Annotated in this window: 48 protein-coding genes (2 of these 48 cut by a window edge); 19 read left to right on the forward strand and 29 right to left on the reverse strand. The window is 40.7% G+C overall.

Annotated features, from left to right (window positions below):
* Window positions 1-163 carry the start of an LON peptidase substrate-binding domain-containing protein gene (locus tag HUS61_RS06655; protein WP_175081585.1) on the reverse strand. The gene continues 416 nt to the left of window position 1, outside the view, so 163 of the gene's 579 nt are visible here — the first part of the coding sequence; the start codon lies at window positions 161-163; its stop codon lies off the left edge, out of view.
* A 220-nt stretch (window positions 164-383) separates the two neighbouring features.
* The gene (locus tag HUS61_RS06660; RefSeq protein WP_054562366.1) at window positions 384-662 is read right to left on the reverse strand and encodes a hypothetical protein; all 279 of its coding nucleotides are present in this window, start codon (window positions 660-662) and stop codon (window positions 384-386) included.
* A gap of 258 nt (window positions 663-920) precedes the next feature.
* Between HUS61_RS06660 and HUS61_RS06665 the strand changes: the two genes are divergently transcribed.
* The gene (locus tag HUS61_RS06665) at window positions 921-1,550 is read left to right on the forward strand and encodes a hemolysin III family protein (protein ID WP_175081586.1); all 630 of its coding nucleotides are present in this window, start codon (window positions 921-923) and stop codon (window positions 1,548-1,550) included.
* On the opposite strand, the gene HUS61_RS06670 is transcribed toward HUS61_RS06665, so the two are convergent.
* Both HUS61_RS06670 and HUS61_RS06675 read right to left on the reverse strand, forming a co-directional pair.
* Window positions 1,547-1,855, reverse strand: coding sequence for an MGMT family protein (locus HUS61_RS06670; RefSeq protein WP_054562368.1), 309 nt, complete (start codon window positions 1,853-1,855; stop codon window positions 1,547-1,549). The two genes, HUS61_RS06665 and HUS61_RS06670, sit on opposite strands and share 4 nt — an antisense overlap.
* Window positions 1,839-2,750, reverse strand: coding sequence for a LysR family transcriptional regulator (locus tag HUS61_RS06675; RefSeq protein WP_054562369.1), 912 nt, complete (start codon window positions 2,748-2,750; stop codon window positions 1,839-1,841). The genes HUS61_RS06670 and HUS61_RS06675 overlap by 17 nt, the downstream gene beginning before the upstream one ends.
* Before the next feature lie 117 nt (window positions 2,751-2,867).
* On the opposite strand from HUS61_RS06675, the gene HUS61_RS06680 reads away from it, so the two are divergent.
* The 3 genes from HUS61_RS06680 to HUS61_RS06690 all read left to right on the forward strand — a co-directional run bounded on the left by HUS61_RS06680 (window position 2,868) and on the right by HUS61_RS06690 (window position 8,756).
* Entirely contained in the window at window positions 2,868-3,953 is a 1,086-nt protein-coding gene (locus tag HUS61_RS06680) for an efflux RND transporter periplasmic adaptor subunit (RefSeq protein WP_175081587.1), read from the forward strand.
* A complete protein-coding gene (locus tag HUS61_RS06685; protein WP_175080150.1) occupies window positions 3,953-7,024 on the forward strand; it encodes an efflux RND transporter permease subunit in 3,072 nt (1,023 codons plus the stop codon). Before HUS61_RS06680 ends, HUS61_RS06685 begins: the two co-directional genes overlap by 1 nt.
* 1,189 nt (window positions 7,025-8,213) lie before the next feature.
* On the forward strand, window positions 8,214-8,756 hold the full coding sequence (locus tag HUS61_RS06690) for a hypothetical protein (RefSeq protein ID WP_175081588.1): 543 nt from the start codon (window positions 8,214-8,216) through the stop codon (window positions 8,754-8,756).
* Window positions 8,757-8,829: 73 nt separating this feature from the next.
* Here the strand turns inward: HUS61_RS06690 and rluF are convergent, their stop codons facing one another.
* The 11 genes from rluF to HUS61_RS06745 form a co-directional block, all read right to left on the reverse strand.
* On the reverse strand, window positions 8,830-9,774 hold the full coding sequence (gene rluF, locus HUS61_RS06695) for a 23S rRNA pseudouridine(2604) synthase RluF (RefSeq protein ID WP_175081589.1): 945 nt from the start codon (window positions 9,772-9,774) through the stop codon (window positions 8,830-8,832).
* A gap of 89 nt (window positions 9,775-9,863) precedes the next feature.
* Window positions 9,864-10,955 carry an ABC transporter substrate-binding protein gene (locus HUS61_RS06700; RefSeq protein WP_181447681.1) on the reverse strand — a complete coding sequence of 364 codons (1,092 nt, stop codon included), beginning with the start codon at window positions 10,953-10,955 and terminating at the stop codon, window positions 9,864-9,866.
* A 43-nt stretch (window positions 10,956-10,998) separates the two neighbouring features.
* The gene (locus HUS61_RS06705) at window positions 10,999-12,081 is read right to left on the reverse strand and encodes a DUF418 domain-containing protein (RefSeq protein ID WP_175080155.1); all 1,083 of its coding nucleotides are present in this window, start codon (window positions 12,079-12,081) and stop codon (window positions 10,999-11,001) included.
* 7 nt (window positions 12,082-12,088) lie between these two features.
* Window positions 12,089-13,303, reverse strand: coding sequence for an EAL and HDOD domain-containing protein (locus HUS61_RS06710; protein WP_175081591.1), 1,215 nt, complete (start codon window positions 13,301-13,303; stop codon window positions 12,089-12,091).
* 91 nt (window positions 13,304-13,394) lie between these two features.
* Window positions 13,395-14,933, reverse strand: coding sequence for a glycogen synthase (locus HUS61_RS06715; RefSeq protein WP_175081592.1), 1,539 nt, complete (start codon window positions 14,931-14,933; stop codon window positions 13,395-13,397).
* A 123-nt stretch (window positions 14,934-15,056) separates the two neighbouring features.
* Complete coding sequence (glgC, locus tag HUS61_RS06720) at window positions 15,057-16,358, reverse strand: glucose-1-phosphate adenylyltransferase (protein WP_054562381.1); 1,302 nt, start codon at window positions 16,356-16,358, stop codon at window positions 15,057-15,059.
* Between the two features lie 18 nt (window positions 16,359-16,376).
* Window positions 16,377-18,899 carry a glycogen/starch/alpha-glucan phosphorylase gene (locus HUS61_RS06725; protein ID WP_175081593.1) on the reverse strand — a complete coding sequence of 841 codons (2,523 nt, stop codon included), beginning with the start codon at window positions 18,897-18,899 and terminating at the stop codon, window positions 16,377-16,379.
* On the reverse strand, window positions 18,892-20,949 hold the full coding sequence (gene glgX / locus HUS61_RS06730; RefSeq protein WP_175081594.1) for a glycogen debranching protein GlgX: 2,058 nt from the start codon (window positions 20,947-20,949) through the stop codon (window positions 18,892-18,894). The genes HUS61_RS06725 and glgX overlap by 8 nt, the downstream gene beginning before the upstream one ends.
* Window positions 20,939-23,176: a 1,4-alpha-glucan branching protein GlgB gene (gene glgB / locus HUS61_RS06735; protein WP_175081595.1), complete on the reverse strand. Its 2,238-nt coding sequence runs from the start codon at window positions 23,174-23,176 to the stop codon at window positions 20,939-20,941. Before glgB ends, glgX begins: the two co-directional genes overlap by 11 nt.
* Window positions 23,176-25,152 (reverse strand): 4-alpha-glucanotransferase, encoded by a 1,977-nt coding sequence (gene malQ, locus HUS61_RS06740; RefSeq protein WP_175081596.1) that lies wholly within the window; start codon window positions 25,150-25,152, stop codon window positions 23,176-23,178. Before malQ ends, glgB begins: the two co-directional genes overlap by 1 nt.
* A gap of 8 nt (window positions 25,153-25,160) precedes the next feature.
* Window positions 25,161-25,460 (reverse strand): isoamylase early set domain-containing protein, encoded by a 300-nt coding sequence (locus HUS61_RS06745; RefSeq protein ID WP_054562386.1) that lies wholly within the window; start codon window positions 25,458-25,460, stop codon window positions 25,161-25,163.
* Between the two features lie 1,307 nt (window positions 25,461-26,767).
* Between HUS61_RS06745 and HUS61_RS06750 the strand changes: the two genes are divergently transcribed.
* Window positions 26,768-28,591: a putative bifunctional diguanylate cyclase/phosphodiesterase gene (locus HUS61_RS06750; protein ID WP_374756970.1), complete on the forward strand. Its 1,824-nt coding sequence runs from the start codon at window positions 26,768-26,770 to the stop codon at window positions 28,589-28,591.
* Window positions 28,592-28,633: 42 nt separating this feature from the next.
* Window positions 28,634-29,557, forward strand: a complete 924-nt coding sequence (locus HUS61_RS06755) for a hypothetical protein (RefSeq protein ID WP_175081598.1) — start codon at window positions 28,634-28,636, stop codon at window positions 29,555-29,557.
* Between the two features lie 9 nt (window positions 29,558-29,566).
* Here HUS61_RS06755 and HUS61_RS06760 read toward each other — a convergent pair whose 3' ends face one another.
* Both HUS61_RS06760 and HUS61_RS06765 read right to left on the reverse strand, forming a co-directional pair.
* Entirely contained in the window at window positions 29,567-30,715 is a 1,149-nt protein-coding gene (locus tag HUS61_RS06760) for a cellulose-binding family II protein (RefSeq protein WP_175081599.1), read from the reverse strand.
* Between the two features lie 71 nt (window positions 30,716-30,786).
* Window positions 30,787-31,215 carry an Lrp/AsnC family transcriptional regulator gene (locus tag HUS61_RS06765; RefSeq protein ID WP_054554593.1) on the reverse strand — a complete coding sequence of 143 codons (429 nt, stop codon included), beginning with the start codon at window positions 31,213-31,215 and terminating at the stop codon, window positions 30,787-30,789.
* Window positions 31,216-31,419: 204 nt separating this feature from the next.
* Between HUS61_RS06765 and HUS61_RS06770 the strand changes: the two genes are divergently transcribed.
* The 6 genes from HUS61_RS06770 (at window position 31,420) to HUS61_RS06795 (ending at window position 38,436) form a co-directional block, all read left to right on the forward strand.
* Window positions 31,420-32,625: an aspartate aminotransferase family protein gene (locus tag HUS61_RS06770; protein WP_175080164.1), complete on the forward strand. Its 1,206-nt coding sequence runs from the start codon at window positions 31,420-31,422 to the stop codon at window positions 32,623-32,625.
* Window positions 32,626-32,670: 45 nt separating this feature from the next.
* Window positions 32,671-33,705: an arginine N-succinyltransferase gene (gene astA, locus HUS61_RS06775; RefSeq protein ID WP_175081600.1), complete on the forward strand. Its 1,035-nt coding sequence runs from the start codon at window positions 32,671-32,673 to the stop codon at window positions 33,703-33,705.
* A gap of 18 nt (window positions 33,706-33,723) precedes the next feature.
* On the forward strand, window positions 33,724-35,196 hold the full coding sequence (gene astD / locus HUS61_RS06780) for a succinylglutamate-semialdehyde dehydrogenase (RefSeq protein ID WP_175081601.1): 1,473 nt from the start codon (window positions 33,724-33,726) through the stop codon (window positions 35,194-35,196).
* Window positions 35,197-35,236: 40 nt separating this feature from the next.
* Window positions 35,237-36,040: a DUF1338 domain-containing protein gene (locus tag HUS61_RS06785; protein WP_055021080.1), complete on the forward strand. Its 804-nt coding sequence runs from the start codon at window positions 35,237-35,239 to the stop codon at window positions 36,038-36,040.
* A 76-nt stretch (window positions 36,041-36,116) separates the two neighbouring features.
* Window positions 36,117-36,959 carry a transporter substrate-binding domain-containing protein gene (locus tag HUS61_RS06790; RefSeq protein ID WP_175081602.1) on the forward strand — a complete coding sequence of 281 codons (843 nt, stop codon included), beginning with the start codon at window positions 36,117-36,119 and terminating at the stop codon, window positions 36,957-36,959.
* A 259-nt stretch (window positions 36,960-37,218) separates the two neighbouring features.
* Entirely contained in the window at window positions 37,219-38,436 is a 1,218-nt protein-coding gene (locus HUS61_RS06795; RefSeq protein ID WP_175081603.1) for a type III PLP-dependent enzyme, read from the forward strand.
* 91 nt (window positions 38,437-38,527) lie between these two features.
* On the opposite strand, the gene HUS61_RS06800 is transcribed toward HUS61_RS06795, so the two are convergent.
* Window positions 38,528-39,808: a flavohemoglobin expression-modulating QEGLA motif protein gene (locus tag HUS61_RS06800; RefSeq protein ID WP_063707629.1), complete on the reverse strand. Its 1,281-nt coding sequence runs from the start codon at window positions 39,806-39,808 to the stop codon at window positions 38,528-38,530.
* Window positions 39,809-39,887: 79 nt separating this feature from the next.
* Complete coding sequence (locus HUS61_RS06805; RefSeq protein ID WP_175081604.1) at window positions 39,888-40,754, reverse strand: thioredoxin family protein; 867 nt, start codon at window positions 40,752-40,754, stop codon at window positions 39,888-39,890.
* Between the two features lie 201 nt (window positions 40,755-40,955).
* Here HUS61_RS06805 and HUS61_RS06810 point away from each other — a divergent pair, with 201 nt between their 5' ends.
* The 7 genes from HUS61_RS06810 to HUS61_RS06840 all read left to right on the forward strand — a co-directional run bounded on the left by HUS61_RS06810 (window position 40,956) and on the right by HUS61_RS06840 (window position 47,385).
* The gene (locus HUS61_RS06810) at window positions 40,956-41,216 is read left to right on the forward strand and encodes a DUF3081 domain-containing protein (RefSeq protein WP_054554528.1); all 261 of its coding nucleotides are present in this window, start codon (window positions 40,956-40,958) and stop codon (window positions 41,214-41,216) included.
* A 7-nt stretch (window positions 41,217-41,223) separates the two neighbouring features.
* Complete coding sequence (locus tag HUS61_RS06815; RefSeq protein ID WP_175081605.1) at window positions 41,224-41,523, forward strand: hypothetical protein; 300 nt, start codon at window positions 41,224-41,226, stop codon at window positions 41,521-41,523.
* 77 nt (window positions 41,524-41,600) lie between these two features.
* Complete coding sequence (locus HUS61_RS06820) at window positions 41,601-43,196, forward strand: AbgT family transporter (RefSeq protein WP_135926342.1); 1,596 nt, start codon at window positions 41,601-41,603, stop codon at window positions 43,194-43,196.
* Window positions 43,197-43,312: 116 nt separating this feature from the next.
* Window positions 43,313-44,278: a Solitary outer membrane autotransporter beta-barrel domain gene (locus tag HUS61_RS06825; protein ID WP_175081606.1), complete on the forward strand. Its 966-nt coding sequence runs from the start codon at window positions 43,313-43,315 to the stop codon at window positions 44,276-44,278.
* Window positions 44,279-44,351: 73 nt separating this feature from the next.
* On the forward strand, window positions 44,352-46,088 hold the full coding sequence (locus tag HUS61_RS06830; RefSeq protein WP_175081607.1) for an amidohydrolase: 1,737 nt from the start codon (window positions 44,352-44,354) through the stop codon (window positions 46,086-46,088).
* A 19-nt stretch (window positions 46,089-46,107) separates the two neighbouring features.
* Entirely contained in the window at window positions 46,108-46,626 is a 519-nt protein-coding gene (locus HUS61_RS06835; RefSeq protein WP_175081608.1) for a protein tyrosine phosphatase family protein, read from the forward strand.
* A 210-nt stretch (window positions 46,627-46,836) separates the two neighbouring features.
* Complete coding sequence (locus HUS61_RS06840) at window positions 46,837-47,385, forward strand: hypothetical protein (protein ID WP_058584112.1); 549 nt, start codon at window positions 46,837-46,839, stop codon at window positions 47,383-47,385.
* Between the two features lie 41 nt (window positions 47,386-47,426).
* On the opposite strand, the gene HUS61_RS06845 is transcribed toward HUS61_RS06840, so the two are convergent.
* The 10 genes from HUS61_RS06845 to HUS61_RS06890 all read right to left on the reverse strand — a co-directional run.
* Window positions 47,427-49,673 carry a carbohydrate binding family 9 domain-containing protein gene (locus HUS61_RS06845; protein ID WP_175081609.1) on the reverse strand — a complete coding sequence of 749 codons (2,247 nt, stop codon included), beginning with the start codon at window positions 49,671-49,673 and terminating at the stop codon, window positions 47,427-47,429.
* Between the two features lie 209 nt (window positions 49,674-49,882).
* Window positions 49,883-51,184, reverse strand: coding sequence for a DEAD/DEAH box helicase (locus HUS61_RS06850; RefSeq protein WP_175081610.1), 1,302 nt, complete (start codon window positions 51,182-51,184; stop codon window positions 49,883-49,885).
* A gap of 67 nt (window positions 51,185-51,251) precedes the next feature.
* The gene (locus HUS61_RS06855) at window positions 51,252-51,683 is read right to left on the reverse strand and encodes an excinuclease ABC subunit A (RefSeq protein WP_175081611.1); all 432 of its coding nucleotides are present in this window, start codon (window positions 51,681-51,683) and stop codon (window positions 51,252-51,254) included.
* Window positions 51,684-52,514: a MipA/OmpV family protein gene (locus HUS61_RS06860; RefSeq protein ID WP_175081612.1), complete on the reverse strand. Its 831-nt coding sequence runs from the start codon at window positions 52,512-52,514 to the stop codon at window positions 51,684-51,686.
* Window positions 52,511-53,737: a beta-ketoacyl-ACP synthase gene (locus HUS61_RS06865; RefSeq protein WP_175081613.1), complete on the reverse strand. Its 1,227-nt coding sequence runs from the start codon at window positions 53,735-53,737 to the stop codon at window positions 52,511-52,513. The genes HUS61_RS06860 and HUS61_RS06865 overlap by 4 nt, the downstream gene beginning before the upstream one ends.
* Window positions 53,737-54,462, reverse strand: coding sequence for a 3-oxoacyl-ACP reductase FabG (gene fabG / locus HUS61_RS06870; RefSeq protein ID WP_054562409.1), 726 nt, complete (start codon window positions 54,460-54,462; stop codon window positions 53,737-53,739). The genes HUS61_RS06865 and fabG overlap by 1 nt, the downstream gene beginning before the upstream one ends.
* Complete coding sequence (locus tag HUS61_RS06875) at window positions 54,459-54,914, reverse strand: hotdog family protein (protein ID WP_062565713.1); 456 nt, start codon at window positions 54,912-54,914, stop codon at window positions 54,459-54,461. Before HUS61_RS06875 ends, fabG begins: the two co-directional genes overlap by 4 nt.
* A complete protein-coding gene (locus tag HUS61_RS06880) occupies window positions 54,901-56,064 on the reverse strand; it encodes a beta-ketoacyl-ACP synthase (RefSeq protein ID WP_175081614.1) in 1,164 nt (387 codons plus the stop codon). Before HUS61_RS06880 ends, HUS61_RS06875 begins: the two co-directional genes overlap by 14 nt.
* A 2-nt stretch (window positions 56,065-56,066) precedes the next feature.
* Window positions 56,067-56,618: a DUF3261 domain-containing protein gene (locus tag HUS61_RS06885; protein WP_175081615.1), complete on the reverse strand. Its 552-nt coding sequence runs from the start codon at window positions 56,616-56,618 to the stop codon at window positions 56,067-56,069.
* Window positions 56,606-57,671 carry the 3' portion of an NAD(P)/FAD-dependent oxidoreductase gene (locus HUS61_RS06890; RefSeq protein WP_175081616.1) on the reverse strand. 176 nt of this gene lie beyond the right edge of the window, so the window shows 1,066 of its 1,242 coding nt (coding positions 177-1,242); its start codon lies beyond the right edge, outside the window; it ends in the stop codon at window positions 56,606-56,608. Before HUS61_RS06890 ends, HUS61_RS06885 begins: the two co-directional genes overlap by 13 nt.

Genomic DNA, 57,671 nt, shown 5'->3' on the forward strand with positions numbered 1-57,671 from the left:
GCAAGTTAAGATCTGTATCGTGTTGGTAAGTGCACAGCACAAAACCAGTATTATCTTGTACAGCTTCTTTGACCATCGTTAAGTAACGCTGCTCAAAAATTCTTAGCTTGGTGAAACCTTCAGGTAAAATAAAAACCGGTAAAGGAAAAATCGCACGCTTCATAAAGTCTACTATTCTAAAACCACATGCCTTTAATTACGTGCGCTTTTAATCCGCCGATCAATATTTCATGAAATCTTAATATCTACTTTGTACTCTAGAAGTTGAACCATTGCGCAACGTTACGAAATAATTCGATTGATGCATATGCACTGAGTAAACTCAAAACCGGTGCAACCATAAGTAAAAATAAGCTGATTTCACTACTCATTGTCTTGTTTCCTTACTGCTTGTTTGTTGCTTTAGGAGCTTGAGCAACTTTTAACTCTTCTTCTTTCGAAGCAATTGCATCTTCACTCATGTAAGTATCTAGTAACTTTTGAGCATCAAACTCAATGCTGTTCATTACGCTTTCCTTCAGCTCGTTACTCGCTTGTTGAACATAGCTTTTAACAGATTGTGTAATTGTGTTGCTGATATCTAATTCAAAGTCAGTAGCACTTGCTTGAGTTGACCCTAATACAAGTAACGCAGCAGTAGTTAATTTAAGTGAGTTATTCATAGTGGTATTCCTTGTCTCTTTAAGTAATTAGTCGTAATTACTTAATCAAAGGTTGTGCCACCCTGAAAATAAATTTTAACTCATTGATTTTTAATATTTTAATTATTAATTGGTTTTTTAACCTTATTCAGGGTTGGTTAATAAAACCAATAGGTTTAAATGTTTTGACCAACATTTAGTGAAAAAATAAGCATTGTCAATTTCAGCGCACACTTGTACACTGAAACTGTTTTATTCACTCATTTTTAGTAGATAGATATGACAGAGCAACTCCCTTATTCACGCCAAGAAGAACAACTTAACGTGCTTACTCACGGCATGGGAGTCCTGTTTGCGGTATATGTACTCTGGGACTTAATTTCACAATCTAAAGCTGTGTCAGCTACGGTAAGTGCCATCGTGTATGGCTCAAGCCTACTGGTATTATTTTTAGCCTCGACCTTATATCACGCCAGTACCAGAGAGCGTATACGAGCCATTTATAAAAAATGTGACCACTGTGCGATTTACTTGCTTATTGCAGGTACCTATACGCCTTATTTGGTTATTTCGTTATCTGGGGCTTGGGCAATCGCTGCTTTGGTGTTTATTTGGACTTTAGCGCTTGGTGGCGTTGCATATAAATTACTGGTCAAAAACACGAATAAAAAAGTCTCGCTCGCTACCTATTTATTAATGGGCTGGTTTGCATTAGCACTTGTTTATCCACTTTATTTGAACCTTGATTTAAGCGCTTTATGGTGGCTGCTAGCTGGCGGGATTGCCTACAGTTTAGGCACTGTGTTTTACAGCGCTAAAACCCGCCATTACAGCCATGCAATTTGGCATGTATTTGTGCTAGTTGGCTGTGTTTGTCACTACTTATCAATTAGTTTGTATGTGTATTAGTCCCATTGATGCAGGCGCATATTAATTTTAGCCTTATTAAAAGTAACACCTTCACTGAGTAGTTTTTGTCGTTGCTCAAGGTGTTTATTGCTACCTTCTGGAAACGATATTTTACCTTGGCTATTAACCACCCGATGCCATGGAATGCTTGAGCCCTCGGGCATCACTTTTAATAACCGCCCCACTAGTCTTGAATTATTAGGGTATCCCGCAAGCTTTGCTACTTGCCCATAACTGGCAACTTTCCCCTCTGGAATGGCACAAATAATGGTATAAATTAAATCTTCTTTAGTTGCCTGCTGCACGACTCGACTCCAAATACTGTTTACTGACCTCGCTAAAATCCTGCCAAATAGCTCTTGCAACAGGGCCATGATGAACTGAGTGCTGTCTAAATACACGAATTTCTGCGCCAAACTGGTGTTCACGATCGATAATTTTAATTTGTTGTAATAAACCAGCATCGATTTCCGCTTGGCAATGTTGCAAACTGATCATTGCCCAGCCCGCACCAGAGAGCAAAAACGACTTAACACTGGTTATATCGTCAATTTTCATTAATGCGGAGCCTAGCGTATAAGAAAGCCTATCACTGTCAAAACTCAAGTCACTTTCAAACATGGCTAAACACGGGTAATTTTGAATATCTGCAAAACTGATTTCACTTGGCACTACATCAGGCGCGCTAACTATACCTATATCAAATTTACCAATCGGTAAACTTTCGAGATCCCCTGTTGCATGAAACAAATCAAACCAAGGGCCAATTCCCAAATCAGCCTGATGACTATTAACCTGCTCTAGAGATACAAAGCGCTTACCTGAAGAAATACTAAACTCAGTACTAGCAAAACGTTTGAAGGTTTGGCTGATCACTTGGTTATAACTGTTTTGATGGCAAAGTTGCTCGTAACAAATTTTATAATTGGCTTCATTACCTAGTGCCAGCTCTTTAGCAAGTGAGCTTAACTCACTGTTTGCATTAAGTAATTGCTTGGCCTCACGATAAAAAATACGGCCCTTCTCAGTTAAATGTAACCTGTATTGGCTTCGGTCTAGTAGCTCAAACCCTAGCTCTGATTCTAGCTTCTTAATAGCTAACGTGAGCGCTGGTTGAGTCTTATGCAATTTAAGTGCAGCTTGGCTCAAACTAGTGCTTTGCACAATAGCATCTAGAATGATTAATTGATTTAAATTCATTAATGGCAAACTATATAAATAAAATTTATGCTGTTTCTAAAATTTAATAATTTTTATTTTATATCTTTGCAGCGTATCCTGCAGCAAATTTATGCTTTCTTATCTATGGAGAAGACAATGAGATTGGCAACCGCCGCGTTAATGAGCAGCATGTTATTGCTTCTTGCGGCATGTTCAGAGCAAGCACAGCAAGGTGAAGTAGAGCCGGTAGTACGTCCTGTTAAACTTTTTAATATTGGCAATAATTCAGAGCAAAGCATTCGCAGCTTTCCTGCTGAAGTGGTTGCTAACCAAGGTTCCTATCTCGCTTTTAGAGTAAATGGTGAGTTACTTGAGTTCCCTGCTCTTGCGGGCCAACACGTTGAAAAGGGAGAGCTTTTAGCAAAACTGGATCCTGAAGATTTTCAACTGCAGTACGAAGAACGTAAAGCACGCTTTGAACTTGCTGCGTCTCAACTTGAGCGTGTGCAAAAGCTTTTTAACCGCTCTATTGCCAGTCAATCTGAGTTAGACCAAGCCCTTGCCAATAAACAGGTTGCTGAGTCAGCGCTAAAAATTGCCAAAACCAACCTTGATAATAGTGAATTACGCGCGCCGTTCGCCGGTACTGTGGCAAAGGTATTTGTGAAAAACTTTGAAAATATTCAAGCAAAACAAAACATCCTTCGCCTTGAAACTCGCGATCTAATGGATGTGGTTATTCAAGTGCCTGAAAAGCTCATTGCACGTATCGATAAAGACGTACATTACCAACCAGAAGTTGTATTTGATGGTTACCCAAACAAGTCATATCAATTAACAGTTAAAGAGTTTGATACCCAAGCCGACCCAATTACTTTAACGTATAAAGTTGTGTTTTCATTGCCTGTGCCAGAAGACTTTAACCTACTTGCCGGTATGACTGGCCGCGTTGATATAGATTTAAGCAAAATCACCAGCTCACAATCACCTTATACATTACTGCCTGTTGAGGCGGTATTCTCTGAACCTACTGAGTCTGAAAACGACAACAGCTATGTGTGGCTGTATGACGAAAACACCGGTTTAGTGCACAAGCAATCTGTTGAAGTTGGCCAGTTACATCGTGATGGCATTGAAGTACTTTCCGGTATTAAACAAGGCCAAATCGTTGTGGCTGCTGGCGTGCACTTTTTAGAAGAAGGCATGAAAGTGCGTCCATGGCAAAAAGAGCGAGGCTTATAATGAGCTTTGCAGCACTCGCTATTGAAAGAAAAGTCATTAGCTGGATGTTCGCGCTGTTTTTACTGATTGGTGGAACCGTCGCTTACTTTGGCTTAGGACAACTAGAAGATCCTGAATTCACCCTAAAAAAAGCCATGGTGATCACCCTTTATCCGGGCGCGTCACCACAGCAGGTTGAAGAAGAAGTCACCTTCCCTATTGAAAATGCAATTCAACAGCTACCGTATGTTGATTACGTAACCAGTATTTCATCACCGGGTAAATCGCAAATTACAGTCGAGATGAAAAGCAATTATCGTAAACAAGACTTACGTCAAATATGGGACGAGTTGCGTCGCAAAATCAATGATCAAGCATCGTCGATGCCCTCTGGTGTTTATCCTAGTAAAATTATGGATGACTTTGGTGATGTATACGGAGTGATGTATGCAGTCACTGGTGATGGTTATTCTTACGATGAGCTTAAAGATTACGTTGATTATTTAAAACGTGAACTGGTTTTAGTTGATGGCGTTAGTAAAGTTACCGTGGGTGGTGAGCAACAAGCACAAGTCATGGTTGAGATTTCAACCCGCAAACTTGCCCAGTTAGGTATTTCGCCTAATCGTATTTATCAGCTTTTACAAACTCAAAATAGCGTGTCGAACGCAGGTAAAGTCCGCGTTGGCGATGAATCAATTCGCTTACACCCAACCGGTGAATTTAAAGACGTAAAAGAGCTCGAAAACTTACTTATTTCTAAGCCAGGTGAAAATGAGCTTATTTACTTAGGTGATGTTGCTACCGTTTTTCGTGAGTACGCCGAAGTCCCTAACAATATTATTCGCTATAACCAACAGCAAGCATTACTGGTGGGCGTGTCATTTAGCACAGGCGTTAACGTTGTTGATGTAGGCGCAAATATTGATGCCCACCTAGCGTCACTAGAATATCAACGACCACATGGTATGGAAATAAACAGCGTTTATAACCAACCTGCTGAAGTAGAAAAGTCAGTAAGTGGCTTTATTATCAGCCTACTTGAAGCCGTTGCTATTGTTATTATCGTGCTTTTAGTCTTCATGGGCTTTAAGAGCGGTGTATTGATCGGTGTAATACTCCTACTGACCGTACTAGGTACCTTCATTTTCATGAAGTTGTTTGCTATTGATTTACAGCGGATCTCATTAGGTGCCTTGATTATAGCCTTAGGGATGCTGGTTGATAATGCCATTGTCGTAACCGAAGGCATATTAATTAACCTCAAGCGCGGACAAACAAAACTGCAAGCGGCGACTAATATTGTTAATCAAACCAAGTGGCCACTACTGGGGGCTACGGTTATCGCAATTACTGCCTTTGCGCCGATTGGCTTGAGTTCAGATGCCAGTGGTGAGTTTGCTGGCAGCTTGTTCTGGGTGTTGTTTATTTCATTGTTACTAAGCTGGATCACAGCTATTACTTTAACGCCTTTCTTCGCTGATTTAATGTTTAAGCAAGCCACTGAAAAACAGCCGCATCACGATGAAGACCCTTATCAAGGTGTTATTTTTAATGTTTATAAAGGCGTGTTACATACAGCAATGCGGTACCGTAAAACCACGCTACTGCTGATGGTGATCCTGCTTGTTAGCTCAGTTTATGGCTTTAAATTTATCAAGCAGTCGTTCTTTCCTGCATCGAATACTCCTATGTTTTATGTCGATTATTGGCATACACAAGGCGCTGATATTCATACCACAATGGATGGTGTTGCAAAGCTCGAAAAATTCTTACAAGCCGACCCACTGGTTGAAGAAATAACCACAACGGTTGGTCAAGGTGCACCGCGTTTCATGCTGACTTACGCACCTGAAAAATCATACCCAGCTTATGGGCAATTGATTATTCGAGTAAAAGACCGCGACGCTGTTACAACCATGATCAAAAAAGTACGCGATTACCAACATGAACATGTACTTGATGCTCAGCTAAAAGTTAAACGTATGGAAATTGGCCCATCAACAGATGCAAAAATTGAAGCGCGTTTTTCTGGTGCTGATCCTGTGGTACTTCGCCAGTTAGCAAAAGAGGCGAAAGATATTCTGCATCAAGATGCAGGAGCATTTAATATTCGTGACGATTGGCGTGCTCGCTCAAAGTTAATTCGTCCGCAATTTAACGAGCAAAAAGCCCGTCGTTTAGGAATTGCCAAATCTGACCTTGATCAACTGCTGTTAACTAGCTTATCGGGTAAACAAGTGGGTGTTTATAAAGACGGCACACAAATGCTGCCAATTATTGCTCGCTCACCTGCTGAAGAGCGCTTAAACGTTGAAAGCCTGCGAGACTTACAAATTTACAGCCCAGTGTTAGGTGTGTTTGTACCGGTGACACAAGTGGTTGATGACTTTGTTGTTGAGTGGGAAGACAGCTTGATCATGCGACGTGATCGTAAGCGTACCATCACTGTAATGGCCGACCACGATGTCATTGGCGATGAAACTCCAGCGAAGCTGTTTGCACGTGTTCGCAAAGACATAGAAGCTATTGAACTACCTCGTGGCTATGAATTGCAATGGGGCGGCGAGTATGAGTCATCAACAGATGCGCAAAAAGCTATTTTCGGCTCATTACCTCTTGGTTACTTAGCTATGTTCGCTATAACTGTATTACTATTCAATTCAGTTAAAAAACCTTTAGTGATTTGGGCAACAGTGCCACTAGCCATTGTGGGTGTATCAGCTGGTTTATTACTAATGAATGCAGCATTTAGCTTTATGGCATTGCTTGGCTTACTGAGCTTAAGCGGTATGCTCATTAAAAACGGCATTGTATTAGTTGATCAAATTAACCTTGAACTCGATAGCGGCAAAGACCCTTACAAAGCAGTGTTTGACTCTGGTGTAAGCCGTGTTCGCCCTGTAGCGATGGCCGCAATTACTACTATCTTAGGCATGATCCCACTGCTCTTTGACGTGTTCTTCCAGTCAATGGCGGTAACCATTATGTTTGGTCTTGGTTTTGCGACAGTGCTAACACTGATTGTTGTGCCTGTACTTTATACCATGCTGTTTAAGATCAAAGTACCTAAACAGCGTCACGCTAATTAATACAGATTGACTCTCAACCAAAAGCCCTATCAGCAAACTGTTAGGGCTTTTTCTTTATTACCTTTTATTTTAATAAACAAAAAGGTAATAAAATCCGCCACAGCCAGCAAATAAAAATAAGCAACACCAAAAATAAAAGCGCACTGGTTCTTGGTGCCTATAGATGGTGGTAATGCTCCCTGTATAACTTCGGCTACCTACACGAATTTTATTCGTTAATAACCCCAACACCCCATAACCAACAAACAATAGAGATGCAATAAAGATAAATACATTCTGAAAGCTAGCCATTGATAACCCTGTTTATTAGTCGTGCAAAATTGGTCAGCTATCAATTATTAACTTATTTATTAATCTCGGTAAAGTCGAATGCAGAGAGCTCGCCTGTGTCTAGCATAAGTATTTTGTTATTTAAGGTGGGTGTCTATTTAAAGTGGGTGTCTATTTAAAGTGGGTGTCCATTTATGCTGGTCTAGTTATGATTGTGAATAAAGTGGGTGTCTATTTAACTTAATGGCACTGATTGTACTGCAAATGTCAGCAAGAGCTCATCAGTTCTACTGAGGTTAACTGTGCTTGATAGCTTTTTAAAAGGTAACAAATGGGAATGGAAAGACGCGCTTCTACTTAATTTTTATTCTCATACTCATCAAATAAATAGTAATTACGAAGATAAAAAAAGAGAAAACTCCAAGGTAAAACATTTCTTCACTCTGCATGAAAGCATTCATCGAAAAGACGCCAAAAATGACGGTAGAAATATAAAATAGCCAAGTCGCAAGCCCACTTATTTTCCTCGCAAATAACTTAAAATATATAAATCCCAAAAATGAGATTACAAGAAAAGTAAATAACATTTATTTTTTCACCTGATTCAAACCACCAAAACCTTTTAAAAAATGCTATGCAGATAAAACCGGTACAGCCTATCCAAATATCAACACTAACTACCTAGAATTAGCACCAGCTTTATTAAATAAGTCAACCTATCAGTGAGAGTACCTTAGCAAGTATGCTATTAGCTGCCAAAAGGTTTGTTTAAAGTGGGTGTCTGTTTAATGATTAGCATTAATGTGGATGTCCATTTATGGTGGACTTTTTGTTATTTAAAGTGGGTGTCTATTTAATGATTAACCTATCAGCTTGTGTGCTAACCTATTGCTGCTGATTTAATACTTGAAGGATTAAGATGTTTAGAAATGGTTTTTACTTATTGATTGCAATATTCAGTGGCACTTTAAGCGCCAATGAAAATACATACTATCAGCATGAGTCTAATGTAGCTTTTCACGTTGCCGTTGAAAGTTTATCTGATGCTGTTTTAGCAATTGAAGGACAAAATGGATTGATATTTAACTCTAGATGGATTTTTGGGGAAATAGGCACACCAATCGCAGATATTTGTGAAGGGCAACAATCACCCGATTTTGAACTTGGGTGTGATTCTGTTTCAAGCCCGGCTGTTGAATCTCATTACGACTTTCCACAAAACAGTCAGATTGCTCTGTATTTTAGACCTAACTTAATTGTGAATGGATTCAAATTGGTTGAAGCAAGCGTTAAAAACAATAAAGTAGCACTATTACTATTTGAAGATGACAATACAAAAGAGCTGTTCTTTGTAAGAAAACATCAACTTATCGATATTATCGCGAAAAAACTCACTAAAAAAGAATTTCAACAGAAAAGAGACCGTCTTGAAGCTGATGCCATTGACCCTAATAAAGGCTGAGGTTGCATTATACATCATTAAAGAACCCTGAAGGTTACGAGTAAATACTAGTCAGGGTTCTATACTCTGAAGCTTACTTTTTCAGACTTAATGTACCGGTGCGTTTAGTACTGCTTCGCTTCGTTTGATTTGGTTTTGATGAGGGCGAATTGCCAGCCTTTGATCTTGATTGACCTTGCTTGGCATCACTGCGTGCTTTTTTTACGTATTTAGAAAAGTCGCGCTTTTTTTCTTCTTCATTGCGTGGCTTTTGCTTAGCACGAGCTTGCGTTGGCTGTTTGTTTTCATCAATCGAACGCTCTTCCGTTTTACCTGAGTCGGCAATTGAGTTATTGATCTCAGCCATTTCTTGTTCGGTTAAGTGACGCCACTGCCCTACTTTTAAACCCTTTAGGGTCACGTTCATAATTCGTGTGCGCTTTAGTGTCACCACTTCATAACCTAAATATTCGCACATACGACGTATTTGGCGGTTTAAGCCTTGTGTTAGTACAATGGTAAATTGCTGTGGGCCAGTTTGCTTGACCTTACACTTTTTAGTAACGGTATCGAGGATAGGAATACCGTTTGCCATCTTATTCACGAACTGGCGATTAAGTGGCTTATCAACCGTCACTACGTATTCTTTTTCATGATTATTACCAGCGCGAAGAATTTTATTAACGATGTCGCCTTCGTTAGTTAAGAAAATTAAGCCTTCTGAAGGTCTATCCAAGCGTCCGATTGGGAAAATACGCTCTGGGTAATTAACGGCTTTAACAATATTGCTTTGGATTTTTCGTTCAGTCGTACATGTAATACCAACAGGTTTGTTATAGGCAATATAAACCAGCTTAGGCTTTGCTTTTAAAGGTTTGCCATCTATAAGTACATCATCGGCTTCACTAACTTTTACGCCCATTTCAGGCAAGCTGCCGTTAACAGTAACACGACCTTCTTCAATATATTTATCTGCCTCACGGCGTGAACAAAAACCTGTTTCACTGATAAATTTATTTAATCGCTTTAACTCTGTCATGGCACACTTCTGTCTGGATTTTAAAGCCGCTAGTTTATACCAGAAGCCTTTACCAAGCTAGGTAGAATCTAGGCTCTTTGACTACACTTTTAGTGTAGTGCTGCGTTTTTGGGCTTTTCGCTCAATACACTATGTAGCGTATCAAAATCGAAGGCGTACTCATTGCTTTTGCTGTTTTGCAGTAAGAAGGTTTCAAAAGGGATAACCGACCAATCTTTGATGTTTCTTAGCCAGCTGTAACTTTGAATATTGTGCTTTGTGATCACCCCAAGCTGAAACTTAATCTCATCGTGATTTTGCCAATAAGGGTTGCCATTATGATGATCGACCACGCTAATTAAAGCCCATGCTCCCATCATAAAATGCCCGCCAACACTGGCTGTGAGTTTTTGTTGTTCTATTAAGTCTAAATTATCTTCAAGCCAATCAATGCCACCAATGAAATAGGCTTTATCTTTTTTAACTTTTACTGCTTCTAGGGCACCTTGCGCCATCAAATCAGACGCACACCAAATCACATTCGTATCTGGGTATCGTTGTAATAATCGGCTCACTTTATTCTCGGCTTCTTGCTTATTCCAACTGGCATACACAACTTGCTCAAGCTCAACATCTTGTTTTCGTAAATAATGAACAAGGCCGTCACTGCGGGTGTCTGACTCTGTGCCATAATGACCATTAATCGCAACAAAGTGAGGCGTTTGTTTTGTATTTATCGCCTCATCAAGTAAGGCTTTGCCAAGTTGCTCACCCGCTTTGAAGTTATCGTGAAATACTTCACCTAACCAATACTTAAAGCGCTGACGGGGTTTACCCACTTCGTCACGCTCTACGCCAACAATCGTTTCTTCAAGGGTGATAAAATTCACTTTATGTTGTTCAAGCAAGCTCATTGACTGCTCTGCACCACCTGGGTAATTGATTAAAATTGCGTAATCAGGTTTGGGCTTATATTGCAGGTATTGTTTGAGTTCGGCTAATTGAATGTGGCGATTTCCACCGCCATAAATTGTTGTGAGAGAAACATTATTTTGCTTGGCAGCAACCTGCATCACATTAGTCACTTTTTGCCAAAACAAATCAGTTTTAACTGAGGGGTTAACTAACAGCACAGAGAGTTGCTCGCCAGCATAAAGTGGTGAACAGCAAAGCAATGTAAAAACCAACAAGCAAACTCGCATTACCACTCCGCTTTGTTTTTCTTTGATTGTAGTATACGAGGAATTATCTAGACAATTTTCGCCAAATTAATTCACACGGACCATGTGTAAAATACTGACTATACACTTTACAAAAAAACAATTGAAAAACAAGCACAACAGCAATGACCAACCAATAATCTATGCGATCAAAATTAAGTGCAGCGGTTGGGTATGCGACTTTAAAAAACAGAATAAAAATCACTGTTTGCATTAGATATAGCGTTAATGACATGCGACCGGCTTGCTGTAACAGCAACCAGTTACTGGGGGAATTTTTAACTATTTTCACAATGATGTGGCAATAACAAATGGCCATAGCTAAAGCAGCAAGCCAATTAATTGGTTCAGCAACCGCGTACATGAATACACTTTGGTCAGGCTCTATCATCAACCTTAGAGCCGTTAAACTTATCGCTGCAGCAGTAATCAACTTAAGCTGAGAGTGTGTTAAACCTTGAACAAATACCCCTTGTTTATATAAATAAACGCCCACCAGCATTAACCCTGCAGCCATCCACATTGTGATGAGTGGCACAGCAATAAGCATTATTATAAAAATCAAAAAGTTACTGACAAACCCTGCAAAATAAGAAGAATAAGCCGCGTCATATGCCATTAAAAAACTCTCAGAGCTTCTCGTTACAGGGCTAAACTCTGGCTCTATAAAGGAGAGTAAAAATGAAATGAAGGCACCAAGAAGTAAAAACAGCATGCCCATACGCAGTATTTTTTCGTCATCTTGCTGGCTAAATTTAAGCGTTAACCAGCCTGCACAAGAATAAATAAACAAAATATCGCCAGCCCACAATAAAAAACCATGGGCAAGGCCTATAAAAGCCAAAACTTTTAGTCGCCTATGTTGCTTCTCGACGCCTTGCCAAAGCTGCCATTGAATAACTAAAGACGCACCAAATAACAAGCAAAAAAGGCTCCTAAAGCGCCCATCAATAAAAGCAGTATTAAAAATGTGAATTAGTGAATCTGAAAATGGTGGCGTAGCACTTGGGGTATAATCGTACTCGAACACAGCAAAAGTGTAGATGTTCATAAACATCAAGCCGAGTACTGCAATACCCCGTAAAACATCCATATTTATATTGCGCATAAATCCCTTATAGGTTTTGTCTGCAGCTATCGCTCCAATTTACCGCATTTTCGTATATCTTGGGAAGGTCAGCACTTTCAATACTTAAATAGGCAACAGCCTGTTCAAGTGCCCACCAACTGCCAGTTTCGTAAGCTTTGACGGTTTCTAGTATATAATAGAGGATATTTTTTTCTTGCATGAGAGCAGCATGAATTTCATCAGGAAACGGCAATCGATCCAATAGCTTTTCCATTGGCTGATCTAATATGGCATCGAGCAACGAAAACAGTCCCGTTAAAAATGCCTCACCAGTTTGTTGCTTAGCAACACGCTGCGCTATTAATTCGCAAAAGCGCGCTCTAAAAACACAAAGCCGAGTAAGCTCGGCTGGTTTTGACTGGGCACTGTGGGCAGTAATAATTAGGCTAACAAACTTTTTCAGTCGTTCATGGCCTAAATATACAAGTGCTTGTTTTAGAGAGCCAATTTTGCTTTTAATAGGAAACACGCCGCTATTAATTAAGCGCAGCAATTTATAGGCAAGTGCGGTATCTAACGAGAACAAGCCCGCAATTTCGCTTATATTTGGGTCTGGGCGCATGACTTCAGCATAAATTGATAACACCAGCGCGTAGTTGTAATCAATATCACGATGCTGAATCATTTTAGGTTTTGCAAAGAAATAACCTTGGAAAAAATCAAAGCCCATTTTATAAGCTTTGTCGTAATCATCGGCTGTTTCAAGCTTTTCTGCCAAAAGCTTTATTTTTTTATGTTTCTTAAGCTTATTTACAACAGGGGCAATTTCTTCAAAGGGTGTTTGCTGAACATCAAACTTGATAAGACGAATAAGTTTTAAAAAGCGATCCCACTCAGGTTGGTAGACAAAATCATCCAGTGCCAACTTGTAGTTGTTGTGAAAAAGCTCGCGACAATATTCGTAATTTTCGTCGGTAGGTTCCATAGTTTCGAGTAACTCAATCACCACATCTTGAGTTGGCAAAAACGCGCAAAGGTCCAGCTTCAAAGACTCTGGACCTATATTAATTAATGCTTTTTTGCCCGACGTAATATGACGGGTACCTAAATTGAGCTGATTTTCCATAATCAGCCGAGCCGTTGCCGTACTCTCTGACACATCAGGAAAACTATTTTTTAAACTATCTCTAAATAGTAGCTCATAGGCGACAACTTGTTGACGACGATTAAAGACCGCTTGCCTAGCAACAAATACAGCCACTTTACCTACTTTTTATATTTTATCTCACACTAAGTAATTAATAGCTGAAATTGACAAAAAAGTCACTTAATTACCATGAATCACGCATTTTTTATTGATATAAGCCTGATAAATAGCCTTCTGCAACGGATTGCCACGTAAAACGGGCATTTTTAGCCTGTTCACATATTGCACACCATTGTTCTGGTTGTGATTTTTTAAGCTCAAGCGCATCGCTAAAACTAGTAACAAGTTCGTAGCTTTGTGATGCTAAGCTCTCACCTTGAAAACTAAAACCACTCACATGATGCTCTACCGTATCACGCAAACCGCCAACACCGTGGACTAAACATGGCTGACCTGCTCGCATTGCTAACATCTGACTGATACCACATGGCTCAAACGAACTTGGCATTAAAAATAAATCGCCTAAGTGATACATATATTCGCCAACAAAATGTGCGTACCCTTTTAAAAATAGCAGGTTTTCTTGGCGAGCCATAACCGATGTCATAATTTGCTCAAGTTCAGCATCCCCTGAGCCTAAAATAATCATATAGCCGTTATGTTGCTTTAAGCGCTGACACAACTCATCTAACACCAGTCCTTTATCAAAAGGCTGGCGAAGTAACAGTGCTTTTTGGTCCGTTAAACGGCCCACACTGGTTACTAATGGCCCAGAAAAAGGCTGAGTTTTAAATTTAAGTAAGCGTTGATGCGCTATGTAATAGCTTGAATCTAAAACCGGACTTTTTGCCATCCATTGAAATAATGCATTTTCGGCATGTTGATAAAGGCTCGCTAAGCTAATGTCTTCAAGCTTCATTCCAGGGTATTCGCAACCATTAAGAATGCCCACTACGCGGCCTTGTTCATAAGCAGCTTGTAGGTCAGCTTCAAGTCCCTCACCACCAAAGAAGCCTTTTTCTGCATCACTAGGGCGCAATACTTCTTGGCAATAAGTTGGCGATACAAGGTGTACTTTATCCACCAGATTAATTGCACTGCGCATTGGGTTAAAACAATCAAAATAACGCGGATCGCATAACCGTTCGCCGTTATAACCTAGACTTGGGAACCAGGCTTCTAGGCTTGAGCTATCGCCTTTAAAAGGACGTATCCCTTGCAATGCAAGGTTATGTACTGTGTAAGCTAAAAATAAGTGCGATAGTTTTTTATAACGGCTGTCTGTTTTTAGTAATAGAGCAACACAGGCACTGTGCCAGTCATGTAAATGCACAACATCCGGCGTGCGGATAAGCCCTTTTAATAAGGCCTCGCAAACTGCAGCGTTGAAAAGAGCAAACTTACTTGCATCAGTTGCAAAGGGGCGGCCTGGTTCATCATTACAATAAACAGCACCGTTATGGCGGCTAAATTCCCAATGAGATATAAGCAGTTGCGTTACACCTTCATCACTTTGAGCGAGCTTCCACACATCCAGTTTTTGCATTTGACCTGCAAATGGCACATGCACAACACCTATGTGATGACGCTCCAAATAATCAAAGCCATAATCAGGGATCACCACATCAACAGTAAGGCCTTTTTCTACTAACGCTTTAGGACAATCTCTAACAACATCCGCTACACCACCGACTTTTGCATTCGGTAATGCATCATTCTCTGCAGCTACCATCAATACATGCATGCTTTGCAGTACTCCATAAAACTGTTATACCAATTAGCAATAATACTTAATTAAGCGAATTGGTATTATTCAAATATAAATAAGGGAGGGACATGCCCTCCCTTTTTCATTTAACGCGATTGCTTAAGCAAGTCGTTTATTATCTTGCTCTTGTTGTTTTAACTTTTTTGCAAGTTCATTCAACATATCACGAGTTACCAACACAATCCCTTTTTTCGAGACTCTAAAGCCATTTTCTTTGTCAGCTTTGTGATCGTAGCCAATTTCTAGGCCTGCTGGGATCTCACAATTACGGTCAATAATAGCACGCCTAATTCGGCAATTTCGCTGTATTTTCGCACCAGGTAAAATCACAGACTCTTCAATTTCACAGAATGAGTGAACATATACATTCGAGAACAGCAGTGACTTTTTAACTTTAGAGCCAGAGATAATACAGCCACCCGAAACTGTTGAATCAACAGCCATTCCACGTCTGTCATCATCATCAAAAATAAACTTAGCAGGTGGTAACTGCTCCTGATAAGTCCAGATTGGCCATTTTGGATCATAAAGATCAAGCTGAGGCTCTGGCATTACCAGCTCCATGTTAGCTTCCCAGAATGAATCAAGCGTACCCACATCGCGCCAGTATGGTTGACCATCTGTGTTAGAGTCTCTAAACGGATATGCAAACACGTTATGCTCTTCGATGATAGCTGGGATGATATCGTGACCGAAATCACGGCCTGAGCCTTCCGTTTCTGCGTCTTTTTTCAATTGTTCAAATAAGAACTCAGTATTGAAAATATAGTTACCCATTGATGCTAAGCAGGTTCCTGGTTTACCCGGTACAGACGTTGGCTCAGCAGGCTTTTCATCAAAACGACGGACACGATTGCTTTCATCAACCGTCATTACACCAAATGTATCTGCAGCTTCTTCGCAAGGTACTTCAATACAACAAACCGTCATATCAGCACCTGTCTCAACATGTTTTGCCAACAAACCACCGTAGTCCATACAATATACGTGGTCACCAGAGAGGATCATGACATACTTAGGCAGTTCATGACGGATGATATCCATATTTTGGAATACCGCATCAGCTGTACCGCAATACCACTCGTCACCATATCGCTGAGATGCTGGTAAAATCTCTACAGATTCACCCAATTCTTTTTTAAAGTGACCCCATGCACGGTTTACGTGACGAATTAACGAGTGCGACTTATATTGAGTAGCAATACCAACACGACGAATACCTGAATTAATACAGTTCGACAGTGGAAAGTCGATAATTCGGTGTTTACCACCAAAATACACTGCTGGTTTAGCACGCCAGTCTGTTAATTCATGTAAACGCGAACCTCGCCCCCCTGCTAGGATAAGGGCATACGTTTCTCTGGTTAAACTACTTATGTATCGATTTGCATAACTTGGCATAACTCTCTCCGTCTTAAGCTAGCTGCTTTTCTTCTGTGTGTTTTGCTGTGCACTAGTGTCCAGTAATGGCTCCAAATGCCAGATATCTTCACTGTATTGACTAATGGTTCTATCGCTCGAAAACATGCCACTGGCTGCAGTATTCAAAATACTCATTTTGGTCCAGTGAGCAGTGTCTAAGTAGGCTTGTTCAACTTGCTCTTGCGCTTCGACGAAGCTGGCAAAATCATGAGCAACTAACCATGGATCGTGCGGGCTCTTAATCGCCGCAATAATGTCGTCAAATAAATTAGGCTCAAACAAATTGAAGTGACCGCTCTCAAGTAATTGCATTACTTTATAGAGGCTGTCAGTTTGGTGAATAATCTGCTCAGGATTATAGTGCGCTTTGATATCATCAATTTGCTCTGCACGTGCACCAAATAAGAAGAAGTTGTCAGCACCCACAGCATCACGAATTTCGATGTTAGCGCCATCTAACGTACCTATAGTCAATGCGCCGTTCATCATGAACTTCATGTTACCTGTGCCAGATGCTTCTTTACCTGCTGTAGAAATTTGCTCAGATAAATCCGTCGCTGGGCAAATAGTTTCCATTGCTGTCACGTTGTAATTAGGTAAAAAAGCAACTCTTAAATACGGTTTAGCAAGCGGATCTTTGTTGATCACTTCTGCTACGTTATTAATTAACTTAATAATTTTCTTCGCCATGTAGTAACCTGGTGCAGCTTTGCCGCCCAATAGCACACAACGAGGAACAATGTTTGCTGTATCGCCTTGGCGAATACGGTCGTAAAGGTGAATAACGTGCAATACGTTTAATAGCTGACGCTTATATTCGTGAATACGTTTCACTTGCACGTCAAACATCATTTCGGCATCAAACTCTACGCCACAGCGGTTTTTCACTAACTCAACAAGGCGTTGCTTATTGCTGTGTTTTACAGCTTGCCATTGTTTATGGAATTTAGGGTCGTCATATAAACGACGTACCTGACTAACTTTACTAAAATCTGCAACCCATTCATCACCAATATGTTGATTAAGCAGTTTAGCCAACTCAGGGTTACAATGTGCTAACCAACGACGAGGTGTTACACCATTGGTTTTGTTGTTGAATTTTTCAGGCCATAGCTGATAAAACTCATTAAATAAGCCCGCTTTAAGTAGCTCAGTGTGAAGTGCAGCCACACCATTCACCGAATAGCTACCAACAATCGCTAAATACGCCATGCGAATTTGTGGCTCAGGGCCTTCTTCGATAAGCGATAGCGCACGTTGTTTTTCAACATCACCTGGCCATGCTAACGCAACTTCAGCGAGGAAACGTGCATTGATTTCGTAGATTATTTCTAAAATACGCGGTAATAATCGAGCAAATAAAGATACTGACCACTTCTCTAATGCTTCAGGAAGTAAAGTGTGGTTTGTATAGGCCATGGTCTTAGTCGTGATAGACCAAGCTTCTTGCCAATCTAGCTCATACTCATCAACCAAAATACGCATAAGCTCAGCGACAGCAATACTTGGATGTGTATCGTTTAATTGAAAAACATGGTAATCAGCAAAATCAGAGAAGTCTTCGCCATGTTTGCTAACCCACGTGTCAATAATGTCTTGTAAGCTCGCTGATGATAAGAAGTACTGCTGACGTAAACGCAGTTCTTTACCGTTCTCACTGCTGTCATTCGGGTAAAGAACCATGGTAATTTGTTCAGCTAAGTTTTTACGCGCTACTGCTTCTGAGTAACTACCCGCATTAAACTCGCTCAAATCAAATTCGTCTGTTGCTTCTGATTTCCATAAACGTAAGGTATTTACAATATCATTCTTGTAACCCGGAATTGGCACATCATAAGGCACAGCTAAAACATCATGAGAATCTAGCCATTGACGGTGCTCACGACCATATTTATCAGTATAACTTTCAACATGACCAAAGAATTTTACGCGCTTTGATTGCTCAGGTGCACTTAGTTCCCACGGGTGTCCCTCACGTAGCCAGTTATCTGGTTGTTCAATTTGATGACCATTTTCAATAGCTTGATTAAACATGCCGTATTCATAGCGAATACCATAACCAACCACAGGTAGTGAAAGGCTTGCACAGCTATCTAAGAAGCATGCAGCTAAGCGCCCTAAACCACCATTACCAAGGCCTGCATCATGCTCAGCCTCAGCAACTTGCTCGAGCTCTGTGCAGTATTCTTGTAACGCTTTAGCGACTTGCTCATCTAAGTCTAAGTTCAAAATCGCATTACCAAGAGCACGCCCCATTAAAAACTCAAGTGATAAGTAAGCTGTTTTACGGCGTTTTTGTTCATGGATTTGCTGTTTGGTCACACGGCAACGAGCAACTAATCGGTCACGAATAGTTAATGCTAATGCATGGTATAAATACAGCTGTGATTTACCCACTTTGTCACGCCCAAGGGTGTAATAAAAATGGCGTGATAAGTCATCATCTAGTGTACTTTCATCAACTGTAGGCGCATCCTGCCAGCCCTTTACAATACATACTTGATCGGCATTTTTAGCCATGATTTAGATCCTCTGAATTGGCGGTAAAAACCCAGCTGCTCATTGCAGCAATCTGGTGTTCCTTATCAACAAATTGTGCTGACATAGGATGAATGCTGGTCAGTGCTAACTGCCACTTTCCTTTATCTAAACTAGGAAGTTGGCACGTTACCGGCTCTGATCCTGCATTTAATATGATCAATAAAGCTTGATTTGTATGCTTGTCGGTCAGGCTGTATATCAACACTTGGCGATCACCTTGATGCCAATCGTCTTGTTGCATATTGGAGCCTGATTCGGTGAACCACGCGACTTCATAACGTGGGTCATTATCGTGAACAAAAAAGCGGTGTTTAAAAATGCTGAACTGCTTACGAATGCGCAGTAAATCGTCAATAAATCGAGTTAGAGGATGACTGAATTGAGAGTCTTTCCATGCAAGCCAGCTTGTACGATTGTTTTGACAATAGGCGTTGTTGTTACCACCTTGTGAGTGTGCCATTTCGCTTCCTAATGAAAGCATAGGCACGCCTTTAGAAAGTAACAAAGTTAACAGCATATTTTTTTGTTGTTGTAAGCGTAATTTGCTCACTTGTGGATCGTTGGTAAACCCTTCGACACCACAATTGAATGAGTGATTGCCACTGTGGCCATCACGATTTTGCTCACCATTGGCTTCGTTGTGTTTATGCTCGTAGCTGACTAAATCAGCAAGCGTGAAGCCATCATGACTGGTGATGAAATTAATACTGTTAAGTGGCCCACGTAGGTTGTGCTCAAACAAGTCAAACGAACCATGTAAACGTTTTGCAAGCTCTCCAATTACGCCCTGCTCTTGTTTCCAAAAGCGTCTTATCGTATCGCGATACTTATCATTCCATTCACGCCAAGGCGCAGGAAAAGCCCCTAATTGGTATCCACCGGGGCCAATATCCCACGGCTCTGCAATCAGTTTAACTTGGCTTAGTACTGGGTCTTGATTAATCGCTTGGAAAAACGCATGCGCCTGATTAAAACCATTTGGGTTACGCGCTAAAATGGTCGCTAAGTCAAAACGAAAGCCATCGACTCCCATCACTTCAACCCAATAACGCAAGCTATCAAGTACCAGCTGTAAAGAGCGAGGCGAATCAATATTTACGGTGTTACCACAGCCGGTATCATTAATATAATGCTGGGGTTTATCAGCAACAGTGCGGTAGTAACCTAGATTGTCTAAGCCACGTAGCGACAAGATAGGTCCATCTGTGCCCGCCTCTGCAGTGTGGTTATAAACCACATCGAGTATTACTTCGATATCTGCTTTGTGAAGCGCCGCCACCATTTCTTGAAACTCGCTAATATCATCATTAACCAGATACTCTTTATGCGGTGTAAAGAAATTAAGTGTGTTGTAGCCCCAGTAGTTTTGTAAGCCTTTGGCTGTTAAAAACTGCTCACTGATAAAAGCATGAACGGGTAATAACTCTAAGCAAGTCACACCAATAGTACGTAGATGTTCAATAAAGCTAGGGTGGCTTAAACCTAAAAATTTACCTTGTAACGGTTTTGGGATCTCAGGGTGGCGGCATGTTGCACCAACTACATGGCATTCGTAAATAACTGTTTTTCCCCAACAATGATTGGGTTTTTTACCTGTGTAAGGTGCCAGCTCCCGGACTCGTGATTTTGGCATATCAATGGCATTATTAACCTGACTTAACTTTCCTACAGGCATTTGCCCATAGTGACGTTCACTCCAGGTAAACTCACCATACAAATCTCGAGCATAAGGGTCTAACAGCAATTTGTGATTATTAAAAAATAGTCCTTTTTCGGGTGCGTACTCACCATCAGCGCGAAAGCCATACAAGGCGCCACTTTTCAAAGGGCTCACTTTCAGTGTCCAGATGCCACCTTCGTTCATATGCATCGCAAGGGTAAGGATTTCTGAATGACCGCTGCTATCAAATAAGCACAGAGACATATGTTGTGCTTGTGGTGCGTACACAGCAAAGTTTACGCCCTCACCAACAACAGACGCCCCTAAAGGTGAGCTCACACCGACTTCTAGTTCGACACTATGACTCATCGCTCACCTTCTTAAGGTAAATTGTCGCAAGCCCAGGCAAAGAAACACTAATACTTTGATTAAAGCCATGACTTTCTTTCGCTTGGCTTACAATTATTTGCTCTGCATGATTAGTTGCTTCAACGCCGGAACCAAAATAATCCTCTTTGTCGGTATTCATAATAACTTGATAGGTACCAGCTTTTGGCACACCAATCACGTAGTCGTGATACACCTGCGGCGTTAAATTACAGATCACCACCACAAAATCTTCAGCTTTTTTTGCATAGCGAATAAAGCTAAACATACTTTGCTCAGCATTATTGCTATCAAGCCACGCAAAACCCGCAGGGCTGGTATCCTGCTCGTATAAAGCTGGCGTGCTAGTGTATACAGCATTTAAATCTTTAATCGTTTGCTGCATGCCTCTGTGGCTAATATGTTCAAGTAAATGCCAATCAAGCGATTGGTCGTGATTCCACTCTTTACGCTGGGCGATTTCTGCACCCATAAACAATAATTTTTTACCTGGATGCGCCCACATAAAGGCATAGTATGCACGCAAATTTGCAAACTTTTGCCAGTCGTCTCCTGGCATTTTTTCAATTAATGAGCCTTTACCATGCACCACTTCATCATGGCTAAGCGGTAGAATGTAATTCTCACTGTAGGCGTAAACCATCGAAAACGTCATTTCATGGTGGTGATGCGAACGGTAAATGGAATCGCGCTGCATATAATGCAAACTGTCGTTCATCCAGCCCATGTTCCACTTATAACCAAAACCTAAACCATCATGGTCTACTTGGCGCGTAACACCTGGCCATGCTGTTGACTCTTCGGCCACCATCATAATGCCCGGATTTTTTGCATAGCAGCGCATATTGACTTGTTTTAAGCACTCAATGGCGCCTAAGTTTTCTCTGCCACCGAATTGATTTGCAACCCATTGCCCTTCTTCACGGCTATAGTCTAGATAAAGCATTGAGGCAACCGCATCAACGCGTAAACCATCAATGCCAAATTCATGCAGCCAATACATTGCATTCGCAATTAGGAAGCTACGAACCTCTGCGCGATCATAATTGTAGATATAGGTATTCCAATCAGGGTGAAAACCTTGCCTAACATCAGCATGTTCGTATAGATGGGTGCCATCAAAACGATGTAAACCATGGGGATCACTTGGGAAATGACCTGGTACCCAGTCAAGAATAAGGCCAATATCGGCTTCGTGACATTGCTCGACGAAGTAAACAAAATCTTCAAAGCTGCCATAGCGACTGGTCGGGGCAAACAATCCAACAGGTTGATAACCCCAAGAACCATCAAATGGGTACTCGCTGATTGGCATTAATTGTAGATGCGTAAAACCGAACTCTTTTGTGTAAGGAATAAGATTATCAGCAAGTTCACGCCATGTGAGATAGCGCTCACCATCATCTCGTCTTTGCCAAGAACCCGCATGCACTTCATAAATACTAACAGGCGCATCAATACTGTTTCGTTTTGCACGATTTGCTAACGCCTTTTCAGAAAGCTGAATACCTGTTTTTAGCTTTTGTAGTACTGACGCCGTACCCGGTGCTTGTTGCATATTAAACGCAAAGGGATCGGCTTTATCAAGCACTTCTCCTGTTAGAGTGGTGATAGCAAATTTATAGCATTGATGCTCTTTAAGCCCAGGAATAAATAACTCCCATACCCCACTGGCAGGATGAAAACGCATAAAATGACGATTACGCTGCCAATAGTTAAATTCACCAATAACCGATACACTACTGGCATTCGGCGCCCACACTGTAAAGCGAACACCATCAACGCCTTGTTGAGTCACAAAATGTGCACCAAAATGTTGATACGCATGCTCTAAACTGCCTTCATTAAACAGATACATTGCCTGTTCATCTAAGCTGCTTTCAAAGCTGTACTCATCGTATTGTTGATGAGTAAATTCATTGCTATAGCTAACATCTAGCTGGTAGTCAGGCTTAGTTTTTGATTTGATATTTGCGATAAATAAATGACTACCGCCTTGTTGCTGCGCAACGATTTTTTCTGTGCCAAGCAGAATCGAAACACTGCTTGCGCCAGGCAAAAAGCAACGAATTTCATAGCTTGTAGGGCCACTTTTATGCGCCCCAAGAAAGCTGAAAGGATCTCTAAAACAACCACTGGCTAATGCATCGATTTGTTTTTGATAAATAACAGGTTGTGCACTTTGCTCTTGACGAACACGACTTCGCATTATTGATTCCTTATCGAAATTAAATTGGCTAAGAATGACTGTTGCGCTTCGATAATCTGCGCCGCTGGACGCGACAATAAACGCCGCCAATTTGGGTACTCTTTATCAGTACCGGGGATATTTACAGGCAGTATTTGCTGATCTAAGTCATCTATTTGAATAGTAAATAGCTTTGCTGGTGCTGCCGCTAATGAGGATGCCAACGCTTCATAAACCGTAAAGGCATCTGTTTCTAACGATAAATGCTGATTTGACTCTCGTGCTATAAAATTAAGCATACGATGCTTTTCAATGTTTCTCGCATCGAATTGAGCCCGAGTTTGCTCATCATCAAGCAAACCATATTGTTGTTTAATCGTAATATCATGGCCAATCCACCAGCCTTTGAATGGTGGTACGTCATGGTTGGCTATCATTAAAAGACTATGAGGAGCAAAATGCTCAGCCGCTAAAAACTCACCTTGGTGGTCCTTTTCAAAGTAAAACAACCCGTTTGAATAGATTGCACTTGCTTTTAGTGCTTCACGCACTTCATTAGGTACAACACCTAAATCTTCGCCAATCACCACACATTGATTGAGGTGAGATTCAATCTTTAGAATTGCTAATAGTTGTTCAAAGGGATAATAGACATAACAACCATCTTGCTGGGAGTTATTTTCAAAACACCACCAAAGTCGGCGTATCGCCATAACGTGGTCAATTCTAAGACCACCAACATCTTCCATATTGGCGCGGATAAGTGAGCGATAAAAAGCAAAATTGTCTTTACTTAACTTTTGTGGATTAAGTGCCGGTAAGCCCCAATTCTGACCATGTTCAGCCCAAGGGTCTGGCGGAGCTCCAACATGTGCATTTTCGGCAAATAATTCATTTTGGCTCTTGAACTCACTGCCATCACCTGCACAGCCAACGGCTAAGTCATTAATAAGGCCAATTGCCATACCACTGTCACGGGCAGCTTGCTGGCAGATATTTAATTGAAGGTGAGCTTGCCATTGTAAATAGCTAGCATAATCACGGTCCCCAACCAACATAGTTGCAAGACTGTGTTTATGGGTTTCACAAAAACGAGTGAACTGCTGTTTTCGCTCTGCTGAGCCAAATTCACAAAAGTGTTGATATAAACAGCTAAACACTTGATATTTAAAGTCACTAACTGATGTATAATCAATGTAAGTCGCATCGGTTTGCGGTTTATCCGCTAACAATTTAATAAGTGCATTATTATTTTTGGCGTCTTCGCATAATGACACTGCAATATACAGCGGGTTCAATAACGCTCGGCTATTTGGACTATAGGGACTCGCCCTCTCTGGGCTGTGTTCAAACAGTAAATGCAGTGGATTAAGCAACACATAATCCATGTTTTTAATCGCGGCTACTTTAATAAGCTTTGTTAAGTCAGCGAAGTCACCAATTCCTAACCCCTCTTCATTGCATAAGCTATAAAGCTGAATGGATAAGCCCAAACGCTTTTTGTCATCAATAGAGAAGCTTTCTTTAGGTGTGATCCATAGCTGACTGTGAGATTGCTGATCTGCCACAGTAATGAGTGCATCATGATAACCAATTGGCATTTCAGGAACTGGCAATGCAAGCTCAAGATAACGAATACCGTTTAGACCATAATCACCAAGAATAGCTAAACCTTGTAAGCTTTCACAAGTAAAGTGAATATCAAGCGAAGGCACGCTTAGAGTGCATGAGCGTGATAATAAACGCTCATCAACGCGTACTTTCAAAATTGGGTGGTGTGCCTCAATAATGCTTGTATGAGGCAACAAATTCAGCCATGTACCTGCATCTAATGCAAAATTAAGTAGGTTAATTGCATCAGTATCCTGAGTATCTACACCACAACAACTAAGTGCCTGCATGCGTGTACTTTCATCGAAAATAACATGCTCACCAGTGTATTTAGTATATTCATAGCCTATGCCATGCAGGTAATATAACTGCGAAAGTGACTGCATCAAAACACCTAAGCGCGTTGGGTATTAACAATGCTGTTATCAGTACCAAAACCGTTAGGAATATAACCATCTGCTTGGTGGTCATTGTCCCATGTTTCGCCATTGATTAAGTAACGGAAGTGAAATTCTTGATCAAGCGGTAAGCGCTGCTTGCATTTGAATACTTGTTCTTTTTTATTAAACTTCATTGGCACTGGCTGCCAATCTGTGAACTCTGCAACTAATTGCACATCATCAGCATCAGGGTGTTGAAATTCAAAGGTAACTTCGGTTTCGTCTTTAGTTTTAAAAAAACGTTTACTTAGCATAGTGGGCTCCAATTCAACCAATTGGTAAATTAATCCTTGCCACAGTACCGCATTCAACGACTCATTCAGCGGAAGCTGTGCGTTTAAGGTTTCTAAACTTGCTTACTAAAACATCAAGTTTGAATCTAGTAAACCAAACCTATATTTACGCATTATGACAGTGCATCTGTATGTTTTTCGCACCACCATAGTGCATAAAACACACAAAAACTACAACAATCATATTGCTGTATTATTACGAGCAATAACTGAACCAAGTTGATAATAAAATATACTTTATTTTCAGTACCTTTTTTATCAACCCTATTCGCAACTTATAAAAAAATAGATAACAATTTAGATTGGGTAAAGTGAATAAAATTGAAGTGAAAAGTTAGAGCAATCATACTAAAATAAACACAACTTCGTTCGTCAAAAATACACTGCCAAAAATTTATAAAAACAAGACAAAACAGATTTACACCGTACATACTCGTTAAATAAATTAACAACCAAGATGGTAATAAAATCTTTATTTTTGACTTATTATTAATTTTTTATCACATGAAAAATGATAAAACGCAACGCAAATTTAATTTTATAAACCAGACGCTAATCCCGCACTACCCAATTAACGTTTTTAAAAATTATCTCAGTGCATATACAAACACAATAAGTAGAAAAGCGTAAATTCGAACGGACTACCAATCCCTGAAAGCATTAACAGTGCTGCTTTTCAGTAATGTTATAACTACTTTTTCTGACCACAAGAATAGCTAGGTTAAAACCTGTTTCGGATAAAACTAGCAGGCCACAGCAAAAGTTGGTATATAACATTTAATAATTAACAATCAGCCTAAAAAATAATAAATTCCACACATAGCGAGAAGAGATAATAAAATAAATACTAAGTGGTGACTTATTGTTTAGCTAAACAATAACCATAAATATTATTAGTATGAAAGTATCTAAGCATTTTTATCGGACCAGTGCTAAAGTTTGCTCGATGAATAGCAACAATGCAGTATAAAAGTAAGACTTCAATTAATTAGCATAAGAAAAACATTTTAGAGCATTAACACTAATGACTATGAATTTTCACATTCTATACTCATCCATGCCCCAAAGTAGGAGAAAGGTTTTGTCTAATCTAGATACAATCAATATACTCGATGTATTAACTGGTGAGGTTTTATTGTAAAACAAAGACACCACAATGGTAGTAATGTATGGCCAATGCTCTTCGAACTTTATCAATAAGTATTATAACTTTAATAGCTTTTATATATGGCTTAAATATCTTCTTGACTAAACAGGTCAATGATTTGATGTACGCGCCAAAAGGCTTAGAACTTCATACCTTCCAAGGTACAGATGTTACCGTGGTAACAGCTCCTTGGTATAACCTCGTGTTAAGTGGCCAGCATTTAGTTTACGATAATAATATTTCTTATATTGTTATTAATACAACAAATGAGTCAGTCGTAACCGCGATGACTTCGGATCTTATACTCACTACATTATTCTCACCGGTAAACATTATCATTTTAATCTTGTTAGCATTAGCCATCAGTTGGTTAGTTAACTTAAGATTTCAAAATAACCATGAGAAATACGCTCTCAAGATGCTCAATACTAAAGCAATTGAATTACTCAACAGTCTAAACTTAGCCAGTGAATCAGGTATAAACAAGCATACACAGCTTGAACAGTTACAAGTTAACTTTCAAACACTTACAACCCATATAACTAATTACACACGTGAATCTGAAGTCAGTATTTATCAAGATAAGTTAACCCACCTTATTGACCGACATGCCTATATAGAACACCTTGCCAAACAATTGAGACTTGCTGAGATGGATAAATTCAGCTGTGCTTTACTATTTATAGATTTAGATGGATTCAAACAAGTAAATGATTCTTTTGGTCACAGTTTTGGTGACGATGTGTTAATTCAAGTAGCAACACGCTTGAGCAGTGTTTTACGCCATCATAAAATAAGTAATATTTCCCCAATTAGTCAATTAGAACAAAACTTAGCACGCCTTGGTGGTGATGAGTTCTCTATTTTCATTAACTTAAAAGATGATAAAGACAAAGCATTAGAGGTTGCACAAAATGTGCTGCACGAAATCGAACGTGATTTTGTCTTAGGTAACAAACTAATCAAAATTAGCGCTAGTATAGGTATAGCGGTTTACCCAGATAGTGCATCCACTCCACAAGCATTACTGCAAATGGCTGATGTTGCCATGTATCGAGCCAAAACAGATGGTCGTGGAATTTTTAAAGTCTATTCACCCGAAATGGGTAAAAAAATTCGCCGCTATCATTACTTGCTAGAAGAGATGCGTCTTGCTATTGCTAGCAGCAGTTTTCATTTGTCTTTTCAACCTATTGTACATGTAGATGATTGTGCCATTGACTACTTCGAAGCGTTAGTTCGTTGGGATCATCCTGTTGAAGGCTCAATCACGCCTGACGAGTTTATCCCCATTGCAGAAGAGTCTAATCTGATACTAGAACTTGGTGATTGGATCATGCTGGAATCATGTAGGCAAATGTCTGCTTGGTATAATGCGGGGATGAAGAAAGTGTCTATTTCTGTGAATATATCCGGCGTGCAATTAAAGCACTACGATATTTATGAATGGGTCATGGAGAAGCTTGCTAAAACGGGGCTGCCTGCAAAAGCGCTGATGTTAGAAATAACCGAATCAACCTTAATCAAAGCAAGCAACAAGATTATTCAATCATTAGAAAAACTCAGAAGCGAAGGGATCACCATTGCGATTGATGATTTTGGTACCGGTTTTAGCTCGTTAAGTACTCTTGCAGACTTACCTATCGATGTGATCAAACTTGATAAACTGTTTGTTGCGCAAGCTAACGACAACCTTAAATACAATGAAATAATGCACTCTGTCAGTGAACTTGGCCGAAAACTCGGCCTTAAAGTTGTCGCCGAAGGAGTTGAAGAACTCGCTCAATTTGAACTAGTTAAATCGATGGGCATAAACAGTGTTCAAGGCTACCTAGTGAGCCACCCTGAGTCGTCTGTTAATGTTGGCCATAAAGTATTGCAAGATAACATTAACTTTATGTCTGTTACTGGAACAGGGGTTTGGAATATACAGCAACCGCTTTAGTAAGTTATACTAACGACATTATTCAAAGCCACTCCCTTGTTAATGTTAAAAAAAAGCTTACTTACAGTTTTTATCTTATCAGTCACCATCATTGGATTATTGGTCGGCTCTTCTATTTATACCCTTTACAGCAAAAAACGTTTAACGGTAGACCCAAAACTGAGAGAAATCTCCGGTATCGAATTTGATAAGTTCAATCGACTCTGGGCTATTAATGACAGCGGTGACGAGCCAAAACTTTACCGTCTTAATGAAGATGGCTCTATAGCAAAAGAAATTTTGGTAACCAATGCTAAAAACATTGACTGGGAAGATATGACACAAAACAAATTTGGTCACTTTTTCTTGGGCGACTTTGGCAATAATAAAAACGACAGAAAATGGTTAACTATTTATAAAATCGAAAACCCAATCGATATTAAGGGCAACACCACAGAAGCAGAAATAATCAAGTTTACTTATCCTGAAATGGACGGCAGCCCAATCCAACCAGATCAACGTAACTTTGATTTGGAGGCCTTTGTAGCGCTTGGCCGACACCTCTATTTATTTACTAAAAATCGTACTGAACCATTTGATGGCATTACAAAAGTATATAAAGTCGGCGATCATGCAGCGAACTTTGATGCACAATTAATAGATTCGTTTCAAACTTGCACCACAATGGAAAAACTTTGTTGGATCACTTCTGCGGCTCTAAGCCCTGATAGAACCAAGTTAGTTCTACTAGATTCAACCAGCATTTGGTTATTTGAAAATTATCAAGGCGATAAGTTTTTTTCAGGGGATGTATCGCGCATTGACTTAGGCATTGTTACGCAAAAAGAAGCAATCACTTTTTACGATGACAACACAATTGTTTTTACAGATGAAGAGTTTAAAGGCATTGGCGGTAATGCCTATGTGATAAAGCTCGATGAAGTCGAAAAGAAAGTCATTCGCAAAGCGCCCAAAACCAATCAATGACTAAGTGCGTTATTTAGAGAGCGCTTTTTCGATATCTACACCTAATATCAGCACTCCCATGTGCTGATTTTCCTTATCAAATATGGGCACACTAAACTGTACCTGAAAGTGTTTAGTCGACTCATCGAACTCCACTGTATCAATGTAATAGTCATCATCTTGCTGGTACATATTTAAAAATTTGGCTTCATCACCCTGCCAATAGTCAGTTGTGACTTCACTAATAATGACATTTTTACCTTGTTTATCGCTGACAATTATTTCTGTAATAACACCTAGCATCTGCTTTTGCCATACTTGTAAGAATTGTGAACCTTCAAGTTTTAAGTAGCGCTCTGCCAGTATAGATGTATTGTCACGGACTTGTTGTGCCCACTGATGATCAAGCTGTTCTAGATCTTGCTGCGCGAGTGGTTGCTGATTACTTTTAATTACTGCTTGCTGCACCTGTTCTGAATTCGCTAATTGCTGTATTTTTTCTAAAAGTCCTTGCACTAAAGTAAGTTTTTCAATTTTTGACAATACAAAGGGACTTTGTGAGCAACTACTTATGTGACTGTTAAAGGCATTTAAAAAGTCAGGAAACTCCTCGAGTGTTTTATTTGCTGCAAATAAACCCAAAGGCACATAACGATAGAATGTTTGCGTGTATTCATCTGGCTTTATCTGTAACTGCACAGCATTGAACTCAAACTCTTCTAAATCAAGCAAGATTCTATCTACCCGTTGCTTTTTAAATACTTTTATAAGCTCTTGCGTGGTGTTAACTTCGACTTCAATTTTCCGATTTGTTAATTGATACCAATCGGCCTGATGACTTCCTCTTACGACGCCATAACGAAGCTCGTGTTCAGCTATTGAAGCTGAATCTACATGAGTAAACCAGTACCAGTTTTCTAAAAACATCGGGGCAGAAAGCTCACCATACTCTTGCATTTGTGATAACAGGTTTGCGGTAAAGTAACCATCGAGCCGATTTAGCTGCACTTCCCTTTTAGCCCTTAACCAAGGTAGTTTCTGTAACTTAAATGGCACATTGATTTGCTTGAAAATACATTCAACATGCGTAATTGCGTTGTGTGGTGCGTTAATTGGTAAGTTAGTACCTAACTGAAAAGGCTGAGCTACAGTGAGTGACAGCAATAATGAAGCAAGCATCAATACAAGCCTAAATAACTAACGAGTAACAGTTATTATAGACAAAAGAAGCGGTTTTACCTGATTAAGGGTTAACGCTTAAACTTTGTCTCTAAAATCACCGACGACGTTGTTCGCTCTACGCCATCTAAGTTGCCAATGTCATCTAAAAGGTGACTTAACTTTTCAAGGTTTTGCGCTTGCACGACAGCAATCAAATCAAATTCACCACTAATTGCGTAGAGCTGTGAAATAGCATCAATTTGCTTTAGTTCAAGATTCGTTTTGGTGGTCAGTTTTTGCTTCACTTTAATCGAAACATGAGCCGATACCATTTGACTCAAATAGGCGTCACCATAGTCTACGCTGTAGCCTTTGATCACCCCTGTTTCTTCTAATTTCAACATTCTGCTTTGAACAGTTGAGCGCGATAAATTAAGCGCTCTCGCTAGGTCAGAAATACTCGCACGCGCGTTGGTTCTTAAGATAGCTAATAGTTTTTCATCTTGTGAAGTTATCACTTTGACTACTCTTTTCGTTAATTTGCTTTTTATTTTAGTCATTTTTCACAAAATAGCACTGCAAATTTAAGTCCCTAACCCAGATAATAAGAAAAATAGATAAGAAAAATAATCTAATCGTGCTTAATTAGGCAGGAACGGCTTAACTGACCTATTTTTTGCAATTTAACTTTTTTCATACTAAGCCAGATTTAGGTGCAACAAATGCAAGTAACAAGAGAACTTTTTAACGACGTAATGGTACCAAACTACAACCCATCAGAGGTGATTCCTGTTCGCGGTGAAGGCTCACGTGTGTGGGATCAAAACGGTAAAGAATTTATCGATTTTGCAGGTGGTATTGCCGTTAATTGTTTAGGCCATTGTCACCCAGCTCTTGTCAATGCCCTAAAAGAGCAAGGCGAAAAAATTTGGCACTTATCAAACGTAATGACTAACGAGCCTGCACTTCGCTTAGCTAAAAAGTTAACTGACGCTACATTTGCAGATAAAGTGTATTTTGCAAACTCAGGTGCAGAAGCTAACGAAGCGGCATTAAAATTAGCGCGTCGTTGGGCATTAGATGTACACGGCGAGCAAAAGAACCAAATCATCGCGTTTAACAAAGGTTTCCACGGTCGTACATTCTTCACTGTTACCGTAGGTGGTCAAGCTGCTTACTCAGATGGTTTCGGCCCTAAGCCTGCTGCTGTAGATCACTGTGATTATAACGATTTAGCTGCGTTTGAAGCGCTTATCAGCGACAACACATGTGCCGTGATGATGGAGCCACTACAAGGTGAAGGCGGCATCATTTCGCCAACGAGCGATTTTATCAAAGGTGTTCGCGCATTATGTGATAAACACAATGCTTTACTTATTTTTGATGAAGTACAAACAGGCGTTGGCCGTACAGGTGATTTATACGCATACCAAGGTTTAGATGTAACGCCAGACATCCTAACTACAGCAAAAGCGTTAGGCGGTGGTTTCCCAATTGGTGCGATGATCACAACAACTAGCATTGCAGAGCATTTAAAAGTAGGCACACATGGTTCAACTTACGGTGGTAACCCACTTGCATGTGCTGTAGCAGAAGCGGCTTTTGATACTGTGAATAGCGAAGAAGTACTTGCTGGTGTTAAAGAGCGTGAACAACTTTTACGCGATGGCTTTGCAGCAATCAACGAAAAATACGATGTATTTAGTGAAGTACGTGGTAAAGGTCTATTATTAGGTGCGGTTCTTAACAGCAAATTCGAAGGCCGTGCACGTGACTTCCTAGTAGCAAGCACTAAACACGGTTTAATGAGCCTTGTTGCTGGTACAAACGTTGTGCGCTTTACGCCATCTTTAGTGATTCCATTAGAGGATATCAAAGAAGGTTTAGCTCGCTTTGAAAAAGCGGTTGCAGACGTTGTAAACGGTTAATCCTAGTTGGCGCATGCTTTAGCATGCGCCATTGGAGTGCACTTAATGCAAGTATTACGTCCTATAACAGCAAATGATTTTGCTGCGTTAAAACAAATTGCTATTGAATCTGGTCATGGTTTTACCTCTTTACCGGTTGACGACAATTTACTACAAGAAAAAATTGAACGCGCTGAACGCAGTTTTGCAAAAGATATTAATAAACCACAAGACGAAACCTATTTATTTGTATTAGAAGACAGTGAAACGGGTGACGTTATCGGCACAACGGCTATCGAAGCTGCTGTAGGAATGTCGGTTCCTTTGTATCATTACCACCAAGGTAAAACTGTTCACCATTCACCTACTCTCAACGTATATAACACTGTTGATATTCTGAGTATGTGTAATGACTACACTGGTTGCTCTGAAATTTGTACCTTGTTCTTACGTGAGCAAAACCGCAAAGGCTTAACTGGTCGCTTTTTATCACGTTCTCGCTTTTTATTTATGGCCCAGCACAGCGAACGTTTTGCTGACACCATTATTGCAGAAATGCGCGGTGTAAGTGATGAAGACGGTCATTCACCTTTTTGGCAGTGGTTACAAGAACACTTTTTTAGCATTGAGTTCCCACAGGCTGACCATTTAGTTGGTTTAGGCGATAAAGTCTTCATCAGCGAGTTAATGCCGAAGTACCCTATTTATGCCAACTTACTGAGCAAAAAAGCACAAGCTGTGATTGGTAAGGTTCATGAAAAAACCAAGCCTGCGCTTAAACTTTTGGAAAAAGAAGGGTTTGAGCACCGTGGTTATGTTGACTTATTCGATGCAGGGCCAACGGTAGAAGCAAAGCTTGGCAATATTCGCAGTGTCCGTGAGTCACAAGTTTGCCCTATCAGCATTGGTGAGCTTGCGCATATCAATGAGCAAAGCTCAGATACATTAGCTATTTGCAACCAAGGCGTAAATGATTTTAGAGCCACATTCACCAAGCATGCTCATTATAACCACGCTAAGCACACATTAATCGTCAGCCAAGAAGTGGCAGATGCACTTAAATTAAAACAAGGGGATGCAGCACGGTTTTTCCGTTTGTAACCACTTAAGGAGTTTAAAATGAGTGTCACAACTCAACTTATCGATAACCAATGGCAAGCAGGCCTTGGTCATGATTTTAGTTCAATCAACCCAAGTAATGGCGAGGTTGTTTGGCAAGGTAAAACAGCCACAGCTGAACAAGTCGCTGATGCAATCAAAGCAGCTCGTAGTGCGCAGTTAGGCTGGGCTGATATGACTCTTGAAGAGCGTATCGTTATTCTTGAAAACTTTGCAGCAGAGCTTAAAGAGCATAGCGAAGAATTTGCAACGATCATTGCCCGCGAAACAGGTAAACCGCTTTGGGAAACACGTACTGAAGTAGGTGCAATGACGGGTAAAATCGCCATTTCAATCAGAGCCTATAACGAACGTACGGGTACCACAGAAAACCCAATGCCTGGCGCTAAAGCATTTATTCGTCATAAGCCACATGGTGTTGTTGCAGTGTTTGGCCCTTATAACTTCCCGGGTCACTTACCAAATGGCCATATTGTGCCAGCTATTTTAGCGGGTAATACAGTTGTATTTAAGCCATCAGAACTAACGCCTCATGTTGCTGAGTTCACCTTAAAACTTTGGCTAAAAGCAGGCTTACCAGCCGGTGTCATCAACCTTGTTCAAGGTGAAGTAGACACAGGTATTGCTCTTGCATCTCACCAAGATATTGATGGCTTATTCTTTACGGGTAGCTCAAATACAGGTCACCTATTGCATAAGCAATTTGCAGGTCACCCAGGTAAAATCTTAGCGCTGGAGATGGGTGGTAATAACCCACTGATCGTAAAAGATGTCGCAGATGTAAGTGCGGCTGTTCACGACATTATCCAGTCTGGTTTCATTACTTCTGGCCAACGTTGTACCTGTTCTCGTCGTTTATTCATTGAGAACTCGGCAAATGGCGATGCAATTTTAGAAAAATTAATTGCTGCAACAAAAAACATTAAAGTAGCCGACAGCTTCAGCGAAGATCAACCGTTCATGGGTGCAATGATCAGCGAAAAAGCGGCTTTAGGTATGGTTGCAGCTCAGCAGCAGTTACTTGATATGGGAGCAACCTCTCTTGTCGAACTTAAGCATCTTGAACCGGGTACTGGTTTTGTAAGCCCTGGTATTATTGATGTAACGGCCGTTAAAGATATGCCTGATGAAGAGCACTTTGGTCCTCTTATCAAGGTTTATCGCTACACAGATTTCGATAGCGCGATTAATGAAGCAAATAACACCTCATTTGGTTTATCTGCTGGTTTATTAAGTGATGATAGCGATGACTACCAGCATTTCTTAAAACGTATTCGTGCCGGTATTGTTAACTGGAACCGACCAATTACAGGCGCATCAAGCGCTGCACCGTTTGGTGGTATTGGTGCCAGTGGTAACCACAGAGCGAGCGCTTATTACGCTGCTGACTACTGTGCTTACCCTGTTGCTTCTGTTGAAGCCGATAAAGTTAACTTACCACAGACCCTTGCGCCGGGCTTAATTATTGAATAATTGTTTGGCGGCCTCGCCGCCTTAATTGAAGGAATTAAACATGCACACAGATGTAAACGCCCTATTTGAAAACCTATGGGACAACTATTTATCAGTTACGCCATCGGCGGTAAAAGTACATGAGTTACTTGGCTCAACACAAAAAGATGACGTGATTAACGATCACATCGCACTGCGTACTTTTAACCATGAAAAAATCGGTTTAGAAAAACTAGCTGCGCACTTTTTAGCTGTTGGCTACAAAGAATGCGGCGAGTACCATTTCGAAGCGAAAAAACTATACGCAAAGCACTTCGAACATTCAGATCCTAAGCAACCTAAAGTTTTCATTTCTGAATTACTTGTTGAGCAATGCTCAGAAGAATTACAAGCTATCGTTAACGACATGGTTGAACAGATTGACGAAGACGCTGTAACAGCGGATAATTTCCTATATTCAGGTACACACTGGCAAGTAAGTTCAGACACTTACAAAAAGCTGCTAGCAGAAAGCGAATATGCTGCATGGATGTCAGCATGGGGTTACCGTGCTAATCACTTTACCGTGAGCATCAATGAATTGGCTAAATTCGATGATATCGAAAGTGTAAACCAAGCACTTAAAGATGCAGGTTTTGCGCTAAATACATCTGGCGGCGAGATCAAAGGTTCACCAGAAGTATTACTCGAGCAATCTTCGACTCTTGCTGATGACAGCGAAGTTGAATTTAGCGATGGTGTTGTTGCCGTTCCGAGTTGTTTTTATGAGTTCGCTCTGCGTTACGCAAAACCAGATGGCGAGCTATACACAGGTTTTGTGGCAGCATCAGCTGACAAAATTTTTGAGAGCACCAATGCTCGATAAGTAAGTTATATTTTAATACTCAGGTCATTATGAAAAAACTAGCGTTTAACTATCAAAAAATCGTTTTTTTTATCAAATGGCTTGGGTATTTAACCTTCCTTTAGTACTTGTTGTAACATTTATTAGTATAACTGTTAAAGCCAATGAAAAGAGTGCTTTAACTATTCTAACTCCTTCCTATTTTGCAAATGAGTATGACGAAAAGAACATAAATCAACACTTTTATAAAGTGATTGAACCTGCGTTAAGTGATGAATTTCAGCTAAGTGTCCAATTCACTAATCACGCTCGGGTAATGAAACGCCTAGCAAGCGAAAAAACGAGTTGTACTTACAATGCGATTAAGACACCCGAACGAGCTAAAAACATGTTGTTTTCAAACGTGCCTACTTATATGCACATGCAAAGACAACTGTTCGCTTTAAAGCCGAATATCGACAACATTCCATCTTCTGCATCCGTTGAAAGCCTTTTAGCAAATAAACAAATTTTTGGTGTTATAGGCTCTACAAGCTACCAACAACTGGACCCTATTTTTGAAAAGCATAATACGAAAATAGCTCACATCTATGGTGAAAACCCGTTTCTACAATTAAGTAAGTTACTACTAAATCGTCGTATTGATTATATCGTTGCGTATCGAGAGTCTTTATATTCGCACCTAGACGCGAAGCAATTAAAGTTGATCAGCTCACGAACGATAAAAGAATACCCTCAATTTATTAATGGCTTTTTTACCTGCAGTAAAACCGCGGCGGGTTATCGTGCCATTGCACTTATCGATGAATATATGAAAAGTGCAGAAATGGCTGCCTATATTCAGCAATTACACAACCAAAGTAATCACCCAGATGACGCAAAAGCCATGCTCAACATTTATACGCAAAGATATGGAATACGCTTCGAAAACAGTGACTAAGCCAACTCGATTTGCTGTACAAAAATAACTCGAAATATTATAAAAAATACTTGCGCAAATAAAAAAGCAGATCTATTATCTCGCCGCTTCTTGATGATAGCCAATCCGAGTACATTACAAACACTGTTTGTAGCAAGGCGATAGAGCAACTATCCAAGAGTGTATTTGATTGCACAGAACATACTGTGCGCTTAATAACACTCAACTGACTCGGACTTCCGTTTTTTTCCGAGCAGTTGCTTAATTGCCGGAGAGTAAAATGGCTATTTCAACACTTACACAAGACTTAACAATCAAAGTACCTGCAGCGTCGGTTGCTGCAAACGAACCAGTAGCACAACCATCAAACCAATTTATTGAACAGCTCGTTGCACAACATGGTGCGCCATTAATGGTGCTTGATTGTGAATCAGTTCGTCATCAATACCGTGCATTAAGCCGTGCGTTACCAGGTGTTGTTTTACACTTTGCATTAAAGCCACTTCCTCATCCTGCGGTTGTTCGTACGCTTTTAGAAGAAGGTGCCAGCTTTGATTTAGCAACCAGCGGCGAAGTTGATTTAGTCGCCAGCCAAGGCGTACCAAGTGACCGTACGATTCACACGCACCCAATCAAACGTGATCGTGATATCCGTGATGCACTTGAATACGGTTGCAATGTGTTTGTGGTTGATAACATCAACGAACTAGAAAAGTTCATTGCATACAAAGACCAGGTTGAGTTACTTGTTCGCTTAAGTTTTCGTAATGCGGAAGCTTTCGCAGATTTATCGAAAAAATTTGGTTGCAGCCCAGCAATGGCCATTGAAATCATTAGCTATGCACAACAATTAGGTATTCGTATCAAAGGGTTGTCGTTCCATGTTGGTTCGCAAACAGCAAGTCCGGCTAAGTATGTCACTGCTATTGCTGCATGTAACCAAGTGATTAACGACGTAGCCACATTAGGATTACCTGCGCTTAGTACGCTTGATATTGGCGGTGGTTTCCCAGTGCCTTACAACAAAGATGTGCTGCCAATTGATGAATTTTGTGCGCCTATTAATGATGCCTTAGCACAGTTACCAGAGACAGTTCGCGTAATTGCTGAACCAGGTCGCTTTATTGTAGCCAGTGCTGTAACCAGTGTTGCATCAGTAATGGGTCAAGCAGTACGTGATGGCAAGCCTTGGTACTATTTAGATGATGGAATTTACGGCTCATTCAGTGGTTTATTGTTTGATGAAGCCTCGTACCCTATCGACTCGTTCAAACAATCAAACGAACGCGTAGAGTCAGTGTTAGCAGGCCCGACTTGCGATAGCATCGACGTAGTAAGTGAGTCAATTATGCTACCAAAATTAAACAATGGTGATTTAATCATCAGCCGTATGATGGGTGCTTACACATTAGCGACCGCAACAGATTTTAACTTCTTCAAACGTGCAGAAGTTATCGTACTGAATGATGTAGTGCAGGTTGACGCACTCACCGGTTAATCGTTTCCTCGACTAAAAGCATGTAAGGCAACATGCTTTAACTCTTAAAATGCAGCTGCTCATTCCAGCTGCATTTTTTTTATATATTTATTTAAATAAAGAGTGGTTTGTAATCGTTTTCTAATTGTTCAAACGACAAGTTTCCAATAAAACGTCCAAAGCTTAGCCAAGTTGCTAGGCCTCGTAAGTCTTTAAAGTGTGGTGGAATAAATTTAGGGTCTTCAATCACACCTAAATCATGTAATTGCGATATCAGTCTAAAATCATCAATTGAGATTTTACCTACCAATAACAAGTGCAATTGATCAATTCGACCTAACTGAATGGCAACTCGTATAAGGTTATACACCAACACGAAACCTTTGATATAAGCGATATCTTTTGTAAAAGGTAAGCCTGTTGCTGTACTGCCTCTAAACACCCGTTGAGTAAGTGTATAACTGTCGTCTTTACTCAAACCTTGCGCTACATAATCACGATAAATATCAACAAACTCCGCGCCATCAATAACCTTAGTAATACCTTGAATACGGTTCACTAATTTTGCTAAACGTCGTGGCGTCGACTTTAAAGTAATAATTTCGGTTAAGACAGCAAGGCCCTCTTGGGTCACTGTAGAGCTCGGTGTGCCTTTACTTAAACAAGTTAAATATGGCTGAGCAAGACCGTTTTGCGTGGTCCCGACATGGATCCAGCCTTCATGCACTTCAAGAATATCTAGCTCACGCTGAGAAAACTTAACATCTTGATTAAGTTTAATATTATTTGCACCTGCCGCGGCGTCACTAACAATACCGTCACTCAGAATAACCTCAACATCGATGCCCGGCATCGTTTGAGCCACTTGTGATGCTAAAATTTTAACCGCGTCTTCTGCATCTATGTTTTTTGGATCATCAGGTAAAATATCCGCATCAAGCATACTCTTTAGCGGCTGCTCAAGCATGGTTGCAAGCTCAGAAAGTGAAGGCTCTCCTGCATGGAATAAATCCTTGGGATGACCGAACAACTCAACAGACAAATCATGAAATTCAGGGGTACCACGATACTCAATCATGCTGAGTACTGTTTTATATTCAGTGCACATCTTGCTCATGTATTGGGCAATTGGGTTTAGCTGCCCTAACTGGCTGATGATATCGCGATTTAAATCAGAAAACGCGCGACGCAACTCGCTTGGTACAAAACCAAGATCACGCTGTTGGTAATAGGCTTGATCAACTGTTGGGTTCTTTTGGCATTTATGCTTAAAAAACTCTTCTTTGATTTGTTTATCCCAGTTGATCGCATCAAGAATACGAATGGGTGTTTGCAATGCGATTAATCGGTCAGATAACTCGCGTGTTTTTGCTAATAATGCCTTATCTATCATGCTCTAGGCTCACTGTGAAATGAGCCTTGAGCATAGGCTAAATTTGCATAATTACAAAGCAAAATTAAGCGATTTTGAGCTAAAATTTAGCGTGCTTAGAAACTAATTTTCCATCGTTGTAGATTAGTAAACTGGGTACTGAATTAATGCCATTTTCGATAAATAAATCATTACCATAATCGATTGAAACCGGCATGGTTACAGCGAATTTATCTACATATTCTTGCACTGCACTTTGGTCAGTCCACAACTGGCTCAATTTAACCTCGACATCAACTCCTTGCTCTGCCAGCGTATTTACGTGTTGCTGCGCTAGTACACACTGTTTTGCCATTGCAGGGCGCGTGTCGGCTAAGTACCAGTCGCACCAGGTTGCGGTGAACAGCACGGCTTTTTTACCTTTGTTCGGAATAACTAAAGGAGTCGCTTGGCCGTGCTTTTCGCCTAGTAAGCGCGCTTTATCAACTTTGCCATTGTGTGATAACAAACGTAACGTGTTATCAAGCGGTTTATCAGCTTCGTGGCCTTGAAAAATCACCTTTTCATCACTATCGATCAATACATGAAAGGGGGTGCCCATAAATTCATAATGTTTAGCAACTTGGGCTGTGTGATCAGTAAATAGTGGCATAGTGAGTGAAAAACGCTCTTTAACCTTAGCAACAGCGTGTGCGTCATCATTTAGGTCAATATTAATAGCCACAAATTGAATCTTATCGCCATATTGCTCATATGCATGCTGAAAATGTGGCATTTGCTCCATACATGGCTTGCACCAAGTCGCCCAAAACTTTAAGTAAACGGGTTTCTTGCCTAAGTAACTGTCAAGTTTAACTATTTGTCCTGCTTCATTTTCTAACACCAAAGGGGCTGTATTTGCTGATATGCTTTTGCTTACAAGCAACAAGCCTGTTAGTAGTATCAGGGTTATAAACTTATATTTCATTGTGCGTCCCTCAAATAAAATCTATCTTAAGTTTAAGGTAAGAGAAAATATTGTAAATTTTCGACATCTGCTATCTAAATGTGATTTTAGTGATTTATCGCAAAGTAAGGTTTTAAAAACACACAGCACGTTTAATACCTGCATAAAATAGCACTAAACTTTTTATAGATCTGAAACGTATTACTTCAAAAAGGAGTCATCATGAAAAATGAGCTAGACGGTAAATTAATTCTATCTGTGTATGAAAAAATCATTCAACACGGCGAAGATCATGAAGATGGAAAGCTTTATGAGGGTATTTGCGCTTTTTCGGATATCGATGGTTATACGGTATATCTAAAAGGCAGTGGTGTGTTACTGCGCTTTGGCTTTCATAATACCTATCACCTTGACTATCAACATGAAAAGAACAAAGAAGACTTTTTAAAGAAAGTGCTTTATATCGCAGAACAGGAACTGTAAAGAAGTAATGAAACGACGGGTGAAAGCTGAATCAAAGCAACAGCAGGCATTTATCAACCAAGTTATTAATGAACTAAAATCTAACCCAGGTAAGTTAGATATTATTCGCGAAAACCTTAGCTACTATCGCGAACAACAGTTCCTCAAGCGTGGCTTTTTGCTTGCTATTGAGCGCTTTGATTGGGTATTTGAAGCAACTAACGATGTAGAGCAAATCTGTGCGCAAATTTTAGCCGATGATTACATTGGTAAACGTTTGCGCCGCTACCCCTTGCTATATAAGGGCGTATTGGAACGTACCTATTAGATATCCCACCGCTAAAACATGATCTGTCCGGTAAAAAATGCTAGGTTAGCGCCATTTTGAAATAATGAGAACTGGACATGTCAAAAACTATAAACTCTCACAACACCCATGAGGGTGGTAATAATGGGTTGTTTAACCGATTTTTAGCCACTGTTGAATTTTTGGGTAATATGCTCCCCCACCCTATCACTTTATTTGCAATGTTCTGCGTTGCCATTATAGTTTTTAGCGGCATTGCCGATTGGTATGGTTTAAGTGCTATTGACCCACGCCCTGAAGGCGCTGCAGGTCGCGATCCTGATGGGGTTATTGAAGTTGTCAGCCTACTTAGCGCCGAAGGCCTTCAGCGCATCGTTACTGGCCTTGTTACGAACTTCACCAGTTTTGCACCACTTGGTACAGTACTGGTTGCTCTATTAGGTGTGAGTGTTGCAGAGCACTCTGGTTTACTCTCTGCTGCTATGCGCGGCATGGTAATGGGCGCATCAAAGCGTTTAGTTACTTTTATGGTGGTGTTTGCTGCGATTTTATCAAATACGGCATCAGAACTTGGCTACGTCGTACTAATCCCATTAGCAGCAATGATATTCCACAGTCTTGGTCGTCACCCTCTTGCCGGTCTTGCTGCGGCATTTGCCGGCGTTTCAGGTGGTTACAGTGCCAACTTATTACTCGGCACCATTGACCCGCTACTTGCAGGTATCACCACGCCAGCAGCACAAATGATTGATCCGAACTACCAAGTTGGCGCTGAAGCAAACTGGTATTTCATGATGATCTCAGTATTTTTAATTGCCATTTTAGGCACGTTCGTTACCGAGAAAATCGTTGAGCCACGCCTTGGCAAATACAACCCAGATGAAGCAAGCAATGATTTACCTAAAAATGACATTGCAGGGCTAACTGATAAAGAAAAGTCAGGTCTTAAGTGGGCGGGTGTGTCACTGTTAGTGGTTTCATTATTACTTGCTTGGACAATTGTTCCTGAAGATGGCATTTTGCGTAACCCAGAAACGGGCCTTGTTGCACATTCACCATTTTTAAAAGGCATTGTGGTCTTTATCTTTGTAACTTTTGGTATTCCAGGTTTTGTTTACGGCCGCGTTGTTGGCACCATGAAAAACGATAAAGATGTCATCGATGCCATGAGTAAAAGCATGAGCTCGATGGGTATGTACATTGTGCTGGTTTTCTTTGCTGCACAGTTCGTTGCCTTCTTTAAATGGACCAACCTAGGCACAATTTTAGCCATTAACGGTGCAGCTCTTTTGCAAGCATTAAACCTAACTGGCCCAGAAGTATTTGTGCTCTTCATTTTAATGTGTGCATTAGTAAACTTAAGCTTGGGCTCTTCATCTGCACAATGGGCTGTAACGGCACCTATCTTCGTGCCAATGTTAATGCTCATCGGCTATGCGCCAGAGACTATTCAAGCGGCGTACCGAATTGGTGACTCGGTTACTAACCTTATCACCCCAATGATGAGTTACTTTGGCTTGATACTGGCTGTTGCAACTAAGTATAAGAAAGACATGGGTATTGGTACATTGGTTGCGACCATGCTTCCATACAGCATGATCTTCTTTGTTGGTTGGGTTGCGTTATTCTACTTATGGGTATTTGTTCTGGGCTTCCCAGTTGGCCCTGAATCACCGATTTATTATCAGCCTTAACCTTTTTCTTAAAGATGTAAAAAAGCCAAGCTAATGCTTGGCTTTTTTGTACCTGAGATTGTTGAAAGCTAACTTTACGACTATTATTAAGACATTAATTTTTATTGTTATTTTATATGAAAAAGCTATTTAAGCTGTGGTTTCTATTGCACGCATTAAGTGTATTTAATTTATATGCCAATCCAACAAAGCAACTTGAAACTGCATTTGCAACGTCGTTGGTTTTAACGGATGGGGACAGTATTACCTTAGGTATGGGTGATTTTGACCCACAAACACTGTTTGACCCACAACATAGCAGTAAAGATGAAGACAGTATCGCGCTTAGAAAAAAACTCAGACTCTACAGTATTCCTTATACTTGGCAGCTTGATGAGCCTATTTATCAACACAAACTAAGTTTGACCAGCAGGGTAAGCTATTTGAATCAATCAGATTTCATTTCGCTATTTGATAATGTGGCTGACGACTATATTTCAGAAACCGTATATAACGGCATGATCGGTTTTAATGCCGAAAAAGCACTTGGCTCTAAATGGTCATATCAATTTGGCTTTAATACTCACTACTTACATTACAACAATGACTATGAGTATAACTCTCCTGAGTCTAGACGTAATTTTAAGCCTTTAGCTGAAAATCTTTACACCAACCTCAATAGTAATGCACTGGTGTTAAACCCTAATGCGACCATGATCTATCGCTTACCTAGGCATTGGGGCTATTACGAGTACAAGCTTAATTTTAATTATTACTATGGCTGGGCACTCTCTCACCCTGATGGGATAAATAATGCAACACCCGAAACATGGCGCACACTCAATGGTATCAAAGCTAAATTTAACATGTTCAAAATCGGGCTTTTTGAGCAAGCTTTTTACATCAAAGGCCAGCGTATCGATTTAGGCGGCGATAGTCGCGCAGCGTTTGGGACCGATCACTTTTATGAATACGGTATCGGCTTTTTATGGGAAAGTAGAAAGTGGACGTCATGGTTTGACAACTTTGGAGTGGGTATCAACATTCACAACGGTAGCAGCCTCGATGGCGCTGCTATTGTCTTGTACTTTAACGAAATTTAATACTATTTTTTAAAGACAGAAATTTTAAACATACTATATTCTTAGACATAGTTAAAATTCATGGAAGATTTATATGAAACATCACCTCGCAATCGCTTGTTCATTACTTGCCTTAACGGCTTGCGATAACCCCCCTGAACAAACAGCTAAAACGCTACCACTGAAAGTGAGTGCAGCAGATACCATTTATTATGGTGGCGATATTCTTACAATGGCTGGCGATGAACCCGAGTATGCGCAGGCTATTGCTACCCAAGGTGACAAAATAATCTTTGTGGGTGATAAAACTAAAGCCCTTGAGCATAAGTTTGGCAAAACAAAGCTGATTGATTTGCAAGGTAAAACCTTAATGCCAGGCTTTGTTGATGGCCATAGCCATGTCTATGGTGTTGGTTTGCAAGCCATGGTAGCCAATGTATTACCTAGCCCAGATGGAGATGCCAATAGTGTTGAGCAAATCGTTAATATTCTTACCGCCGCACAAAAAAACCCTGACTACACCACATTTATTGAAAAAACGGGTGCTATTTTAGGCTTTGGTTACGATGATGCTGAGCTTGATAGATACCCAACTAAAATGGACTTAGACCGCGTTAGCACCGAAAAGCCAGTGATCATCATTCATACTTCGGGGCACTTAAGTGTTGCAAACAGTAAAGCTTTAGCCATGGCCGGCATCGATGAAAACACAGAAAACCCAAAAGGCGGACTAATTCGTCGTATGGCAAACTCACAAGAACCTAATGGGGTGCTCGAAGAAAACGCGCATTTTGGTTTATTGTTTAAACTCATGCAGTCCTTTGATCCAGACTTACAAGATTTAATGCTGCAAGAAGGACAAAAGCTCTATACAAAATACGGCTACACTACAGCGCAAGAGGGCCGAGCAACTCAAGAAGCCTATGATTCAATGGTAAGGGCATCAAAAGCGGATAAATTCGTGATTGATGTGGTTGCCTATGCCGATATGGCCACCAGCAGCAGTTTTATGGACTCAACCTATAACAGTAAAAACTACACGAATCATTTTCGCATTGGGGGTGTAAAACTTAACTTTGATGGCTCACCACAAGGGAAAACCGCTTGGTTATCTCACCCATACTTAAAAGCACCTGAAGGCCAAGAACAAGGCTATGCAGGCTACCCTACTTTTAATGATGAACAAGCCTATCAGTATATTGAAACTGCCTTTGCCAATGACTGGCAAGTGATGACTCATGCAAATGGTGATGCCGCTATTGAGCAGTTCTTAAATGCCGTTGAAAATGCAAATAACAAGCTTGGTAAAAAAGACCGCCGCCCTGTGCTCATTCATGGTCAAACTATTCGTCAAGATCAGGTAAACCGTCTTAAAGAATTAGGCATATTTCCATCGCTCTTCCCAATGCATACCTTTTATTGGGGCGACTGGCATGTAAATTCGGTACTTGGTCACCCCCGTGCAGATTTTATTTCACCCACCCATGCGGTTCGCAAACAAGGATTAATGTTTAGCACCCATCATGATGCGCCTGTAGCTCTGCCAAACGCACTGCGCGTATTAGATGCAACGGTTAACCGTACGACCCGTACAGATCAAGTATTAGGCCCAGATCAACGTGTTTCTGTGTATACTGCACTGCAAGCAATGACGACATGGCCGGCTTATCAACACTTTGAAGAAAGCTCAAAAGGGCAATTAAAACAAGGGATGCAAGCAGATTTAATTATCCTTGATAACAATCCGTTGAAAATAAAGCCTGCAGAGCTACATAATTTACAAGTGCTAGAAACCATTAGCCGCGGTGAAACCGTCTACAGCAAAAACTAAACACTTTTCAAGGAGTAACATGAGTAAGTTTATACAATTAGCCTGTGCTGCGCTGCTGTCATTTTCAGCATTAGCAGCACAAACAGCTGCTACAAAACTGGATATTTTGAATCTTAAGGCCCAATCTGAGCATGTGCTAACTTCTGGGCAGCCAAGTCAAACTGATTTTGCGAAATTAAAACAACTTGGTGTTGAGAACATTATCAACCTTCGTGGTGATAACGAAACGAATTGGTCTGAGCAAGAGTTAGTCACTGAGCTTGGTATGAACTATTACCATATTCCTGTGCAATCTAAAGCTGATATTACCATTGAAAATGCTACGAAACTTCAGGCTTTGCTCAATGAGCACCAACAGCAAACCACCTTACTGCACTGTGCTAGCAGCAACCGTGTCGGCGCTCTTGTTGCGCTATACAATGCCATAACCTTGAAAAAGCCAGTTGATGAAGCTGTTGAGATTGGTAAGCAATGGGGCTTAAAAAGCCTTGAAGGCGTGGTAAGAAGTAAAGTAAACGAAGAAGTTGGTCAGCTATAAGCTGACCAATTTTGCTCTGCACATCATCACTATTAAGCAATTCAGCTGTCACCTTCGCTACATAAAGTTACATTTGTAATCACTGAAACATTTCATTAAAAACAGCAAGTTAAGTATAATTTATGTGTATTTAAATAATACATGTAATATGCATTCTGTGCGAATTTAGCCCAGCACAGTTTTGCTAAATAATTTGGGGCAAGGAAAATAATGTCAATAATAAAAACAACTTCAGTTTTATTTGTAACTTTATTAGCAACTGGCTGTGCCAATAAAGTACATACTTACTCAACTTCAACTGAAAACACGATGAAACTTAGAAGTGTTTCAAAATCAGGATTAAAATCAAAAGTAGGTGATTTTACAGACTCAGAAAGAGAAGAAAGTAAGGTAATGTGCAGGTTAGCCACACCTATAGGGACACCTGAAGGGAAAACATTCGCAACTTACATACGAGATTCAATACTCTCTGAGATGGTAGTTGCAGATTTATATGATGAAGCATCTGTAAGTACAATCACCGCCAATTTGAATGACATCTACGGAAGCACAGTGATTGGTAATGCCTACTGGGAATTTGATATGTCACTAAGATCTTCAAACGGAAATGGGTTTGACATCAAATCACGATATGATTACGAATCAAGTTACACAGCTGCATCAGCTTGCTCAGAGATGCAGCGTTCATTTGTACCAGCAGTTCAAAAGTTAAACTCTGAAATATTTGCACACCCTGACTTTAATAAACTTCTTAATTAAATACTTATATTTAGAGGCAACTAATGTTGCCTCATTAAAGATTAAAGCTGCCATGCATAGCTTAGCTTAGTGAAGAAGGTACGCTGATCACGCTCAAGATTCTTCAACGAATCATCTTGGTAGCCTTTATCAGAATAACCTAAATAAAACAGTGTCTGTGAGTTAATCTTGTACGAGTACACTAGCTGACTACCATAATCGCGGTTAGTTTGGCTTACATCAAATCGATAAGCTTCGTTGTTCCGATCGACATCTTCAAACTGCAAAACGAGTTTCAGCATTGAGCGCATATTAAATTTATAATAAACGCGTAGATCCGTTAAGTTTGCAGTATAAACACGTTCATTTTGCTCGTTATCTAAATAGCTGTAGCTGTGCTCTAATTGAACCTGCCAATGATCGTTAATATCCCACGTCATCTCAGGCTCAATGCGAACCATAGTACCTAGAGCTGCATTACTGTAATCAATTTTACTGCCATATTGAGCATACAATAAAAAGCTAATGTCACGAATGGGTCTAAAACCGCCGTAGATATAACCTATGTTTTGATTAAAAAACTCGCCAGCATAAAACTCATTACGATGGATAAAGCCAATTTCTGTTTGTGATTGCATCTTACCTTTAAAGGTAAAAAAGCCATCATATTCTTCTTCGAGTAGGTCGCCATTTTGCGCCCATGTTTTATCCCACTCAACATTGTAGCTGTACTCTGTGATTGCATCATCAGCATCACGATACCAAGTTTGTCCGCCACCTAATTCTACTTGCTCGTAATCAACTTTAGCTTGGTAACCTAAGTCTGAGCGGTATTCTTTACCTATATTTTCGTAGCTAGCATAGACTTCGTAATCGCGCTTAGTTCTTGTAAATTCAATGGCATAAGCTTGATCAGATTGGTCTTTATCAACGCCATAATAATCAACTAAAAAATCGGGATTTGTAGTATCTGTGGTTGCTACTTGATACTGCAAACTATCTGATTGATTAAACCAGTAGCTGCCATCTAAAGATAATACCGTATTATGATAATCATCATTTTCGCGGTGGGTGCTCATCACACCAATTGTGCCTTTTTGGCCAATATCAAACTGATAACGCCCCGCTACTGCTTGCGTTTTATCTGCCAGATTAGCAAAGCCCGAACCTTGATTCGTCGGAAGTAAGACACTGGTATTCTGATCGTCTGCGTACATAAAACCATAGCTGTGCGCGCCGGTTTTACCCGTTAATTTTAAACCCACGTCAGGTTCAGCAATCATTCGCGTATATAAAAGCTCTAGTTGGCTGGTATTAAAGTAAGAGGCGCCATCTAAAAAGAATGGACGCTTTTCAGCATAATAAATTGAGTAAGTAGTATTTACATCAAGTTCAAGTGAATCTGCCTCGACCTGCGAAAAGTCAGGATTAATGGTGGCATTAATAACCGCATCTTGCGTCACCCCCCAACGTAAGTCCAAGCCCGCTTCAGTATCAATATCGCCATTTTGCCAATCACCCGGCACTGTGTCTTTGGTATCATGGCGAAGCGCAGTTAAGGTTGGCGTAAGCTGAATATTTTGGCTTTCTGTCATGTTGGCAAAGCCTGTGAGTTTATCAAACTGGCAAAAGCTACACTTCACATCTCGGTCAAAACCAACGTTCGACATTTGATAATACACATCACGCGGATAATTTCGCCATACTGCAAAACTCCAAGTTAACTGGGCTTGATCCTTTGGAAAGCGAAGTGCAGTGAATGGAATACGCATTTCAACCACATAACCGTCGTCAGTAATTTGCCCGGCACTGTCCCAAATGGCATCCCATGATGGGTCTTCCGCCCAATCATCAATATCGGTCATGCGCATATCGCCTTGCGCACCCAGTGGGTTTACATAAAACTCATAGCCAGTTCGCTCATCATTGAAGGTATCAATCATCAGGGCAACATTGTCGTCTTGCCAGAGTGTATCGCGGTCTCGAAGGGCGGCACGAATTTGCGAAGGGTCATTATCTTTTGCAATAAAACCAACATACAAGTATTTACCATCTTCATACATGTAAGCATCGGTTTGCACGAGAGGCGTACCTTTTTCAGTTGGTTCATTTTGATATTTTAGTGGCACTTTTGTAGCGTATTGCCAGTGCGACTCATCCATCACACCATCAACGCTAATAGACTCTTTAATATGGGCAAGGGAGAACTCTGCTTTATCAAATGCATTGGCAGAAAAAGGCACACTAGCAACACTAAGTAAAAAAGTAGGGGCGATTATTTTATTTATTATTCTTTTTAAGTACTGCATAAACATCCATTTAGACACTGACGCGCTAGAAACGCTACTTGACTGATTTCAAAGCGATTGTAATTCAGTAAGGTACATTTGTTAATCTAATTTTCAGCTTTATGTCATAAAATTTAACAAAATACTCCATTTGTACTAATAAAAGAGCCAAAAAAGCCCCATTGCCAAACAGCAATGGGGCTTTTTCATACGTTTGTTATCGAAATCTATTACTTTTTAAGGCTTAATTTATTGCCTTTCAAAGATTTGCGAACATTTGCGATTCGTGAACGGTTCTTTGCACGCGCTTCACCCGTTGCCTGACCCGAAGCCTTATTTGAACGGCTACGACGTAAATGCGACGGCTTTTTACTAATTTTATCAATCAGTACTTCACGGCTGCTTACTTCGTAACCTGGTAAAACAACACGCTTGATGCGCTGTCCGATTAGCTTTTCGATATCGAATAAAGTGTTTTCTTCTTCACGGCTCACAAACGAAATTGCTTGACCCGGCTTACCAGCACGACCTGTACGGCCGATACGATGCACGTAGTCTTCTGCAAGCCAAGGTAGATCGATGTTGATCACACGTGGCAACCCTTCAATATCAATACCACGAGCAGCTACTTCGGTTGCGACTAGTACGCGAACTTTACCTTCTTTAAACTCGCGTAAAGCGCGGCGGCGGTTACCTTGGGTTTTATCACCATGACAAACAACAGCAGGAATCCCGTCAAGATTAAGCTCTTTTACAAGCTCATCAGCGGTTTCTTTCATGTTTACGAAAACAAGTACCTGCTGCCAGTTTTTCTTACCAATCAATTCAGATAAAAGCTCTTGCTTACGGCGCTCTTCAACTGGATAAACAACATGTTGCACTGTTTCTGCAGTACTGTTTGTTTGATCTACACGAATGATTTCAGACTGCTTTAGTACTTTACTCGCAAATTGTTTAATTGCCGCCGGGAAAGTGGCAGAGAACAATAAGATTTGACGCGCTTCATCACAACCATTAATAACAGTTTGCATATCGTTGATAAAGCCCATGTCTAGCATACGGTCAGCTTCATCAAGCACTAAATGCTTAACATTAGCTAGGCTGATGTTACCTAAACGTAGATGATCAAGTAAGCGCCCTGGCGTTGCAACCACGATGTCGACACCTGCTTTCAAATCGTTAGCTTGACCCGCTAGATTAATACCACCAAACAAGCACACTGTTTTGAGTTCGGTGTATTTTGCAAACGCTTTAAAATTATTAGCAATTTGCTCAGCTAATTCGCGGGTAGGTGCAAGCACTAAAGCACTTGGTGCATTATTTTCACTAACCGCTGATTCTGATAATTTTTGGATAAGTGGTAAAGCAAATGCAGCGGTTTTACCCGTGCCTGTTTGCGCACTAACAAGTACGTCTTTGCCTTTTCTTACCGCAGGAATTGCACTACGTTGAACGGGAGTAAGCGTTTCGAAATTAAGCTCTTCTAATGCCTGTAAAAGCTCAGAAGAAAAACTAAATGATTTAAAATTCATGCTGTATAACCTGCGGCCATCATATCAAGGGTCGCAAATTATACAGAAAAAAAATGACTTTAGTTAGTTATAACTTAACTAAAGTGCCTTTTAATGCCACGCCAGCAACAAATGTGCCCGCACCACATTGATATTCGGTTTGGCTAACGAACTCACGTTTTTTGTAGTACGACTGAATATTTACAACTGCATTCATGCCTTCACGAACAGCACGCTCTTGTAATGCTTTTAAAGCACTAAGCATTACCCACTCACACGCTTCTCGGTCAGTTTTATTAAATGCGTTGGTTTTCTTGTTGGTGATCACTTCACCATAATTGGTTTTAATGCTGTTATGACTTTGATCAGCAAAATACAGTGGAATATCTAACAGCGCTTGTTTAGCTTTGCTAGTTTCAAGTAGTGCTTGTACAGGTAGCGTTTGTATATCATCACGTGCAAAACTGTTTGCTGAAAACAAACAAGCTGCTAAAACACATGCAAGGGTCAATAACTTCATTTAAAAATTCCTTCTATAAAATTTCCATGCAACACCAAAACCAACCGAAACATTATAATCTTGCTTCACAAGTGGGCTTGCATCTTGTTGACTGTTAGCAAGGTGATGATATTTAACAAAACCACCTAACCAATACTTTGGTGTGTCAAAATGTACCCCAATTGATACATCAGCGCCAGAAAAACCTGAACGACTTGAGTATGCTTGGCGAGTTTCATTGCTATGTAAGTCACTCACCCCATAGTAATAATCAAGGTATTTATCGCTAGCAAAGTTGATATTGCCACGAAATGCTAAAGAAAATTGTGAATCCGCCTTTTCGATGATCGGCACTCGATAATACACACTTGGCCCATAACGCCAGCCAATATCATCAATACCAGAGAAATCTGTCGCAATGGCTTTGCGTGCAAACAGGCTTAAATACAAATGCTGTTTAGCGTTTGGTTCACCTATTAGGTAGTAATTAAGTGAAGGCCCTAATTCAAACACCCAATCTAGATCATCCATACCTTCTCGGGCTTTGTTGTCTTCACTGTCAACTGCAAGACCTACGTTGGCAGATAAATCTAAATGGAGATTTTCTTGTTGCCACAAAAAGCCAGTGAAGTTATTACGGTCGATGGCCATTTTATCGCTTTGATAACGAAAATAAGGCACAGGCAATAGGTATTGCTCACTTTCATCTGAACCTAAATAATGCGGGATATCTGCATAAAAAAGGCCTGCACCGAACTCCATTTTTGCAGTGCCCTTTTCTACACTGTCTTCTGCAGCATAAGCATTTAAAGCTAGAATAAATAAAAGACTTATGATGCAGCGCTTGATCATGCTTGCCACTTTTTAAAAATTAACGAGGTATTGATGCCACCAAACGCAAAGTTATTACTCATAATGTAATCTGTTTGCATTTCACGGCCATTGCCCTTGATATAATCTAAATCAGCACACTCAGGATCGACATCCGTTAAATTGATAGTAGGTGCAAACCAACCATCATTCATCATATTGATACTTGCCCATGCCTCAATGGCGCCACACGCTCCTAAGGTATGACCTAAATAACTCTTTAATGAGCTAATAGGTTTCTTGCCAAGGGCATTGAAAGTCGCCTGAGACTCCGCAATATCACCCCGATCTGTTGACGTACCATGAGCATTCACATAGCCAATTTGGTCGGCAGTAAGCTGTGCATCATTAAGGGCCATTTCGATAGCCACTTGCATAGTTTCTGCGGTAGGTTGCGTCACATGTTGACCATCTGAGTTACAACCAAAACCGACCAGCTCCGCATAAATGGTCGCGCCACGGGCTAGGGCATGCTCATACTCTTCTAAAATGAGTGTACCTGCACCTTCACCAATAACCAGACCATCACGATTTTGATCAAATGGTCGTGGCGTGCTTTTGGCAGCATCATTTTTTGTGCTGGTCGCGTATAAGGTGTCAAATACCGCAGCTTCTGTAATGCATAACTCTTCTGCGCCACCAGCCACCATGGCTTTTTGGCGACCATACTTAATCGCTTCGTAAGCATAACCAATACCTTGCGAGCCTGATGTGCACGCAGAGCTGGTAGTGATCACCCGACCTTTTAAGCCAAAAAAGACACCCACATTCACAGGCGCTGTATGCGCCATCATCTGGATGTAACTGGTGGCCGTTACGCCTGTCATTTCGCCGGTTTCCATCATTTTTGCAAAGGCAAGTAATGGTGGCGTTGACCCCGTTGATGAGCCAAAAGCAATCCCTGTAGAGCCGTCGGTTAGACTTGAGTGCTCTAATAGCCCAGCTTCTTCTAAAGCAAGCTCTGTAGTACGGGTCGACATCATAGCAACACGCCCCATTGAGCGAACTTGTTTACGCTTATAGTGGCTTGGTTTAGTAAAATGAGTAACAGGTGCTGCTAGTCGAGTGTTTAATTCTGGCGCCACATCCCAGTCAGTCATGTACTGAACGGCATTTTCACCTTTTTGCAAAGCGGTTTTAAATTCACCCCAGGTATCACCTAATGCAGTAATGGCAGACATGCCTGTAACAACAACGCGCTTCATTACACCATACCGCCATTCACAGAAATAACTTGGCGGGTGATATACGCGGCGTCATCTGAACATAAAAACGACACAGTACCCGCGACTTCACTAACCGACCCCATACGTTTTAATGGGATCATTTTTAGCATTTCATCAACCGGTAAATCGTCTGTCATTTCGGTTTCGATTAACCCTGGAGCTACGCAGTTAACGGTGATCTTACGTTTTGCAAGCTCAAGCGAAAGCGCTTTGGTCGCACCAATAATGCCCGCTTTAGCGGCACTGTAGTTAACTTGTCCGCGATTACCGGCAATCCCTGACACTGACGCCATAGTGACAATACGGCCACCTTTACGACCTTGCACCATTGGCATCACCGTTGGATGAACCACATTGTAAAAACCGTCAAGGCCAGTACGGATCACTTTATCCCAATCATCACCTTGCATCGCAGGGAACGCCATATCATTCGTGATACCTGCATTACAGATCACCCCATAATACGCACCGTGCTCGGCAATATCAGCTTCAATTTGTTGTTTTGCAAGCTCTCTATCGCAAACATCAAATTGCAATAAGCTAGCATGACGACCAAGCGCACTGATTTCTTCACAGGTTTGCTCTGCTTCAGCCACACCACTGCGACAATGAACAGCAATATCAAAGCCATCGTTAGCTAATCTAAGTGCGATTGCTTTGCCAATACCACGGCTTGAGCCGGTGACTAAAATACGTTTTGTCATTGATTTTCTCTTATAAACTGCATTGGGTCTTGTGGTTGAAACACATTAATTTTTGCTTCTGCTAAGCATGTTTCATCGCTATGTATTTGACACTCAAATACACTTAACCCTGATTCTTCTTGATATAATTTTGTCACCGAGACTTTAAGCGTTTGCTCGTTTTTAAATACCGGTGCATAGGTTTTATATTTGCGCGTACCAATTAAAAAACCGATTTGTACTTCATTTCCTTTGTCTTTTGCCAGCGCACCAGCATACGCTGCGATAGTTTGCGCCATATATTCACAGCCAATATAACTGGCAACGCCATTTAAGCTCTCGTCATAAAACGGGCTGTGTGAACTTATATCCACTTCACAACAACCTGACTCTTCGCTGTAATTGGATAGGCGATTGAGCAATATCATTGGTTCGCTATGAGGGACTACTTGCTCAATTTTATAGTGATTCATTTAGATGTCCTAGTACTACACTGACATTATTGCCACCAAAGGCAAACGAATTTGATAAACAAGTGTTAATTTCTGCCGTTTCTGGTTGTGTTATTAAACCAATTTCAGCCAATGATTCGTCTTTTATAACCTGATTGCATACTAATTGATTAAACTCTGGGTAAGCCAAATAGAGCCAACATAATCCAGCTTCTAAAGCTCCTGCAGCGCCTAAAGTGTGGCCGGTCAAATGTTTAGAAGAACTGACCTTGGTATCTTTGCCAAATACCTCACTGATTGCCAGAGATTCCATCGCATCATTTTGCGGTGTGGCTGTTCCATGAGCATTAATGTAGTCGATATCTGAAGGCGTTAAATTCGCGTCTTGCAACGCCGTTGTCATAGCAGCAATTGCGCCAGAACCATCTGCAATCGGGGCTGAAATATGGTGGGCGTCGGAGCTTTCACCACCACCTAAAAAGGCAATACTTTGTTTTGTATGCTGCTCTTTACTCATAACAAATAACGCTGCGGCTTCACCTATATTGATGCCAGCTCTGTCGCCACTAAACGGCTTACAAATTTTATCGCTAATAGAAGATAACGAATCAAAGCCATTGATAGTGAGTTGGCACAAGCTATCTACCCCACCACAAATTACCACATCGGCTAAATCGGCACTGAGTAAGGCGCGCGCACTAATAAGCGCCTTGGCACTTGAACTACACGCAGTTGAAATGCTGTAACTTGGCCCCTTCGCAGCGAGTTTTTTGGCAATATAATTGGCGGGTGCGACGAGCGCTTGGTCGTAATAATCAAACTCCTCTGGCCACTTTCCCTTAGCTGCATGGGCAATTCGGCCTCTTTCACCTTCTTGAATTGCAGCAGTACTAGTACCAATCACCACAGCAATACGGCTGCTCGGAATGTCTATGTTTGCTAATGTGTCAGCAATTTGCGCCAGCGCTAAATCGATTAGCTGATAAAATCGCATTGATGCTGTTAATGGCAGTTCATTAACCAACCCCACAAAAGTTGGGCGCTGCTCAAATGCAAGCGACGTCACCTCTGTGAGTGTTTGTTTAGGTTGTAAGCTGATACTTTGCATTGTTTGTTGATGACCAACCCCCAATGCACTAACAATACCTAAGTCGTTAAGCCAAAATGGCATAATCAATTAACCCTTTGAAATTTAATTTTGTAATCTCGCTGAAAGTTTACAAGTTCTGTTGCACCGTCTAAATAGCGAATTTCACTAATTAACTGCTCACCCTGATATAAACGCCGCGTTGAGCCTTGTTCAACCAAGTTCAAACCATAAAGTTGCGAGTTCAGCACAGTAACCGGCCAGTGTACTAGCATGATATCAGCAAGAATATAGCGAGGATCAACCGCGTTGATAGGAAGCATTTTTTCGCTTTTAATCGGCCCTAGTGGCGCTTTTTCTAACTGAAATATCGGCATACCTTGAGCCGTCATCACAACCAAGTTAATACCCGTTTCACTGTTTAAACTCAGCTGCGCTAGTAATGTATGCTGCTCACCGCCATGGTGTACTTCAAGTACTTGCTGCCAATTATCAGCAACTAATGACGGCGGTGGATCAAGCAAATAAATCCCTGCATTTGGCGCTAAATCAACACCCGTTTTTACTGCAAATTCACTGGCACAACTTGCCACTAATATGCTCAAAGATAAGAGCAAAGAGCGTGTTAGTCGCGACATAATTCAACCAACGTATTTAAGCGTTTGTTGCTTTGTTTTACAAATGGGTTTTGTAAGTCCCATGCATAACCCGCAAGAATAGCACTGATCATCTCGCGCACTTGTTGGTTTTTCTCACTGTAAAAAATCACGTCCTGAAATGAGCCATCATACCAAGCACTGACGTAGGTTCTAAAGCAATTAACCCCTTGTTGCAAAGGCTCACTGTAATCGTTTTTTAAATCAACTTGCTCACCACGTAAGTAGCTATCAACTAAAGGAGCGACCAATGAGGCTGATTTTAATGCAATCGTCACCCCAGATGAAAATACCGGATCTAAAAACTCACCAGCATTACCAAGTAGTGCAAAATGCTCACCATACAAGCTCGACACATTAGCCGAATAGCCTTTGATAGCGCGCGCTTCACCAATTACTTCACGATTGGCTAATAACCCACTTAAATAGCTATCTTGTTCGATAAATTCATTTAAGCCAGCGAGTGGTTGTTTATCCTCAAGTTGCTCTGGTTTACCAACTACACCAATGCTTGCCGTACCATCACTAAATGGGATCAACCAATACCAAATATCTTTATGCTCTGGATGAACATTAATTAAGATTTTTTCACGGTCAAACTGGGGATCGCTAATATTATCTTTAAAATGGCTGAAAAAAGCCCAACGTACAGGGAAATTTGATGCTGACTCTAAATCAAGTAAGCGAGGTAATACCCTACCAAAACCACTGGCATCAAGGACAAAACGCCCTTTAATTTGATAGCCTTGCTGGTTTTCATCCGTAACATCAAGTAAAGCGCCATCCTCACAATCGGTGAACGCTAACACGCTATGTTGGTAACGTATTTCAGCCCCTTGCTGCATGGCACCATCGGCTAAGCATTTATCAAAGTCAGCGCGTTTTACCTGAAAAGTCGTGCCAGGGCCTTCGCTAAATTTCTCGGTAAAATCGATTGTTGTGTGGTCGCCCCGACGCTGAAACGCCGCCCCATTTTTAAACTGAAAACCAAGCGATTGTGCCTGTGCTTGCACCGCTTGCTCAAGGTCTGCTTCT

Source organism: Pseudoalteromonas sp. 0802 (assembly GCF_013350085.1).
Classification (GTDB): Bacteria; Pseudomonadota; Gammaproteobacteria; order Enterobacterales; family Alteromonadaceae; genus Pseudoalteromonas.

Coding starts and splice junctions, on each gene's coding strand:
- HUS61_RS06785 (WP_055021080.1), top strand. CDS start 35,237: ATGCACACAGATGTAAACGCCCTATTTGAAAACCTATGGGACAACTAT.
- HUS61_RS06690 (WP_175081588.1), top strand. CDS start 8,214: ATGTTTAGAAATGGTTTTTACTTATTGATTGCAATATTCAGTGGCACT.
- HUS61_RS06700 (WP_181447681.1), bottom strand. CDS start 10,955: ATGCGAGTTTGCTTGTTGGTTTTTACATTGCTTTGCTGTTCACCACTT.
- HUS61_RS06840 (WP_058584112.1), top strand. CDS start 46,837: ATGTCAATAATAAAAACAACTTCAGTTTTATTTGTAACTTTATTAGCA.
- HUS61_RS06820 (WP_135926342.1), top strand. CDS start 41,601: ATGTCAAAAACTATAAACTCTCACAACACCCATGAGGGTGGTAATAAT.
- HUS61_RS06705 (WP_175080155.1), bottom strand. CDS start 12,081: ATGCGCAATATAAATATGGATGTTTTACGGGGTATTGCAGTACTCGGC.
- HUS61_RS06725 (WP_175081593.1), bottom strand. CDS start 18,899: ATGGCTAAAAATGCCGATCAAGTATGTATTGTAAAGGGCTGGCAGGAT.
- HUS61_RS06865 (WP_175081613.1), bottom strand. CDS start 53,737: ATGAAGCGCGTTGTTGTTACAGGCATGTCTGCCATTACTGCATTAGGT.
- HUS61_RS06805 (WP_175081604.1), bottom strand. CDS start 40,754: ATGAAATATAAGTTTATAACCCTGATACTACTAACAGGCTTGTTGCTT.
- glgB (WP_175081595.1), bottom strand. CDS start 23,176: ATGCGAAGTCGTGTTCGTCAAGAGCAAAGTGCACAACCTGTTATTTAT.
- HUS61_RS06875 (WP_062565713.1), bottom strand. CDS start 54,914: ATGAATCACTATAAAATTGAGCAAGTAGTCCCTCATAGCGAACCAATG.
- HUS61_RS06810 (WP_054554528.1), top strand. CDS start 40,956: ATGAAAAATGAGCTAGACGGTAAATTAATTCTATCTGTGTATGAAAAA.
- HUS61_RS06825 (WP_175081606.1), top strand. CDS start 43,313: ATGAAAAAGCTATTTAAGCTGTGGTTTCTATTGCACGCATTAAGTGTA.
- HUS61_RS06750 (WP_374756970.1), top strand. CDS start 26,768: ATGTACGCGCCAAAAGGCTTAGAACTTCATACCTTCCAAGGTACAGAT.
- HUS61_RS06660 (WP_054562366.1), bottom strand. CDS start 662: ATGAATAACTCACTTAAATTAACTACTGCTGCGTTACTTGTATTAGGG.
- fabG (WP_054562409.1), bottom strand. CDS start 54,462: ATGACAAAACGTATTTTAGTCACCGGCTCAAGCCGTGGTATTGGCAAA.
- astA (WP_175081600.1), top strand. CDS start 32,671: ATGCAAGTATTACGTCCTATAACAGCAAATGATTTTGCTGCGTTAAAA.
- HUS61_RS06860 (WP_175081612.1), bottom strand. CDS start 52,514: ATGATCAAGCGCTGCATCATAAGTCTTTTATTTATTCTAGCTTTAAAT.
- HUS61_RS06845 (WP_175081609.1), bottom strand. CDS start 49,673: ATGCAGTACTTAAAAAGAATAATAAATAAAATAATCGCCCCTACTTTT.
- HUS61_RS06685 (WP_175080150.1), top strand. CDS start 3,953: ATGAGCTTTGCAGCACTCGCTATTGAAAGAAAAGTCATTAGCTGGATG.
- rluF (WP_175081589.1), bottom strand. CDS start 9,774: ATGACAGAGTTAAAGCGATTAAATAAATTTATCAGTGAAACAGGTTTT.
- HUS61_RS06790 (WP_175081602.1), top strand. CDS start 36,117: ATGGCTTGGGTATTTAACCTTCCTTTAGTACTTGTTGTAACATTTATT.
- HUS61_RS06855 (WP_175081611.1), bottom strand. CDS start 51,683: ATGAAGTTATTGACCCTTGCATGTGTTTTAGCAGCTTGTTTGTTTTCA.
- HUS61_RS06675 (WP_054562369.1), bottom strand. CDS start 2,750: ATGAATTTAAATCAATTAATCATTCTAGATGCTATTGTGCAAAGCACT.
- HUS61_RS06755 (WP_175081598.1), top strand. CDS start 28,634: ATGTTAAAAAAAAGCTTACTTACAGTTTTTATCTTATCAGTCACCATC.
- malQ (WP_175081596.1), bottom strand. CDS start 25,152: ATGCAGTCACTTTCGCAGTTATATTACCTGCATGGCATAGGCTATGAA.
- HUS61_RS06680 (WP_175081587.1), top strand. CDS start 2,868: ATGAGATTGGCAACCGCCGCGTTAATGAGCAGCATGTTATTGCTTCTT.
- HUS61_RS06800 (WP_063707629.1), bottom strand. CDS start 39,808: ATGATAGATAAGGCATTATTAGCAAAAACACGCGAGTTATCTGACCGA.
- HUS61_RS06835 (WP_175081608.1), top strand. CDS start 46,108: ATGAGTAAGTTTATACAATTAGCCTGTGCTGCGCTGCTGTCATTTTCA.
- HUS61_RS06760 (WP_175081599.1), bottom strand. CDS start 30,715: ATGCTTGCTTCATTATTGCTGTCACTCACTGTAGCTCAGCCTTTTCAG.
- HUS61_RS06815 (WP_175081605.1), top strand. CDS start 41,224: ATGAAACGACGGGTGAAAGCTGAATCAAAGCAACAGCAGGCATTTATC.
- glgC (WP_054562381.1), bottom strand. CDS start 16,358: ATGCCAAGTTATGCAAATCGATACATAAGTAGTTTAACCAGAGAAACG.
- astD (WP_175081601.1), top strand. CDS start 33,724: ATGAGTGTCACAACTCAACTTATCGATAACCAATGGCAAGCAGGCCTT.
- HUS61_RS06850 (WP_175081610.1), bottom strand. CDS start 51,184: ATGAATTTTAAATCATTTAGTTTTTCTTCTGAGCTTTTACAGGCATTA.
- HUS61_RS06795 (WP_175081603.1), top strand. CDS start 37,219: ATGGCTATTTCAACACTTACACAAGACTTAACAATCAAAGTACCTGCA.
- HUS61_RS06745 (WP_054562386.1), bottom strand. CDS start 25,460: ATGCTAAGTAAACGTTTTTTTAAAACTAAAGACGAAACCGAAGTTACC.
- glgX (WP_175081594.1), bottom strand. CDS start 20,949: ATGAGTCATAGTGTCGAACTAGAAGTCGGTGTGAGCTCACCTTTAGGG.
- HUS61_RS06665 (WP_175081586.1), top strand. CDS start 921: ATGACAGAGCAACTCCCTTATTCACGCCAAGAAGAACAACTTAACGTG.
- HUS61_RS06880 (WP_175081614.1), bottom strand. CDS start 56,064: ATGCCATTTTGGCTTAACGACTTAGGTATTGTTAGTGCATTGGGGGTT.
- HUS61_RS06885 (WP_175081615.1), bottom strand. CDS start 56,618: ATGTCGCGACTAACACGCTCTTTGCTCTTATCTTTGAGCATATTAGTG.
- HUS61_RS06830 (WP_175081607.1), top strand. CDS start 44,352: ATGAAACATCACCTCGCAATCGCTTGTTCATTACTTGCCTTAACGGCT.
- HUS61_RS06770 (WP_175080164.1), top strand. CDS start 31,420: ATGCAAGTAACAAGAGAACTTTTTAACGACGTAATGGTACCAAACTAC.
- HUS61_RS06715 (WP_175081592.1), bottom strand. CDS start 14,933: ATGCATGTATTGATGGTAGCTGCAGAGAATGATGCATTACCGAATGCA.